Genomic DNA, 57,671 nt, shown 5'->3' with positions numbered 1-57,671 from the left:
GCCTTTTTTATATTGGTAATATTAAAAATTAGTCGCGGTCTATTTTGGGTGAATAGATTGAATAGGCTGTGACTTGTCCTGCAACGATAGCTGAAAACATAAATAGGGCAGATAAACCAATACTTGGAATCGGTAGGATTGAAGCATTAAAAACGCTTTGACTGGCACTGACTAGGACTCTGCTCCCTGGAACTAAAATAATAATCCCTTGCATGATAAAAATGATGCCAGTTAAATCTAATTTTTTAGCGATCCAAGTGCCATATAAGGTGATCAATACTGTCGTTACCCAAGTACCAACAACCCAACCGCCATCAAAGCCAAGATAGAATGGTCCCCACATTCCCAATATTGCTACTGGTAAGCTATAAACCATATCTATAGGCCTTGCTTTAAACATGACACCAATCGAAAATGAAATTAATGGAAGTCCTACAATTTGTAGCCACAATGGAAATTCATTTTGGTAGTCAATGGATTCAGGTACACCCCATAGAGCCTCACCAATATGAAGACCGATAATGATCCCAATAAAAAGCTTAATAAGAGTAAGGAAGCATTGGCCAAGCAAGCTAGTACCTGAAACCAAATCATTAAAGGCTAAACACTCTAAAGCATTGGCAATAGAAAGCCCGGGAACAAAGAGAACGATAGCGGCGATACAAAGACCAAGAACAGGGATGGGAACGCCTAGACTAGCAATGAAAGTAACGATGAGGGTGACAATAACAGCACTGAAGAATTCAACCGCAAGACTGCGTCGTTTGGTACAAATTGCTTGGCAGGCCCATACAACAAACCCAAGTAAAAAACTGACCCATAGTGCTTCATAAGTTGAGCCGACTAGCATTAAGAAAGCGGGGGGAATACATACATTAGCAAGGGCGATAATCCATGTAGGAAAGAATACACTTTCTGCTGGTGGCGGTGGGTTTTCTGTTAATGGTTGTTGCAAACGGATAATTGTATTGGCGAGTAAGCCCAAATCAATACTGGCAGGTTTATGCCTTTTTAAAATGACGGCATTATTGTCGTCGGGAAATTGGTAATTAATTGCGGTAGGAGTTGCTTGGATCATACAATTTACACCATGCTTATTGGCATAAAAAGTAGTGTAACGCTCTACTTTGTAGGGAGCGCAGCCACATCGATGTAATGTGTCTCCGATTTCAACAATCCTTTTTATTCTATACTGCGAAGGCATGTCCATATCCCTAAATTGTCTGTATCTAACCAACTCGTACAGCTTATCTGAATTGGATGAGCTGTACGATGGTTCTAGATCGTGTATTTAAAATAAATTACCGTCACGAACTAACTCTCTAGGTAAGCCATTTTTAATTCGATTACCAACCCATTTTCCTAAGCCAATGACTGCTCCGCAGTAAGTGACAATAGTTTCGCCTTTACCTATCGATTCAGGACGTACGTCACGACCCATATACCATTCACGAGCTTGTTCAGTGGTCAGTTCACAAGCAGTAGGGTTATTTGTATCAGCTAAAGCCATAATAGCTTCATGCTGCCAGCGGTAACCCTTCTTATGAGTTTCCGCGAGTTTAAAGCCAATACGGTGATAACGCATTTCACCAATTAATGGTTTCATACGTTTAGGGAAAGCCCATACTTCTTTGTCGCGGATCCATAATTCATTCGTTTCTGGAACAGAAAGTGCTAATGTCGTTTTTAATTCTGCTTCAATGTCTTTGATTTCTTTGCTTGATGCGAGTGAAAATGGGAATTTACCTAAACGCTTTTTAACTTCAGGTGCTACCGTTGCTGAATTCTTTCGGATTTTAGCAACAAAGAAACCTTCACTATCAAAGATCTGCGGGTAGATATGCAAAAAACCTTCTTTAGTTAAGGCTTTTTCTGCATTTTCAAAAAGATCACCCAAAGGCTCAAACGTGACCGCGTCACCAAATTGCTCTACTAAGTGTTGGCAAATATTCTGGTTTTCTTGATGATTTAACGTACAAGTCGAATAAACCATTACGCCACCCGGTTTAAGGGCATGAAAAGCACTTTCGATGAGATCGCGTTGAGTATCACCAATTTCAATGACTGACTCTGGGCTCCAGTTATGCATGGCATCTGGATCTTTACGGATAGTTCCTTCTCCAGAACAAGGCGCATCTAATAAAATAGAATCGAAGGTTTCAGGTAACCAACCACCGAATACTCGGCCATCAAAATGGGTAAGGGCAACGTTACTTACGCCACAACGTTGAACGTTAGAACACAACACTTTTACACGGCTTGAGGAAAACTCATTGGCAACAAGTGCTCCTTGGTTTTTCATTCCTGCGGCAAGTTGTGTCGTTTTAGAACCCGGAGCTGAAGCCATATCTAAGGCCATTTCAATATCATCATTATCTTTCAATAATGCGGTAACAGGCATCATAGAGCTTGCTTCTTGAATATAGAATAGCCCTGACATGTGTTCAGCAGTACTGCCTAATTTTACAGTGTCTGTTTCTGGTCGAGTGATCCAAAAACCTGTATCACACCAAGGAACGGGTTCTAGCTTCCATTGTTTTTCATCGGCGCGCTGTTTAAATTCTTCTACACTGTTTTTTAATGTATTTACACGAATGCTACGGCGTAAAGGGCGTTTACAAGCGGCAACAAAGTCTTCCATTGAAAGATGGGAAGGCATGGTTTCCTGTACTTGTGCTAAGAAGGCTTCAGGTAGAAAAATATTATCGTGCACGAATGAATCTCATAGGATGATGTTATGGCAGGGAGTGTAAACGCAATTAACAGTATTGTCTAAATGGAATCTGTAGATTATAGGGTAAATTAAGGGCTTAAATAAAAAAAGGCAACCAATGTGAAGTTTGGTTGCCTGAATTTAACTATTTTATTGGTATATTATTTGTTTGGATTCGGTATTGCTGCATTCCACAAAGGCCAATCTTCTTCAGCTGATTTATATAATAAATACGATTTGTTTGCTTTTGCTTTCGGTTGTAATGCTTCATCATCAGGAGTCGAGAATGCAATACCACCACGTAAGATGCTATCAACGGTACCAGCCTGTACTTTTGCCCCGCTTAAGCCTATTGACATATTTACACCAGATACATTCCAAAAAACGGTATTTTCACGTACAAGGTATCCAAAGTCAGGATCAATGCCGATAGTGAAAATAACACGGTCGGATAAATCACCTAATTTAACATCGGTTACTTCTCCAACTTCCATTTCTCTAAATAAAATAGGAGTGCCCACTTTTACAGAGCCGCGTGTAATAGACTCTAAAGTATAAGAGATATACTCATTACTTTGAGGTTGGTCTGTTAAGCTAAATTGAGTTCGAGCTTTTCCATCACCAGGAGTTACTTGAATATAACTGCCAAGTAATGTGTCTAAATTTTCAGCACCAGAGAGGCTGATGTTTGGTTTAACAACCCAAAAATGGCTGCCAGATACGGCAATTTGATCTACGTATTCAGGATAGATACGAGCTTGTACATAAACATTACCTTGCTTAAAGTTTGGTGTAATTCTACTTATCTCACCAACAGAAACACCTTTGTACTTAATTAAGGTTCCTTTTGATATGGAGTTACTGTCTTTCGCAGTAAAGGCAATGATTTTACCAAATTCTTGTGCTTCAGATAGGTTTGAGTACAGTTTCCATTTTTTGCCTAATTTATTTTCGACGCCTTGCATATTGTCAAAACCAATACCACCCCGGATCATTGACATAAGTGGTGCCGCTTGAATATTCACACCACTTAAACTTGCTTCGACATTCACGCCGGAGTAGTTCCAAAATACAGTATCGTCTTGGATTAAGTGTGCGTATTGCTTTTCAATGTTTACTTTAATGTTGACGCCATCATTACCTAAGCTGAAATCGGTAATTTTTCCGACCACAAGATTACGATATAAAATAGGGCTGTTCTTAGTAATAGGCGGTAACTCAGGGCTAAATAGAGTCAATTCAGTACTCTTCTCCGTCTTGAACTGTGCTAGCTCTGCAAGAGAATTATTTTTAAATAAAGTATAGCTTTTTTGTTTGTAGCCTTTGCCTTCACTGGTGAAGCTTATTGAACCTGAGATTAACGCTTGCGTTGGTGGGATATCAATATTGACACCAGAGTCAGTTAACTCTGCTGAAACGCTGCCAGAGACAAAGAATTTGTTGTTAGATTTAATTAGATGTTTGTATTTTTCAAAAATCATTACATCGAATTTCACTTGATCATTAACCAAGGCAACGTGAGTTACTGAGCCAACTTTAATACCTTTATATAAGATTGTGGTATCTGGTGTTAACCCAAAAGAGCGGTCGGCATACAATGAAAAGGTAAGTGCTTTTGCATCTTGCTTGATAAGTTCTGGTTTTCTTACCGCAGTGAATGCTCGTGATTTTTCACCGTTACCAGGGATTAAAGTAAGGAAATTACCACGAACAAGGTTACCAATATTTTCTACACCAGAAAGACCTAACTTAGCTTCTTCAAGCACAAAGCGAGAACCATTATTAAGGTAATCACTAAAAGAAGGCTCAATAGTGGCAGAAGCGATGATGTCTTTTTTATCATCAGACAGTTTTAAGCTGTTGATTTGACCAATTTCAAGGCCACGATACATAATCGCAGAACCATTAGGGCTGACTTGGTTGTTATCAGGCAATGTTATTTTGATGGGAATACCACGACCAGCCGTTTTAATGTTGGAATAAAGGCGGAACTCTTTACCATTTTCTATTTCAGCACCATCGTCAGGTGAATCGACGGCTATGGCGCCTCCAATTAATGCAGATAAGCTTTCAAACTGTACATCAACACCATTAAAACCAATATTAGCACCAATGCCACTCGCATTCCAAAAACGGCTTTTTGACGTAATTAAATGCGCGTAGTCTTCTTGGATAAGTGCTTTAATTCGAACGTTATCGGTTTCTTGGTCTAATTTGAAATTATACACTTCACCAATTGGGATTTTTTTGTAATAGATTTTTGAACCAACAGAAATAGAACCTAAATCTTTAGATCTTAAAGTGACACTTAATCCAGTGGTATCTGGCTGTATCGCAGGAGAGTTTGCTAATGCCGTAAATGTCGTTTTTGCCTCACCTGAACCGGGTAAAATAGCGATGTAGTTACCGGAAACCAATGCATCTAACCCTGAGATACCGGTTAAAGAGGCTTGAGGCTTAACAAGCCAAAACTGAGTGTTATCTTTCAGGAGACTTGATGCTTCTGGATAAATATCTGCATCGACATAAATATTAGACAGGTCTTCAGATAACGTGATGTTTTTCACCATACCGACTTCAAGACCTTGATAACGAATGGTCGTGCGACCGGCAATCAAACCTTGCGCATCATCAAAATAGATTTGAACACGTTGGCCTGCTTCCATAAAAGCAGAATAAACTAACCAGCCCCCAAGACATAGGGCAAGAAGGGGTAGCATCCAAAGTGGAGATATCCCTCGTTCGTTTTTGATGTTTACTTGTTCAATAGATGAATCAAGATTTTTTGCTTCGCTCATAATTATCCCAAATTAAACGAGAATCAAAACTTTCAGCGGCTAGCATGGTGAATACCACAACTAAGCCAAAGGCAACGGCACCAAGGCCGGGAGTGAAATCTAGAATTTGTCCACGATCGATTAATGTCATCATAATCGAGATTACAAACAAATCCATTACGGACCATTTACCTATCCATTTTACGGCCACATATATTGACATTCTTTGACGATGAAAAACGGTTCGTTTAAATTGAACGCATAATAATAAATAGCCTAAGCCAAGAATTTTAGCGACAGGTACAATGATACTTGCAACAAAGATGATAATGGCAATGCCATACATATCGGTTTTTATTAATCCTGCAACCCCTGAAAATATTGTATCTTCTAATCGCTTACCGTTAGTTAATAGTATAGAGATAGAGAGAATATTTGCAGGAATGATAAATATTGCAGCAGTAAGTAAATAGGTCCATGTTTTCTGTATGGACTTTGGTTTTCTTGAATGTATCGGACGTTTACAGCGGATACAGTGACTGCCTTTTTGTTGTGTGAAGTGGCAATGCCCACAATGAACAGACTCTTCGGGCTCACTAATTGGTGCTTCAATATGTTGTTGATGTTTTCTTTGCCATACTCGCCAATAACGTCTTGCACTCACGTGTGTTAATAATAACGAGGTAACAAATTGCAGTAGGATGAGACCGTACAGACCGGAACCAATGAATATATCGGCATGATCTTGTATTTTAAAACACGCAATAGCTAAGCTTACGAGAAAAACATCCAACATCATCCAATCCTTTAAATGCTGAATGGTTGAAATGCTGCTTCTAAATAAAGTAAACCATTTTCGTCTGAGTGCTAAATGCGCAGTAACGACCGAGCCACAAACAAGAAACGGAACTATAGAGCTACAAAATAAAATTAATAATCCAAGCATAGGAAAGCCTTCACCCATTAGAGTGATGGTTCCTGAAGGCAGCGTGGCAGGGATCATGACACCAAACAATTGAATGGTGACCATAGGAAAGAAATGCGAAGGTATAAATAGCAACAACGCAGCAATAGCGATAGCTAAATCACTGTTTAATGAAATTCGATTACCACGATACAGTTGTGTATTGCAGCGAGGGCAGTGTGCATTCTGCTTTCTTTCTACCTTCGCTACTTTAACGACAAGATCACAGCCGTGGCAGCGACGAAATTTAGCGTCTTCCACGGTTTATATCCAATCTATTAACTTTGAATTGATCCATATAGAGTTTGATACAGTCCTTGCTGTGTAACCAGTTCATGATGTGTGCCTGACTGAGACACTTTACCATCATCTAATACATAAATGGTATCGGCTTGTTTTACGGCACTTAAACGGTGCGCAACAATCAATGTTGTTCTTCCTATTAAGAATTCACTTAATGCCTTATGTAACGCTGCTTCTGTTGCAGTATCTAATGCTGACGTAGCTTCATCTAAAATAACAAATTTAGGATCAGTTAACACCATTCTTGCGATAGCCAATCTCTGACGTTGACCACCTGAAAGCTTAACGCCTTGGCGACCGATTTGTGTGTTTAATCCATCTGTTAGTTGAATTACCACATCTTGCAGTTGTGCGACATCAAGTGCATTCCACAATAAATCATCAGAATAGTCTGATCCTAAGGTTAGATTATGCCTTAGTGTATCGTTAAATAGTATAGGTTGCTGTAATACAACCGAGATTTGGTTTCTAATATTTTCAAAACCGATGTCTTTCGTATTATGTCCGTTGAAAAGGATATGACCATCAGTTGGTTGATATAACCCTAATAATAGTTGAATAAGCGTTGATTTCCCACCACCACTGGCCCCAACTAAGGCAACTTTTTCACCTGCTCGTATTGTTAAAGAGAGATCATTTAATACTTGGTTTTCATCGTTATAACTAAAATTTAAATTGTTAATGGTTATTTCAGTGGCGGTTTCTTGATGGAACGGATCGACTGTTGAACTGACTTTTGGCTCTTCATCAATATGTAGGAGTGTGTTGATTCGTTTTAATGCGGCTGAAGCCCCATACCAAGAAAACTGAATATTAAGTAGTTCTTGAATAGGAGATAGCATCACCCATAAGTAACTAAATATCGCAAACATTTGCCCAATACTTAAATCACTGATCAACACCATAACCATGGCTGCTGCACGAAAAAGCTCAAAACCTAGTAAAAAAAGTAAGAAGGAAAGTCGTCCCGCAGCCTCCGATTGCCAAGCAAATTGGTCGGCACTGTGTCTTATTTCATCCGCTTGAGTTTTTAGCTGATTTAAGAAGATACGCTCACGATTTGATGCTCGTAATTGGTAGATTCCATCTAAGGTTTCAATTAAACGGGTTTGGAAGCGTTCATACGATTGATTTTCTTTTCGTTTAAGATCTTTTACGCGATTTCCTAGCTTACGAGATAAATAGATAACAATAGGGTTAACCAGAAGGATAAATAAGCCAAGCTGCCAGTTTATCCATAACAGAACTCCAGCAGTTCCAATAACGGTTAAAAAGGACACAATAAAGCGACTGAGTGTCGGGCCGAGGAACTTATCAATAGTATCTATGTCTGTAATTATATGAGAGTTAATACCACCACTGCCACGAGACTCGTATTCCTTCATACTTATACGACTTAACTTGTCTAATAACTGAAGGCGGATTTGATAGGTAATGGTTTTAGATACTAGGGTGAACTGTCTTCCTTGATAAATGTTTAGTATTTGGCTAACGACACGCATAAGAATGACTAAAACAAGCACCAAAAAGATATAGCCAAAAGGTCCCTGCCAAAATGTAGGGAGCATTGTATTTAATAATTCAATACCGGTTGATGGTTTGTTTAATAAGATCTCATCAACCATTAATGGCATTAATAATGGAATAGGCACACTAATCAAGGTAGCTATGATTGCGATGAGATTTGCAAAAACCAATCGTTTTTTATAGGTTTTTGCTTGCCTTAATAACCAATTCCAGTTAATTGTAGATGAATTGACATTGCTCATAATGAGAGTGATTCCTATTACTGTTTTTATCGAGGCATTGTACTCAGTATATAACGAGTCGCAAGTGAATAAAGGAAAATTACAAATGGAATTAAAACATTACAAACGTTTGACTCAGCAAGCGATAGGGCTGATAGAAGGCGAAACAGACTTTATTGCAAACCTTGCGAATATCAGTGCATTGCTGAATATGGAATTGGATAACATTAATTGGGTTGGTTTTTATTTGTTTAAAGAAGATGAATTAGTGTTAGGGCCATTTCAAGGTAAACCTGCTTGTATTCGAATTAAGATAGGTAAAGGGGTTTGTGGAACCGCTTTTGCTACTGAAACAGTTCAACGTATAAATGATGTGCATCAATTTGAAGGACATATTGCTTGTGATGCTGAAAGTAACTCTGAAATTGTGATCCCATTTTATAAAAATGGAAAACTAGCAGGAGTGCTGGATATTGATAGTCCAAAAATTGCACGATTTAGTGAAATTGACGAAAAAGGACTGATTGATTTCATGAAAGAAGCAGAAAAGAGACTTTAATTTTCCTTCAGTAGTGGTTTTTCACGCTTAAGTATCTATAATAGCGGAATATCTTTACTAGAAATACACCTAAATACGGGCTAAACCGTACTATCAGGAAACTACATGGAAAACTCTGAAAAATTAGCGAACAGCAAAGAAGTAATTGCATACATTGCTGAACGCTTCCCGAAATGCTTTATCTTAGAAGGCGAAGCTAAACCTCTTAAAATTGGTATCTTCCAAGACTTATCTGAGCGTTTAAGCGATGATCCTAAAGTAAGTAAAACTCAGCTACGTGCTGGTTTACGTCAATACACATCTTCTTGGCGTTACCTACACGGTGTTAAGCCGGGCGCATCTCGTGTTGATTTAGATGGTAACCCTTGTGGTGAACTAGAAGAAGAGCACATTGAACACGCTAAAGCTACTCTTGAAGAGAGCAAAGCAAAAGTAGCTGCTCGTCGTAAAGAGCAAGCTAAAAAAGTAAGAGAAGAAGCAAAAGCTAAGAAAACAGCTCGTGCTGCTACTCCACCTAAGCGTCGCCCTCAACCTGCTGCTGCGAAAAAAGTAGAACAGCCAGTTGAAACTCGTGCTCTAAACGCAGATGAAATTACTGTTGGTAACAACGTAAGCGTGAACATGGGTAAAGGTAATATGCCTGCGACAATCGTTGAAATTAACAAGGATGATGTACGAATTCGCTTATCGAACGGCCTGCAAATGGTTGTTAAAGCGGAGAATCTTCGTTCATAAAGGAGCACTCCCGACGCATGAATTGTCGATTTAGAGTCTCGCTGATTGCTGCTGGCGTTATGCTAGCAGCGTCTGCACACGCACTTGAAGCTAAGGTTCTCGAAGCCAAGTATTCAGAAACGGACTTACCTGTATTAACCGCAGAAACGCAGCATTCAACTGCGAGTAAGCGTGTTACTTCTCGTTTTACACGTTCTCATTACAAGCATTTCTCATTGGATGACGACTTTTCAGTTGCCATTTATGAGCGATATTTAGACATGCTTGATTACAATCGTAATATATTTACTCAAGCCGATCTTACTTCATTCGCCCCATTATCAACTAAGTTAGATGATCAATTAAAAGTAGGTGATTCTCAAGCTGCTTTTGATATCTATAACTTATCACTCAAACGTCGCTTTGAACGTTATGTTTATGCGCTATCTCTTTTAGATAAAGAGTTCGATTATGCGGTTGATGAATCTCTTGAACTTGATCGCTCTGAAGCGGCTTGGCCAAAAGATGAAGCTGAATTAAATGAACTGTGGCGTAAACGTGTTAAATATGACGCTCTTAATCTGTCTATGACAGGTAAAGATTGGCCTGAAATCCAAGAGATGTTAGGTAAACGTTATAATAATGCGCTTAAGCGTTTGACTCAAAGTCATAATGAAGATGCGTTCCAACTTTACATTAATGCGTTTGCGCGTGAAGTTGATCCTCATACCAGTTATCTATCTCCTCGTAATGCTGAGCAATTCCAATCTGAAATGAATCTTTCATTAGAAGGGATCGGTGCAGTATTACAAGCAACGGATGATTATACGGTTATTCGTTCTTTAGTTGCGGGCGGGCCTGCATTAACGAGTAAACAACTTTCTGAAGGCGATCGAATTATCGGTGTTGGACAAGAAGGTGAAAAAATCGTTGATGTAATTGGATGGCGTTTAGATGATGTTGTTCAACTTATCAAAGGACCAAAAGGGACAAAAGTGAAGCTTGATATCTTACCAGAAGGTAATGATTCAAAAAGTCACACTGTCACAATTGTTCGAGATAAAATCCGTTTAGAAGATAGAGCAGTTAAATCTGAAGTCATTGAGCAAAACGGCAAGAAAGTAGGTGTGTTAGAAGTACCTAGCTTTTATGTTGGGTTAGCCGAAGATACGAAAAAACAGATTGCTGAACTGAAAGAACAAGATATTACCGGCATTATTGTTGATTTACGTAACAATGGTGGTGGTGCGTTAACAGAAGCAACCGCATTATCTGGATTATTTATTACTTCAGGTCCTGTAGTTCAAGTTCGTGATAGTTATGGACGAGTAAATGTTAATGCTGATACTGATGGTGAGATTTCATATACTGGTCCAATGACAGTATTAGTCAATCGCTACAGTGCATCTGCCTCTGAAATTTTTGCTGCAGCAATGCAAGATTATGGCCGTGCTGTGATTTTAGGTGAAAATTCATTTGGTAAAGGTACTGTTCAGCAGCACCGTTCATTAAATCATATTTATGATCTGTTTGATAAGCCACTTGGTCATGTTCAATACACAATTCAGAAATTCTATAGAATTAATGGTGGTAGTACGCAAAATTTAGGTGTTGTTCCTGATATTGCATTCCCAACCGCGATTGACCCAAAAGAAACTGGTGAAAGTGTTGAAGATAATGCACTCCCTTGGGATAGCATTAAAGCAGCAAGTTATGCTCAAACTAATCAGATTGCAAATACAATTGAACCATTAGCGAAAAAACATGTTGAGCGAATTAAAACGGACGAAGAATTCGGATTTATTCAAGAAGACATTGCCCGTTATAAAGCAGATAAAGACATCACTTCAATTTCATTGAATAAGAAAGTTCGTGAGAAAGAAAGTGATGAGGCTGATGTTCGTCGTCTTACGCGAGTGAATGAGAGACAAAAACTTCTTAAAGAAGAAGAATTTAAAAATCTTGATGATATCCCGAAAGATTATGAAGTTCCAGATGCTTATTTAGATGAAGCGGTTTCGATTACGATTGATTTAGCGTTAATGAATCAAAAAGATTAATCTTAGATATAAGCTAAAAACAGAAGTTATAATGACTTCTGTTTTTTTATGTCTAAAAAACAGCAAATTAGTTAAATTTCATCTAGGCTTAAAGTATGAGAGTAAATACATATTCTCTATCTTGTTTGGAGTCTTGTTATGAAGTTGATGACCTTATTTATATTACTCTTCTTTATGAGTCCATTTGTATCTAATGCAAAGGTTGAGCTCGAGAATAAATCACTAACTTATTTTGAAAATCCATTTCTTATTGGTGATTGGTATTTTTTTAAACCTGCTCATGTAGAGAATGATTATGATGTTCTTCATATTGCATTAAATTCTGCTAATGAATTTACGATTGAAATGATTGAAACATCTTCTAATACTGTTGAAGAATGGAAAGGGACATTTGAAATTTCTCAAGATAGTATCCGTTTTGAAGGAAGGGAAGACGAATCACAAGTTTATCATTATCAAGTAAGTCATAATCGCTTGTACTTAAATGGTGTTGAGTTTTTTAAAGTGGTACCAGAAAGAATGATAGGGTCATGGAATTCAAAACTAGTTTCTGGCGAAGATATTATGGTAAGTAATATCGAATCTTTAAATTTAAAGTTACGATCAGATTTTGTCTTTTTACTTGAAGTGATTTCAGAAACTGGAAAACGGAATCAGCAGGTAGGCTATTATTATTTTGAAGATGATGATTTAGTTTTACTGTATGAAGATGGCGAGCAAGAATCTACGTTTATAATTAATGAGGGAATTTTTGAATTGAAAAATGAACAGTTTGGAATGTACGCTTTATTACAAAGAGAATAATGTGACTCTCAGGATAGAAATATGAGTCTATACCACTTTTAATTAACATTCTTATTAGATCTTGTGCGAAAATAGTTGGGTTAATTAGTAACTATCACTAGATATCTATTTGTATTCATTCATTAGTGATAGACATCATAAGGATATATTATGAGCCAACAACCTCAGGCTAAATTTCGCAGTGATTATCAATCTCCAGAATTTACCATTTCAGACATCGATTTAGTTTTTGATCTTGATGATACAAACACATTTATATCAGCGACCTCAAAAGTACAGCAACTAAAAAAATCAACCGATCTGCTTCTTGAAGGAGAAGGGATGACATTAGTGTCGTTGAAAATTAACGATGTTGATCATGATGATTATACTCAAACTGACACACAGCTAACCATTCATAATGTGAGTGGTGATTTTACATTAGCTATTGTGACGGAAGTTAATCCACAAGAAAATACAGCTCTTGAAGGATTATATAAATCAGGTGATGGCTTTTGTACGCAGTGTGAAGCAGAAGGCTTTCGTCGCATCACTTATTATTTAGATCGTCCAGATGTGCTGGCGCGTTTTACGACAAAAGTAATTGCAGATAAAAAAGCGTATCCACATTTATTAAGTAATGGTAACCGTGTAAGTCATGGTGACCTTGATGACGGCAAGCACTTTGTTCATTGGCAAGACCCATTTCCAAAACCGGCGTATCTTTTTGCATTAGTAGCAGGTAATTTTGATGTATTAACAGATACTTATAAAACTAAATCTGGTCGTGATGTTGCGCTTGAAATCTATGTCGATCAAGGAAATTTAGATCGTACACCTCATGCTATGACATCTCTAATCAACTCAATGAAATGGGATGAGGATCGCTTTGACCTTGAGTATGACCTTGATATTTATATGATTGTTGCTGTTGATTTCTTCAATATGGGCGCAATGGAAAATAAAGGTCTAAATGTATTTAACTCTAAATTTGTATTAGCAAAACAAGAAACGGCAACGGATACTGATTATTTAGGTATTGAAGCAGTAATTGGTCATGAGTATTTCCACAACTGGACTGGTAACCGTGTTACTTGTCGTGACTGGTTTCAATTAAGTTTAAAAGAAGGCTTAACGGTTTTTCGTGATCAAGAGTTCTCATCAGATTTAGGTTCTCGTTCTGTAAACCGAATTAATAATGTACGTATTATGCGTGGCCCGCAATTTGCCGAAGATGCGAGCCCAATGGCACACCCAATTCGCCCAGAAAAAGTAATAGAAATGAATAACTTCTATACGTTGACGGTATATGAAAAGGGCAGTGAAGTAATTCGTATGATGCATACTTTATTGGGCGAAGTAAATTTCCAAAAAGGGATGAAACTTTATTTCGAACGCCATGATGGTACTGCTGCAACTTGTGAAGATTTTGTATTAGCAATGGAAAATGCATCTGGAATTGATTTGACTCAGTTCCGTCTTTGGTACAGTCAGTCGGGTACGCCTGTTTTATCGGTTACTTCTGAATACGATGAAGTAAAACAAGAATATGCTTTAACAGTGAAACAGCATACACCGGCAACAGAAGATCAAACTGAAAAATCAGCATTACATATTCCATTAGATATTGAGCTTTATACACGAGATGGAGCAGTAATGGAGTTACGCTGTAACAATGAAAATATTGGTAATGTATTAAATATAGTTGAAGAACAACAAACGTTTGTTTTCCAAGATGTTTCTGAAAAGCCTGTCGTTTCTTTACTTCGTGAGTTTTCAGCGCCAGTTAAATTAAATTATGCTTATAGTGATGAAGAATTAATTTTCTTAATGATCCATGCTAAAAATGATTTCGCTCGTTGGGATGCAGGGCAAATGCTACTTGCAAACTATATTCGTGCGAACATAACTCATGTTCAAAATAATGAATCATTAGTTTTGCCTGAAGTTGTTGTCGATGCTTTCCGCGGTGTATTATTAAATGCAGAATTAGACCATGCCTTTATTGCTGAAATGTTTGTATTGCCAAATCATAATGAAATTACAGGCTGGTTTGATACGGTTGATGTTGATGCGATTGATAAAGCGCTTGGTTTTATTAAACAGACATTAGCAAGAGATCTTAAAGATGAGTTTTCTGCAACTTATCACAGTTTGAAACAAGAAATTTATTCTGTAGATCATGATGCGATTGGTAAACGATCTTTACGAAATTGCGCGCTAAGTTATTTAGCAAAAACAGATGTTGGTGAGTCATTAGTTGAAGCTCAATATAATAGTGCAGATAACATGACCGACACTATGGCGGCGATGGTTTCTGCTAATTCAGCAGAGCTTTCTATTCGTGAAACGTTAATGAATGATTTTAGTGAAAAATGGTCTCATGATGGCTTAGTTATGGATAAGTGGTTCATTTTACAAGGTTCAAACCCAAATATTGAAGCTTTATCTACTATTAAAGAAACGATGAATCATAAAGCGTTTAGCTTAAAAAACCCGAACCGTATCCGTAGCTTGATTGGCTCATTTGCTGCTAGTAATGCGGTGAATTTTCACAGTAAATCGGGTAAAGGTTACGCATTTTTAGGTAATATATTACTTGATCTTAATGTGAGTAATCCACAAGTTGCTTCGCGTTTAATTGATCCATTATTGAAGTTTAAGAAATACGATAGTGATCGCCAAACGCTAATGAAAGAGCAATTACAGCGCTTAGCGGATCTAGATAATCTAGCTAAAGATCTTTTTGAGAAAGTAACAAAAGCATTAGCATAATAGTGCGATCTTAATATGATCTAAAGGTAAAATGGTCAGTATTTTATGCTGACCATTTTTTATTTTTTCTTTATACTTCGTTTTCTTCTTACAGAGTTAGTGTACTTATTTAAATCATGAATACGTTTTATTACTTCCGAGTTAATGTCAGTTACCAATCCTTTCTAAGTCACTATTCTGGTACGGCCAGTACAGTGTTTGTCGTGACAGAACAAGGGTTAAAACTTCAGTTACCAGCATCACGGTTTCGCGCGTTTTTAACTCAATTGGGAGTGAAAGGTCGCTTTCGTTTGACGGTTGACCAAAATAATCGTTTTGTAAATCTTGAGCAGATAGGATAAACCTCTACCTTAATCACATTTCTAACTATAAAGCCTCTAGCACGCAAAAAATTCATAACGTTTCAGTCATATTATCCTTACAATATGAGGCGCATAAGCAGTTTCAACTGCTACACTATATATATCAATCGTAGCAAATAACAGGTCATCTTAGCTTGTTAAAACACTCGATAACTGCGTGAAATTTTTGATTGTAGAGTAACTACTTATCGAAAAATTCCGTCTTGTTCTCAAGTATTTTTCCTTCGCTATTTCTGAACTCTTACTTACTGTGATTGATAAAATAATTCTAATCATAAGAAACGGAGCATTCGCTTTATGACGACGCGTGATCCTATCGTTCCAGTACTACTTGAGAAAGTGTACGCTCTAATTGCTGAAAAGCTTGAAATGCCTCAACAATCCTTAGTAACGCAACTTGCTCAGCGTTTATTTGCCAATATTGATGATGATGATTTACAACAGCGTAATGAATCCGATATGTATGGCGCAACTCTTAGTCTTTGGAATCACTTATCAGATGTTAATTTGTCTGATATTTCGGTTCGTGTTTTTAACCCAACATTAAGCCAAGATGGCTGGCAATCAACTCATAGCGTGGTTGAGATTGTAACGCCGGACAGTCCTTTCTTAGTTGATTCCGTTAAAATGGCATTAACTCGTCTTGATATGACCAGTCATTTTATGCTGCATGGTCCACATTGTTTTACACGCGATGAAAACGGTGAGATTATTTCGATCTGTAGCAGCGATGGAAAAATGCAACAAACTCTTTTCCACTTCGAGGTTGATCATTTAAATGATGCTTCTGAAATGGAAGCTCTCCAAGCTGAATTAATATTAGTACTAGACGATATTCGCCGTGTAGTGAATGAATGGAAGCCAATGTCCGAAAAATTGACAGAGGTTATTCTAGAGCTTCAAGCAAATGATTCTCCGGTTGAAAAAGAACAAGTTAATGAAGCTATTGAATTTTTAACTTGGTTACAAAATCATAATTTCACATTAATGGGGTACAAGAACTTTGATTTGGTTGCCGTAGAAGGTGATCATGAATTGACTCCAACACCAGAAACGGGGTTAGGCCTATTCTCGTTAGATTCAAGAATTAGTACCACGAAGTTATCTGAAATGCCATCTTCTGCACGTGCAGCAGCGAAAAAATCAGATTTATTGATTTTAACCAAATCAAATACCAAATCTCGAATTCATCGCCCAGCCTATACGGATTATATTGGTATTAAACGATTGAATAAAGAAGGAAAAGTTGTCGGTGAACATCGCTTTACTGGTCTTTATACTTCAACAGCTTATAACCAAAGTGTGTCTAACATTCCTCTTCTGAGTAATAAAGTAGAGCGTATTCTAGAGTCAAGCCAATACATCAAAGGCTCACATTCTTTTAAAGCATTAACCAATTTGTTTGAAACGTATCCACGTGATGAGCTATTCCAAGCAACGGAAGAAGAGATGCTTGAAGTGGGGACTGGTGTGGTTAAGATGCAAGATCGTGATTTATTGCGTTTATTTGTGCGTCGTGATCCGTTCGGCCGCTTCTTTTCATGCATGGTATATGTAACTAAAGAGCGTTATAACACTGAACTTCGCCGTCAAACTCAGCGTATTCTGAAGAATTACTTTGGTTCAGATCAAGAAGTTGAATTCACGACGTTCTTCTCTGAGAGTGCTTTAGCAAGAACTCATTATATTGTTCGTGTAGATAATAATAACGGCGACATTAATGTGAAAGATATTGAAAATAATCTAATGGAAGCGGCTTCTACTTGGGATGATCGTTTGTGTGATGTGATCGTTGCTAATTTAGGTGAAAGTACTGGTACTGCAATTGCGAAGAAGTACCAACGAGCTTTCCCTCGCTCATATAAAGAAGCGACACTTCCTGGGTCTGCTGTTGCAGATATCGAGCTTCTGGAGTTGCTGAGTGATGACAATAAATTGGGGATGTTATTCTATCGTCCACAAGAAGAGAAAAAAGGTTCAGCTAACGTTAAGTTAAAACTATTTCATCGTGATGAGCCCATCCATTTATCTGATGTAATGCCTATGCTTGAAAATCTAGGATTACGAGTAATTGGTGAATCACCATACAGCGTTAAGAAGAGTGATGGATCTGTTGATTGGATCTTGGATTTCTCTATGATCCATAATGGTTCGGAAGACGTTGATTTACGTCAAGCTCGTTGCCGTTTTCAAGAAGCATTTGCTCAAATTTGGGGTGGTCAATTAGAAAGCGATGGCTTTAACCGCTTAGTCTTAGGGGCTGGCTTATCTGGGCGTGAAGTCACTATCTTACGTGCTTATGCTCGCTATATGCGCCAAGTAGGCTTCCCATTCAGTCAACAATACATTGAAGATACCTTATCAACGCACGCTAAACTTGCAGTATCCGTAGTTAATCTTTTTGAGCTTCGCTTTGATCCTTCCGCAGCTTGGTCTGAGAAGAAAGAGAAAAAACAGCTTGATGCTATCTATGAGAGTTTAGATAAAGTAGAAAGTTTAGATGATGACCGTATCATTCGCCGTTATGTAGAGATGATTGTTGCGACGCTTCGTACTAACTATTATCAAGTATGTGAAAATGGTCAACCTAAGCCATGGTTATCACTGAAACTACAACCATCGAATATCCCTGAAATTCCAGCACCAGTGCCTGCTTTTGAGATCTTTGTTTATGCGCCTGATATTGAAGGTGTGCATTTGCGTGGTGGTAAAGTGGCGCGTGGTGGATTACGTTGGTCAGATCGTCAAGAAGATTTCCGTACCGAAGTTCTTGGTCTTGTAAAAGCACAACAAGTTAAAAACACGGTTATTGTTCCAGTTGGAGCAAAAGGCGGGTTTGTTTGTAAGAAGCAACATAACTTTACTACGCGTGATGATATTTTTGCTGAAGGTCAACGTTGTTATAAGCAATTTATTCGTGCGCTATTGGATGTATCGGATAACATTATTGAAGGTGAAGTTGTTCCGCCACATAACGTCGTTCGTCATGATGATGATGACCCGTATTTGGTTGTTGCAGCAGATAAAGGAACGGCAACATTCTCTGATTTAGCAAACTCAGTATCAGATGAATATAATTTTTGGTTAGGCGATGCTTTTGCTTCAGGTGGCTCTAATGGTTATGACCATAAGGCCATGGGTATTACTGCAAAAGGGGCGTGGGAATCTGTTAAACGTCATTTCCGTGAAATGGATATTGATTGCCAAACGACTGATTTCACCGTTGCTGGTGTTGGTGATATGGCCGGTGATGTGTTTGGTAATGGTATGTTGCTATCTAAACATATTCGCCTTCAAGCGGCGTTTAACCATATGCATATCTTCATCGACCCTAATCCAAATGCTGAAATAACATGGCCGGAACGTGCTCGTTTATTTGAACTGCCTCGCTCAAGTTGGGAAGATTATAATAAAGATCTGATTTCTCAAGGTGGTGGTATATTCTCTCGTCGAGCTAAGTCGATAGATCTTTCTCCTGAAATTCAGAAGATGCTAGGAACTCGTAAACAGTCATTAGCGCCAAATGATCTCATTCAGATGATCTTGAAAATGGATGTTGATCTGTTGTGGAATGGCGGCATAGGTACTTACGTTAAATCAAGTAAAGAGACCAGCGCAGATGTAGGTGATCGTGCTAATGATTCCTTACGTATCAATGGTTCAGAGCTAAATGCGAAAGTAGTTGGTGAAGGCGGTAACCTGGGTATGACTCAATTGGGTCGTATTGAATATGGCTTAAAAGGTGGTCGTGTTAATACCGATTTTGTTGATAATGTAGGTGGTGTTGACTGTTCTGATAATGAAGTAAACATTAAGATCCTGCTTAATGGTCTGGTTGCTAATGGTGATCTTACTTACAAGCAACGTAATGTATTATTACAGAAAATGGAAGATGAAGTAGGTGATATTGTTCTTGACGATGCTTATTGCCAAGCTGAATCGATCTCTGTGACAGAGCAACAAGGCACGTCATTAGTCAAAGAGCAGATCCGTTTCATCCATCACTTAGAGAAGCAAGGTCAATTAGATCGTGGGTTAGAGTTTATTCCAGATGATGAAACATTAACTGAGCGTGAGAAAATAGGGCAAGCATTAACTCGTCCTGAGCTTTCTGTTCTTGTTGCTTACGGAAAAATGGTGCTTAAAGAGCAGTTAGCCTGTGATGAGATAGCAAATAATCCATATCATGCTGATTTGTTGACAACTTACTTCCCAACAGAGTTACAGCGTAACTATAAGTCTGAAATGGATAATCATCCGTTACGTTCAGAAATCATTGCTACCTGTCTAGCAAACCAAATGGTTAATGAAATGGGCTGTAACTTCATCACGCGTATGCAAGAAGAAACAGGTTACAGCGTCACAGATATAACCAATGCGTATTCTGCAACACGAGCTATTTTCGAGTTCGGTGATTTATTTAAAGAAATCCGTAGCTTAGATAATATAGCTACTACAGAAGCACAGTATGATGCGTTCTTTACTATGCGTAGAACCATCCGTCGAGTAGCACGCTGGCTATTGCGTAATGGTTCACAAAAAATGACGATTCAAGAGCTGATAGCGAAATATAAACCAGCGGTTGATGATATTAAAATGAACCTGGATAGCTATTTGGTAAACGATGAAGTCGTTGAGCATATTGAACAAGCAAATCACTATCTGGAAATGGGAGTTCCGTGTGAACTGGGTAATGTATTAGCGCGTTTAAGTAGCTTGTACTCTGCAATGGATATCTCAGCTGTTGCTGAAGTGACAGAGAAACCTGTATCTACTTCTGCTCGTTTGTATTATGTATTGGGCGATAAACTATCACTGCATTGGTTCTTGAAACAAATTAATAACCAAGGTGTTGATAACCACTGGCAAGCATTAGCTCGCGCTTCTTTCCGTGAAGATCTAGATTGGCAGCAACGTCAATTAACTCAACTTGTACTTGATGAGTATAAAGACAGTGATTCAGTTGAAAATGCGATAGAAGACTGGTGTAAAAAGAACATGGCATCGGTAGGGCGCTGGGACAACATTTTAAATGAGTTCAAAGTAGGTTCGGTTCATGAATTTGCGAAATTCTCTGTGGCATTAAGAGAGTTAACTTTGTTGAATTTAAGCTGTTCTTCACACGCAGGAAATTAATGTTAATGAGGTTTAGTACTCTTAGCTAAACGTTTGCATAATAAAAGAGAAAGTGATTTTTTATTCACTTTCTCTTTTTATTTCCCCGAGAAATTTTGTATTTAAGCATATTAATAAGCAATTTTATTGAATTTATATACTCGTAGGCAATAGTGAGCTTTTAGATTGCAATAAATAATGATGAATAAAGTACGATTAAGTTTGAATTGTTAATAAAATCAGTGAATAATGACTCCCCGTTTATTCGGGACTTTTTTTGGAGCTACAATGTTATACCGCATCGCCAGAGCTGGCATTTTCAAACTTGATGCTGAAAAAGCACATGATTTAGCTATTCAAAATTTCAAACGCTTTACCGGCACTCCACTTGATATTTTCTATCGTCAAAAATTAGCTTCGAAACCTGTCGAAGTTATGGGCATTCAATTTAAAAACCCTCTCGGTCTTGCTGCTGGTCTTGATAAGAACGGCGAATGTATTGAAGCATTTGGCGCGATGGGTTTTGGTTTTATTGAGGTCGGTACGGTAACTCCTCGTCCTCAAGCGGGTAATGACAAGCCACGTTTATTCCGTCTTATTGAAGCGGAAGGTATTATTAATCGTATGGGTTTTAATAACCTTGGTGTTGATAATTTAGTTGAGAATGTAAAGAAAGCAAAATTTGACGGTGTTATTGGTATTAACATTGGTAAGAATAAAGATACACCAATTGAAAAGGGTACAGAAGATTACTTAATTTGTATGGAGAAGGTATATCAATACGCAGGCTACATTGCGATTAATATCTCATCACCAAACACTCCAGGACTTCGTACTCTTCAATACGGTGAAGCATTAGATGATCTTCTTTCTCAGTTAAAAGAGAAGCAAAAAGAGTTAGCTGATAAATACGGTAAGTATGTACCTATCGCTCTGAAGATTGCCCCTGATTTAGATGATAATGAATTATCTCAAATCGCTGATTCTTTAATGAAGTATAAAATTGACGGTGTGATTGCAACGAATACAACATTAGATCGCTCAATGGTTGAAGGTATGAAGCATGCAGAAGAGATGGGAGGCTTAAGTGGTCGTCCTGTTCAAACTCGCAGTACTGAAGTAGTTCGTCGTCTTAAAGAATTGCTTGGTGATTCTTTACCTATCATTGGGGTAGGTGGTGTTGACTCTTATGTTGCGGCAAAAGAGAAGATGATGGCTGGTGCAGATCTGGTTCAAGTCTATTCCGGCTTCATTTATAAAGGTCCTGCATTAGTTAAAGATATTGTAAACAATATATAATTGTTATAAAAAGTAGCGAAAGTTGCTTACAGACTATTCAAACGGAAGGGGGAATGAAAATTTCCCCTTTTTTTATTGCTAACCTCTTGTAAAATTAACGATTAATTGCACCAGTATTATTTTTGACTGAAAACATACATGAATTTTCAGCATAATTTGCAGTAATTGGTGATTGGCTATCGAAGGGATTCTTCCCATTTTTTCAAGAGAGAAATGATAATGCTTAAACCAAGTGATACATGGAACTGGTATTACGACAATAAAGCACAATCTCTAATGCTCGATTTAGGTATGGACATGGTATTCCGTGTTAACTTGCCTTATAAAGTACTTATTGATAGTGCTTTTGATGAGTGTAAATTCTCTGTTGATGATGCCTCTGCCTACCAAATGTTTGTAGAACACATTTCTTATTTACCACTTTCTGAACCGCGTAAGGTTGAGCTAGCGCTTAACTGTGTCGCAGCTAAACGCTTTCATAAGCCCATGCTACCTAAAAGCTGGTTCTTCGAGCCACAAGGTGTTGGCTATTCTCCTGAAGAAGGTGAAATTGTTTCACTTAAGAATGATTTAGGGGAAGGGCACTTCATTATTGTTGAAAACTATGAATGCGCGAGTATGTGTATGCTAGTCGATATGGACTCGTTTGCTCTTAATCCTATTAAATACATGGCATTTTGTGAACCTATTAAAGTGATGCATGATCGCATGGCTAAAATGCAGGTTGTGAATTCAGCTTACTATGCATTGGTAGGCTAGTTTACGAATAAAACACCTCGCCATTTTTATCGCTTAACCCCTTCTAAATTCAAACTGTCACTCTTTATCTACCCTAAAAACATACCTTTGTCTTTTATATGGATAGCTTAATGAGCATTTGCTCGTTTCTACTTTCCTCTAAATTCTTTTCATAAAAAGAAAATACATTACATTCTAATCTCTTAAAAGTGAGATCTAGAGCCAAGAAGTATAAAAAAACATCATAATAATTTCTGATATTTCAAACAGTAAAGTGGCGGTATCTCTCACTTGATTCCTCATTTATCTCGTTTTGTAGGAAAATTACAATAATAAATAGCAACTGGAGTAGTCCAGATTCCTGGCGTTAAAGTAACTTAATTCACGTTTCTGTATAAAAACAAGCTTTATTGGCTATTAATCTGATAGTGAATAACTAATTGTTTTAAAAGAAATAATTAAGTGTGTTTGCTTAGTATTTATCTACGATCTATTTATCCTCTTTCAGTGAGATTCATGTATAATGCGAGGCAATTTAATAACCAAAAGAATCCCATGAAAAAATACTTAGCCATCACTTCTAAAGGCCTTGAAAACCTACTCGCTGACGAACTTATTGCACTTGGTGTTACTGACCCTAAATTGGTTTACGCTGGCGTTACGTTTGAAGCTCCAATCGAGGTTGTTTATCGTTGTTGTTTATGGAGCCGTATCGCTTCTCGTTTTGTTCAAATTCTGTCTGAGTTTGATGTTCGTGATGATATGGATCTGTATCTAGGTGCTTCTGCAATTAATTGGCCTAGCTATTTCAGCGCAGATAAAACGTTGGTGGTGGATTTTAACGGTACGAACCGTGAGATTCGAAATAGCCAATACGGTGCGCTAAAAGTAAAAGATGCCATCGTTGACCGTTTCACAAAGGCGGATTTAGAGCGTCCAAATATTGATAAGGCAGAACCTGATTTACGTATACATATGCGTTTATCTGGAGAGAAAGGGATTCTTGGTTTTGACTTGATCGGTTCAGGCTTGCATCAACGTGGTTACCGTACTGAAGCAGGGCGAGCACCACTTCGTGAGACATTAGCAGCGGCACTTATTCTTCGTAGTACGTGGAATGAGAGTAAACCACTATTAGATCCAATGTGTGGTTCCGGTACATTACTGATTGAAGCGGCATTAATGGCGTGTGAAATGGCTCCTGGTGTTAAGCGTGAGAAATGGTGTTTTGAAGCACTGAATGATTTTGATGCTGAGCTTTGGGCTGAAATTCGTTCAGAAGCTCGCGTTAAGAGTCGTCGTGGCGTTAAGAAAGTTGATACGCATTTCTATGGTTTTGATCGTGATTACCGTGTTATTCAAACTGCTCGTGAAAATGCTCGTCGTGCCGGTGTTGAAGATTTAATTACGTTTGATGTTGGTGATGCAACTAAGATTGAACGTCCAGAAGCGTTTGAAAATGGCGTAGTGATTTGTAACCCACCATACGGTGAGCGTTTAAGTACTGAACCTGCATTGATTGCATTGTACAGTGAGTTTGGTCGTCAACTAAAAGAACAGTTTGGTGGTTGTACTGCATCAATCTATTCAAGTAACGATGATTTACTTGCATGTCTACGTATGCGTGCTGATAAGCAATTTAAATTGAATAATGGCGCATTACCATGTGTTCAGAAAAACTATTCAATTACAGAATCTGCTGAGCGTAAAGAAGCAGTTAATGTTGAAGTTGCTCCAGAATTTATGAATCGCCTTAAAAAGAATATGGGCAAGATTGGTAAATGGGCTCGTAAAGAAAAATTAGATTGCTACCGTCTTTATGATGCAGATTTACCTGATTACAACGCGGCAATTGATGTATACAAAGATTACATCATCATTCAAGAATACGCGGCACCAAAAACGATTTCAGAAGATAAAGCTCGTCGTCGTTTAACTGATATGATCCGTGCAACAGTGCTTGTAACGGGTGTAGAAACGAACAATGTAATTTTGAAAGTTCGTCAAAAACAATCAGGTAAAAATCAATATCAAAAACTGGCTGAGAAATCTCGCTACTTTGATGTTGAAGAGTACGGCGTAAAACTGATTGTTAACCTGCAAGATTATCTAGATACGGGTTTATTCTTAGATCATAAGTTAACGCGTAAAATGCTTGGTGAAATGGCCGCAGGGAAGGACTTTCTAAATCTATTTGCTTACACTGGTTCAGCTACGGTTCATGCTGCTTGTGGTGGTGCAAAATCTACCATGACAATTGATATGTCTCGTACTTACCTAGAGTGGGCGCAGAAGAACATGAATACCAATGATCAAACGGGTACTCAGCATCAGTTCTTACAAGCAGACTGCCTGCAGTGGTTACAACAAGCAGAAGGTGAGTTTGATTTAATCTTTATCGATCCACCTACGTTCTCTAACTCTAAGCGTATGGAACAAACGTTTGATGTTCAACGTGATCACATCATGTTACTTGAAAACCTAAAACGTATGTTACGTGAGAACGGTACTATTGTATTCTCAAACAACAAACGTAACTTTAAAATGGATGACGAAGCACTAGAGAAAGCAGGCCTGAAAGCGAAGAATATTTCTAAGCAAACATTGCCGCTTGATTTTGCTCGTAATAAACACATTCATAACTGTTGGATTATTACTCACAAGGAAGACTAGAGACGAATGATTACTCTCTATAGCACGGAAGGCTGCCACCTTTGCGAGCAAGCATTTGATTTGCTTGTTGAGGTGGGTGTTGACATAGAAAAAGTAGACACAGTAGACATTGCGTTTAACGATGAGCTTTTCTCTCGTTACGGTGTCACAATACCTGTGGTGGCTAATGGCTTATCTGAGCTTAATTGGCCTTTCGATATATCGCAATTAAAGAACTGGTTAGAAGACAATGGCATTACTTACAATTAATAATGGTCAATTAGCGTTTGGTGATCATCCGTTATTAGACAAATCTGATTTCGCTTTACAAGAAAATGAGCGTGTGTGTTTAGTTGGCCGTAACGGTGCAGGTAAATCAACGTTAATGAAAGTAATTGCTGGTGACATCATTATGGATGACGGCAAACTTCAAATTAATCAAGATGTGGTGGTTTCTCGCCTAGAGCAAGATCCACCGCGTAATGAAAGCGGCACTGTATTTGATTATGTATCAGAAGGTCTAGCTGAAGCGGGTAAATACTTAAAAGAGTATCACCGCCTTCTTGATTTGTTAGAAACTGATCCAAGTGAATCAAACATTAATAAGCTATCTCGTGCTCAAGAAAAAATTGATCACCTTAATGCGTGGCATTTTGATATGCGTATTCAATCAGTTCTTGAATCATTGAAATTAGATGGTCATACGCTATTAACTGATTTATCTGGTGGGTGGCAACGTAAGGCGGCATTAGCTCGTGCTTTGGTTTCTGATCCTGATGTATTACTTCTTGATGAACCAACCAACCACTTAGACGTAACGACGATTGAATGGCTTGAAACTTTCTTAAAAGATTTTAAAGGCTCAATCATCTTTATCTCGCATGACCGTGCATTCATTCAATCAATGGCGACACGTATTGTTGATTTAGACCGTGGTAACTTATCTTCTTACCCTGGTAACTATGAAGAATACTTACTAGCAAAAGAAGAAGCGCTACGTGTAGAAGCCGATCAAAACGCGCAGTTTGATAAAGTTCTTGCTCAAGAAGAAGCATGGATCCGTGAAGGCATTAAAGCACGTCGTACTCGTAATGAAGGTCGTGTTCGTGCATTAAAACAATTGCGTCGTGAGCGTTCAGAACGCCGTGAAGTGATGGGTAAAGCCAATATCCAAGTGGATGAGTCAAATCGTTCAGGTAAAATTGTATTTGAAGCTGAAAACCTTCATTACTCAATTGATGGCAAAAACATTGTTAAGAACTTCAGCTTCAATGTTATGCGTGGCGACCGTATTGCACTAATTGGTGCGAATGGTTGTGGTAAGAGTACCTTACTTAAATTGATGCTTGACCAGCTACAGCCGGATTCAGGTAAATTGCATTGTGGTACGAAATTAGAAGTGGCGTACTTTGACCAATATCGTGAAGCACTAGATCCAGAAAAAACGGTTATTGATAACCTAGCAGATGGTAAACAAGAAGTAACTGTTGGTGGCCGTGAGCGTCATGCATTAAGCTACTTGCAAGATTTCTTATTCTCACCAAAACGTGCTCGTCAACCGGTTAAAGCATTATCTGGTGGTGAGAAAAACCGCCTATTACTTGCGCGTTTATTCCTGCGTCCAAACAATTTATTGATTCTTGATGAACCAACCAATGATTTAGATATCGAAACATTGGAACTTTTGGAAGAATTACTTGCCAACTATCAGGGTACATTATTATTAGTAAGTCACGATCGTCAGTTCGTTGATAACACAGTAATGACCAGTTGGATCTTTGAAGGTGAGGGCCAGATCGAAGAATTCGTAGGTGGCTATCACGATGCACAGCGTCAACGTGCTAATGTACAAGCGACTCGTGATGCGATGGCTCCAAAAGTAAAAGAGAAAGCTGAACCAGTTGCTGCTAAAACTGAAAAAGTAGAGCAGGTGGCCAAGCCAAAGAAATTATCATATAAGTTACAGCGTGAGCTTGAACAGCTTCCTGAAACATTAGAGAAATTAGAAAACGAAATTACTGAACTTCAAGAGAAAGTGAACGACGCGTCTTTCTTCCAACAAGATCCTAAAAAGACAGATGAAGTCTTAGGGCGTTTAGCGGAAGCTGAACAAGAGTTGGAAGTCGCATTCGAGCGTTGGGAAGAACTTGAAGCTCTACAATAGGAAGTTAAATGAGTAGTAAATTACAATTAACCACATTAGCTGTTTTGGTGTCCGCTGCGCTTCCTGCGCAAGCGGCACTTTATAAAGTGGTGGAAGTAACTCCAGGAGTTTCTGGATCTGAGTATTATGGTACAGCGATTCAGCCGTCTCCAATTGCAGATAATACAACTTTTCCTAAGGGATGTTTTGAAAAGGATTGTGGGCTTGGTACTGACTATAAACTAGCAGGCGAGACTCGGGATCGCCCAGATGGCTTCTCATATCGTGAAGAAGTGCCTTTCGCGATGGATAACTCATTTGGTTACATTGAAGATGATTATGATGGATTTGAAGATTATTGCTTTTTCCAATTAGGTTACGCTACATGTGAATACTGGGCTTCTGATCGTTGGTCAAGTTGGTCTAATGAAACTTATGGAAGTGACACGCCTAATTCATTGGCATTTATTGAAGGTACTGCTAAAGCTCCAGCTGGTGCCATAAATACAGTTATTAATTCATTTAGCAAAGCGAGTGGTTCCGTTAATACTATTGGCAACTATAGTACTTCAAGTAAACGTAATGAAGTATTTTCAGATGTTGCTAATGCTGATATTTTAACAAAACCTCAATCTAGAGCATGGGCTAGTGATGGTACCTATGTTGTGGGGAGTACATCAACTAAAAGTGGTGTTGGGGATAATAGGTATTATTATTCATCATCGCCTGCTATTTGGGATGCATCCAACCTTATTTCTATAGCTAGAGCTGGTGGTTCAGAAAAGGACGGGGATTACTATTCACAAGGTAGCATGCGTGATTTTTATATAGATACAACAGCTTTCTATGGTGTTGGTTATAATAATTATAATGATCAACATATGAATGCGACAATTTTTGTTGCTAGCTCAACTGATCCAATGACTGCTACATGGTCTCAAAAACAAATTAGTGGCGCTGAAGTTGATGCTGGTGATGATAATACGAATACAAACTCAGTTGCGACAAACATTAATAAAAATTTGGTTGTAGTAGGCCAAGCTAAACGCTCTGGTAGCTACCCGCAAAATGGTGCAGCGGCGAATCGCCTATTTGTTGTTGAGAATGTCAATTCACCAAGCGCTCACTTTTTTGATGGTACTGATGGTAGTATTTTCTTCAATGGTGTTGGCGGAGAAATGGGTGGTATTAACAACTATAATGAAATTGTTGGCCGAATTGATTCAGAAAACCACCGTGAATATGATGGTAAGCAGCGTCGTCAACGTGCGTTTATTTACCCATATGGTTTAACATCTAAGGTTACAGATTCAACTGAACAGGCAGCAATTACAGATAGAAAGGCGATATTCCAAAATAAAGCATGGTTACTTGATGATTTAACAAATGATGGTTCAACAACGGGTAATAACCAATACCGTATTTATGATGCAACTGATATAAATGATGCTGGTGTTATTTCTGCTACAGCAGTTATGTGCCCTGGTGGCTATGATTCAACTGCTCATAATGCCTATTGTGATGATGGTAATGGTGATGAAACGGTAGTTGCCGTTAAGCTTGTACCTATAGTCGATGAAGCTCAACGAAATATAGAACCTCGTATTTATGAAAGCACTGCAAGCGAACGTCAAGGTGCTGGTTTAGGCTTTGGTGCTCTGACACTACTTGGTTTATTTGGTTTCATGCGAAAGCGAATTAAATAAAATTGATTTATAAGATTAAGCCTGAAGTCACAATCTGAGACTTCAGGCTTTTTTTATACTTGAAAAAGCCTGTAATTTGTCCGATTCTTAATGTTGTCACCATAAATGTTTGTGGTGAACCCTAACGGAAAAGGGTGTGAATAGTAAAGTAGTATATTTATCGAAGCATTATTGCTTCCATCTATGAGGACTGAACTATGAAGAGACAAAAGCGTGACCGTTTAGAACGAGCACAATCACAAGGTTATAAAGCGGGTTTAAATGGCCGTTCATCAGAGAATTGCCCATATCAATCAATGGATGCTCGTTCATGTTGGCTCGGGGGCTGGCGGGACGCAAGAGATGATAAACATTCTGGTTTGTTTAAATAATAACATTAAATAGAATTTTTAATTAAAGCCTCTGTATGAGGCTTTAATTTTCTCTAAGACACCCATCTAATGCACTATAACTTTAATAGAGAGTAAAAAAATAAAGCCAGCAAGCTGCTAGCTTTATCATTACTAAAATTCAATTAGAATGCAGAAGTGTCTTGGAAAAGACCTACTTTAAGATCTTTAGCAACATAGATTTCTTTACCGTCAACAAGTACGCGACCATCAGCTAGGCCCATAACTAATTTACGGTTAATAACACGTTTAAAATCAATTTCGTACGTTACTTTTTTGGCAGTAGGAAGTACTTGACCTGTAAATTTAACTTCACCTACACCTAAAGCTCGACCTTTTCCTTGACCACCAACCCAACCAAGGAAGAAGCCAACAAGCTGCCACATTGCATCAAGACCAAGACAACCAGGCATTACCGGATCACCAGGGAAGTGACAATCAAAAAACCAAAGGTCTGGAGTAATATCTAGCTCAGCAATCACTTTACCTTTACCAAATAGGCCTTCAGTTTCAGACATAAGAGGGATGCGATCCATCATTAACATGTTTGGTGCTGGTAGCTGTGGACCATTTGGACCAAACAATTCACCACGGCTTGATGCTAGTAAATCTTCACGATTGTAAGAACTAGGTTTATTTTGCATTAAAGTATTACTCCTAAATAAGTTGCTGAGATTCTAGCGAACACTTGTACGCTTATCAAGTCGGATCAGCGCTGGTTAAACCAGTTCTTGATACGACATAATAGAGCTGAACATTGGTTTGGATTATGCTCAACATCTTCAATATGTTGGGCAATTAAAGAGAAAATTGATTCGTGTTCTTCAGATTGTAATGGTAAACCAGTTAATAGCTCAATAGCTTGTTCTACGTGATTAATACCATGAATAGTAAACTGTTTTTCTTCAACAGCACGAATTACATCGTCTGAAAGTACAAGATTAATTCCATTTGTTTCTGGGATAATAACACCTTGTTCACCTGTTAACCCACGTTTTTCACACAGCTGGAAGAAGGCTTCTATTTTTTCATTTACGCCGCCAATAGGTTGTACCATGCCGAATTGATCGACTGAGCCGGTAATTGCGAAGCTTTGACTGATCGGTTTTATTGATAGTGCACTTAAAAATGCACAAAGCTCTGCTAAGCTTGCGCTATCACCATCAACTTCACAATAAGATTGTTCAAACACCATAGAGGCCGTAAATGGTAATGGCTCATGCGTATTTAATTGGCTAAGTATATAAGCTTGCATTATTAACATACCTTTGGCATGTAAATCACCGCCTAACTCAACCTTACGTTCTACATCTGATAGCTCACCATCACCAACATGTACGACACAAGATATACGTGAAGGCTCACCATATGAAATAGGGTGCCCAGGCACAGAGACAACCGTTAAGCCATTAATTTGACCAACTTTTTCACCGTCAGTTTCAATGAAAATATTTTGCTCTAAAATATCGTCTAATGCTCGTGATGGTAAATAAGATTCTAGATAATATTTATCATCAAATGATTGGTTGAAATCAGCTGCATTAATATATTCTTGTGATACTGAAGATAAAGAGGCATTGGCTAATATTGCGTTTAACCATAATAAACATAAATTAATTCGAGTTTGGTCTTCACACTCACGAGCTCCCAACTTTAATAATGGAAGTAGAGCGGAACCATTTTCTAATGGTAAATGATTATGTTTGATTATGAGTGAGTTAACTAATTGTTGGTATGCAGAAATAGAATAATTAGAGACTTTAGTATCAAACTCATATTCAGCAAACATCGACATACCAGCAAGTAAATCTGGTTCTAGTTGTTCAATTTCACCTAGCAGAGCACGATCGCTCACAATAATTAACTTTACATCTGCAGTTAAATGATGTGTTTTAAGCATTGGTGACTTTGAATCACTTGCGGGGATAGTAACTGAATATCCTTGTAATAAGCTTTTTAAACGTGGCCATAAACTTGGATTTGCAAGTAAGATACTTGGAGATATAACTAAAAAACCACCATGAGCTTTTTGTAATAATCCTGATTCTAATACGTCACTTTTATTATGATAAACACCAAAAAGTTCAATCTCTGAAGCACTTTCTGCGATAATTACAGGGGCTGTTTCTGAAGTTACTAAGCGATTCGAAGCATTTATCTTTAACCAACTCGCTACGTACTCACGATAAACATGATTATCTAATGCATTGATTTGAAGTATATTCACACCATTTATGTGAGAAAATCGCTCTAGAGCTTGCGTTAGTCTAGGCTGCAGAGAATAGGGGGATTGCGCGTCAATTGGATGAGATTGATTCAATACATCTTGAATATGATCATATTGCGGCGTAATTAAAAATGGTGTGTCTAACTGCATGCTTACTTATTAATAAAAAATAAAATCGATTATACATGACATAGCCACATACGTCTGATTTTTCAGTAGTTACATTGTCAATTAGGCTTGAATCTCATTATAGAGTTATTTTATTGAAGAAATTGATAAGTAGGGTTACACTGTCACCCATATAACCCCCATTACTCTGAGTGTACCTATGAAATATCAACAACTTGAAAACCTAGAAGCTGGTTGGAAATGGATGTATTTATTTAATAAACACCGTATGGGAGAATCAATTACTTGTTATATCGATTCAAGTGAACAGGCACAATTTGTTGGTGAGTTTCTAAAATTAGAACATGAGCCAGTTAAAGCCCTTGAATGGATGCAAAAGCATATGAATGCTGATTTAGAAAATAAATTAAAGCAAGCAATTCGTGCAAAAAGAAAACGTCACTTTAATGCAGAACAAGAGCATACACGTAAGAAATCCATCGATTTAGATTTTCGTGTGTGGGAAAAATTATCGCTTAGAGCTCAAGATCTTGATTCAACACTTTCTGATACGATTGAATATTTACTAAGCGAAGCTTCAAGAACAGAAAAGGCGAGTCAAACCGTATCATCTTTAAAAGCCGATCTACACGAATTGCTAAAGCAATAATTAAACATTGTCTTAGCAACTCATTATGAGTACAAAACCTAAAGCACTATAACTAAATAAAAGTGTATTTAATCAAACAACTCAATCACGAGCTTGTTATTTTTTATTACTAGATTAGGTTTAGCTGATTTAATCAAAGATTCTTTTAGTTTATCAGAACTTAACTTATAAGCAGGTTCATTTGATAATGCATAACCAATCATAGAAACTGCAGGTTTTAGTAAGGTAATAATATCAGGTGAGAGCTGTTGATTTTTATCTTCACATTTTTCTAAGCGCAAAAATTTTAAATAAATTTCTCCCGCATCTTTATCATATTCAGGTACTGCACTAAATTCTAACGTTAAATTTAAATTCTGTTTAATCTCATCCATCATTTGAATCTCAGCAGTAGTGTTCGCGAAAATACTGATTCGGTTCGAATCAATACGACCAATATGCACATCAACATTTTCGACATTAACTTGCGCATAGAGAAAACCAGGAATACCCACCGATTTTTCTACATTAATCTCATCAGAAAGGTAGTCCGTCATTTCTTTTTCAGTAATGGAATAACTAGTACAGCCAGAAAGTAACATGACACTGGAGAGTAAAATCGGTAAAACTAGTTTTTTAAAATTCATTAAATAGCCTTAACTTGTTGATGATAAGAAAGAGAAACTTCAAATCGTGACAAGGTAACAAAAAGTATAATATGATGTTAGTTTAGCCATAAGCAGAAACGGATACAAACCTAATAATGACAAACAACAGCATAATTGGTTAAAACGTATAATTATCAGATGATTGCTTCTTTTATTGATTGGACACCTTAGTGCGCATTATATATCTTATGTTAAATAGGTCTTGTATTTGTTAGGTTCCCGTTCGATATGCTTCCCTATTCTTAGTAGAACCTTTAAAGCATCAATTTAACCATAATCGTATTTACCATAAAATAGCTAATAATCATTAAATAATACTTCGTATTTATTCATTGAATATTAGCTTAGAGATCTAGAGATACTAATAGTTTTTTTAATTCTATTGCTCTTATTGGCTTTGAAATAAAATCATCCATACCAGCATCTAAACACATTTTCTTTTCTGCATTCATTGCGTGAGCTGTTATTGCAATTATAGGTAACCTTATTCCAAGCTCTCTCAATTCTTTAGTTGCTGTGATCCCATCTTTAATTGGCATCGATACATCCATTAGAATTAAATCATAACTTGGAAGTGTTTCTTTTTTTATTTCTAAAATAGCTTCTTCACCATTACTAACGATATAAACTTCATGACCTTGTCTTTCTAGCATCAACTTAATAATTGCTTGATTAGCTTTATTATCTTCAGCAACAAGTACTCGTATTTTATTTATCGCTAAATTCAATCGCTCTAAATCTGGCTGTTTACTAACGGTTATTACCTGCTGTTGAGTTATGGCTTTTAATGGTAATGCAACTATAAACTCAGTTCCTTCATTTAAGATACTTTCGACCTTAATTGTGCCATCCATTAGCTCAGTTAGGTGCTTAATGATTGACAAACCTAATCCTGTCCCTCCATATTGACGAGTAATTGAACTATCTGCCTGTACGAATGGCTGAAATAACTGGTCCAATGCATTTTGTCCAATACCAATACCGGTATCAGAAACGGATATTGAAGTCAGGCCATGGTCTATTTGATTAATATTAATACAAATAAGCCCTTTTTTGGTGAACTTTACCGCGTTTCCAACAAGGTTAAATATAATTTGAGCTATTCGAGTTGGATCTGCATATACATAAATGGGTACATTATGTGACACCGTCACAGTTAAAGTAATTAGATCTTTATCTACTTTATCCTTAAAAAAATCAACAGCGGTATTGATTGTGCTTAGTAAATCAATAGGTTGTTCATCTAAAGTAAAAGAACCCGCTTCTATCCTTGATATATCTAATACGTCACTAATAATTGTTAATAGTAACTGTGCTGAACCTTCCATTTGGTTAAGCCATTCGATTTGAGATTTAGATAAAGAACTATCGTGGAATATATCTACTAAGCCAAGAATAGCATTTAATGGTGTTCGTATTTCATGGCTCATCATTGCAAGGAACTGTGATTTCGCTTTGTTTGCCTTTTCTGCCTCACTTTTCGATTGTTGTATATCGCGTATACGTCTTTTTCTTACAGAGATATCTTTAACAGTACCTCTGTACCCAAGCAAATTACCAAGTTCATCAAAAAATGGAGTTCCACTTAAGCTAAACCAAATTTGATTGTGAAAAATATCAGGACACCACTCAATTTCATTAAATGAGATCTTATTAGCTCTGGCTGATTTTATTATAGAGATCAGTGAATCATCATTAATTAACGTGAATAGATTACGGGATAAAATCGGGACACTATTAATCTTTGAATCTGATAAGTAAGTAAAATTAAACTGAAGGTCCGTTTCCCAAAACCAATCACCTACAGTTTCAGCAAAATCTTGGAAGCGCTCTTTACTTAATTTTAATTCTTTCGTTTTAATTGCAACTAATGAATTTAATCGCTCTTTATAATCAATATCAATAATGGCTCTTTCAACAAGAGGCATAAAACGTTGCATCGTTTCTTTTGTTGATGTGGAGTACACACCAAAATCAGAACTCATTAAAATAATTACCGCATAACCTGAATGGGATTCTATTCCACTAATAGCAACAGAAGTAAAATATGATTGTAATTCTGTTGAATCAAAAGAGAATTGATACGTTTGAGATGGCTTAAATAAAACAATAGTTTCATTATTACAAGCCCGATAAAAAAGATCATTATATTGCCAAGTGACCTCGTTAAATAAAGGATTTGTAGAAGCGAGGACAGAAAAAGTTTTTGTATCTGAAGATGATAAAACAAGGGCATTATCAAAAGGAATAAACTCTTTAATGACAGTAAGTAAACCATTGAAAATATGTTCTTTTGTTTGAGCTTCTGAAATGATAGAAAGCCCATTAAGTATGAGTCTGTTCTCTTTTTGAAGGTGGGCTTCACGGGCTCTACTTCGTTTCAATTCTAACCGTATTTCTTGAAGTTGTTCTTTCTCCGTGTGATTTTTCACAAACAAATACCTGATTAGTAATGAAATAAAACAGTAGAAACCATTAAGTTTCCATGTGCATTTTCTCCGCCCGTAAATCTACCTTGTTCTCCAAAGGTAAATGGACAGATAAAGGGAGCCTCATGCATTGCAGCATTTACAGAATCACAAACATCTAGCATTGAAGATTTAATATGCATCATAGATCCAGCACAAAATATGTTAATACCTCCAATTGGAGCAAAACTTATTTGCTGATACCCTATTGCGGAGTTAATAACACGCTGAGGACGAGATATTATTTGGTCTTTCTCTCCATACATCATATGAATTTCTTCACCAACATTAATATCAGCAAAGCACTCAATACCACCGTCATGAGTAATTTTTGTTGGGTGAGCCAGTTTGAAATAAGGAACAGTATCCATATAACCCGCAATCCTACCTAAAGGGTATTGAGCCATATGCTCTAACAGATTTTGATCTTTATTTATTAAATCAGACATTTGAGTCCACTCTTTATAGACTTCGACTATTGGCCTATTGTCTATTTCGTAAAGCGTTCGTTTATTTGTTTTTGTTGCAATTCCAGAAATATCAAAAGGAGCATAACCAGAATGAAATGAATAAGATACTTTGCAAGAGGGATAAAAAACAGAAATAGAGATACCAGAATTAACAACATTATCTTGAGTAAAAATACACCAATTACCTTTGTTGTGATTATCAGCGGCAGTGCCACCTATTAGCGGTACTGGAGTACCAAAGAAATCATCAATAGTAGAAATAATACTCTCTTCATGACCGGATGTAGCGTGAAGGAGAACCAATGCAGGCAGTTCCCCTTCACGCCCACTATCAGAAATAGCAGATTCTAAAAGTTTAATAGTCAATGATTCAACTGTATCAACGCTTTGATATTGACTAATACTTGTACCATAACGCCCATTTTTTGTGTCAATAAGTACCCAGACAGCAAGTGCGCGGTTTGAGGCAAAGCCATCATCAGTCATAATTCCCTGACACGAAGTGCAACCGTGGATTTTACTCTTTGGAAACTGTTTCTTTAATAAAGACAGTATGATTTTTTCATTGTGCTCTTCAGTGAAATAACAAAGTATAATACTTGGTTCAGTAAACTCTTTTTCTAGAACCATGAGGCATTCTTCGATTGCAACTCTTGAGTCTATTTTTTGTGAAATACTGCTAATTATCTTCATAATCGCTCCAAATACTATTACTTATGCTTTAAAAGTGTTTTTTTATATACGAGCGATTAGTTTTTATACTTTATCTATATAACATATTGAAAATATTTATTTTTTAGAATTAAAAATAACATTTATCACTCGATTCCCTGAAGATAAGTTAATTTGCCACTTCATTTCATTATGTTTACATTTTGGTACAAAAACTGAATACAATTGCATATTCTCTTCAGTTTCTAGAGGGCTGAATTTCAATATTCCCATATTCATATCAACTCCTTCTGCCTCCATTTTCCATTTAGAGTCTGTTCCAACCACTGATACTGTTATCTCAGAATTTTGTTTAATTGGTCTTTCTTGTACGTCAATAATGATCTGATTATTATCAATATTCAACATACATGCTTGATTTGTTATGTCACAAATCTTTAAATTCTCACTTATTAGACTCATATCACTTGTTGGGACATAGGTTATTGTTCTCCAAGTAAACGCGGAGATTAATACCACTAACAAGAAAATAAGTTGATATAAACGAGGACCTGTTAACTTTTCTATAGCCATAGATGAAAAAACCTGTGTTATCTAGTTCAAAAAAAATGAAAAAATGTTGCTTAACCGTAAATATACTGTGGGCATCAACTATGATTCATTTTTGAAGTGAAGTATCATTAATGCCGAAAATGCCATTTTTGCATTAAAAAAGGATATTTCAAAATAAAAGGGTCACAAATCTAATTATTAGGGATGGAATTTTGGATGGCATTGCGAACAATTTGTTCGCACTATGGAAAGTAAAGTGTAGTTATAATAAAAGTGGAAGCATGCAATTATGAGCCAAGTACAGCAGCATGAACAAAACTACAACTATACCGTTGTTCGTCAGTTCTCTTTAGTAACCATACTATGGGGAATTGTGGGCATGGGTGTGGGTGTACTAATTGCCGCTCAGTTAGTTTGGCCGCAACTTAATTTCGACACACCATGGCTTACGTATAGCCGTCTGCGTCCTCTGCATACTAATGCAGTAATTTTCGCATTCGGTACAAGCGCCCTGTTCGCAACATCTTATTATGTTGTTCAGCGCACTTGTCAAACACGTTTGTTTGGTGGTCCATTAGTTGCGTTCACCTTCTGGGGTTGGCAAGCAATTATCTTAGCAGCAGCAATTACATTGCCGCTAGGTATGACATCAGGTAAAGAGTATGCAGAATTAGAGTGGCCGATTGATATCGCTATCACTTTAGTTTGGGTTGCGTACGCTATCGTTTTCTTTGGAACCTTATTTAAACGTAAGACATCTCACATCTACGTTGCAAACTGGTTCTTTGGAGCATTCATTTTAACCGTTGCGGTTCTTCATATTGTGAATAGTCTTGCTGTTCCAGTATCACTAGGTAAATCATATTCGATTTATTCTGGTGCTGTTGATGCAATGGTTCAATGGTGGTACGGCCATAATGCAGTAGGTTTCCTACTGACTGCTGGTTTCTTAGGTATGATGTATTACTTCGTACCAAAACAAGCGGAACGTCCTGTATATTCTTACCGTTTATCTATTGTTCACTTCTGGGCATTAGTATCACTTTATATCTGGGCCGGTCCTCACCATTTACATTACACAGCTTTACCTGACTGGACTCAGTCACTAGGTATGGTTATGTCATTAGTTCTATTCGCACCATCTTGGGGTGGCATGATCAATGGTATAATGACACTGTCTGGTGCTTGGCATAAACTTCGTTATGACCCTATTCTTCGATTCTTAATTGTATCTCTGTCTTTCTATGGTATGTCTACCTTTGAAGGTCCAATGATGGCAATTAAATCTGTAAACGCCCTATCTCATTATACTGACTGGACTATCGGTCATGTTCACTCTGGTGCGTTAGGTTGGGTTGCGATGGTTTCAATTGGTTCTCTATACCATTTAATTCCTAAGCTATTTGGCCAAGAGCGTATGTACTCTGTCTCACTAATCAATGTTCATTTCTGGTTAGCGACTATCGGTACGGTTCTTTACATTGTAGCGATGTGGATTTCAGGTGTAATGCAAGGTCTAATGTGGCGTGCAGTAAATGCAGATGGCACATTGACGTATAGCTTTGTTGAGTCGTTAGAAGCCTCTTACCCATTCTATTTTGTTCGCTTTTTAGGCGGCTTAATCTTCTTATCAGGAATGTTCTTACTTGCGTTCAACGCATATAAAACAATTTCAGCTCCGAAGAACAGCCTAAAAGCTATCCCTCAACCGGCACAATAAGGAGATCAGATTATGAGTTCTAATCGTCATGAAATCATAGAAAAAAATGTTGGTCTCCTCGCTGTATTGGTTATTGTTGCTATCAGTTTTGGTGCGTTAGTAGAGATCACTCCACTAATATTTCAAAAACAGACAACAGAACCTGTTGAGAACCTACGAGTTTATACTCCTCTAGAAATGGAAGGCCGTGATATCTACATCCGTGAAGGTTGTAATGTTTGTCACAGTCAAATGATCCGCCCATTCCGTGCAGAAACGGAACGTTACGGTCATTATTCAGTTGCTGGTGAAAGTGTTTGGGAACATCCATTTCTATGGGGTTCTAAACGTACAGGTCCTGATCTAGCTCGAGTTGGTGATCGATACTCTGATGAGTGGCATCGTGTTCACTTAATGAATCCTCGTGATGTAGTTCCTGAATCAAACATGCCTGGCTTCCCTTGGTTAGCTGAGAACGTGCTTGACGGTGAATTAACATCGAAGAAAATTGCCATTTTCCGTAATAACTTTGGTGTTCCATACACTGAAGATGATGTTAAAAATGCATCTGAAGCGGTTAAAGGCAAGACTGAAATGGATGCACTTATTGCTTACCTTCAGTCTCTTGGCCACGCAATGAAGTAAGGAGGTCCCTATGGACGCTGGAACTATTCATGCAATTTGGACAGTTATTCTGTTTTTAAGCATGGTAGGCATTATTTTCTGGGCATACAGTAAAAAACAAAAGACACGCTTTGAAGAAGCAGCTAATTTGATTTTTGCTGATGAAGAAGAAAATAGTACTTCAAGCCAACTTAAGACAGGAGTCGAAAAATAATGAGTACTTTTTGGAGTCTCTGGATAAGTGTCATTACCATTGGTACGCTAATAGGTTGTGGTTTACTTCTTCGTTTTTGTCTGAAAAATACAACAGGCGTTGAAGAAGGTGAAGACATGGGTCATGAATACGATGGTATTCGTGAGCTAAATAACCCATTACCAAAATGGTGGTCTTATATGTTCTGGGCAACAATCGTTTTTGCGGTTGTTTATTTAATTCTTTACCCAGGATTAGGCAACTTTAAAGGCGTATTAGGTTGGACGAGTTCAGATCAAACCGTTCGAACAGTTGAAGAATCACGAGCATCGATTGAACGTGCTCATAAAGATAAAACGTTAGACCAATTTGCTCGTGAATTAGACGATGCAAATACAAGCTTTGGTGAAACATTCTCTAAACTTGCATATAAGCCAGGAACGTCTGAGTTTAGAGCTATTACTGATATTGCAAATGATGAAGATGCACTAAAAGTGGGTCAACGTTTATTCTTACAAAACTGTTCTCAATGTCATAGTTCAGATGCAAGAGGCATGATTGGTTTCCCTAACCTAACCGATAACGCATGGTTATATGGTGGAGAACCGCAAGCAATCAAAACAACCATTATGAATGGTCGTATTGGTAACATGCCAGCTTGGGGAGATGCTTTAGGTGCTGATGGCGTAGAAGAAGTAGTTAGCTACACACTTAGCCTATCAGGTCGTAAAGTTAATGCTAAAGATGCCGCTGCCGGTAAACAACGATTTATCGTTTGTGCAGCATGTCATGGTACGGATGGTAAAGGAAACCCTGCGTTAGGTGCTCCTGATCTCACTGACAATGATTGGTTATTTGGCGATTCTCGTGCAGCCGTTACTGAAACAGTAACTAATGGCCGTCAAGGTGTTATGCCTGCATGGAAAGACGTATTAGGTGAAGAGAAAGTTCAACTTCTTTCAGCTTATGTCTGGAGCCTAAGCAACAAGTAATAGAAACAACAGCTCCTGTATGTTCAGGGGCTTTTTCTATTTTATAAAAACACGTTCTAAACTCATCTTTTTGCCGTATATCTTTCAACATAATCAACACTTATAGAAAGATTTTTAATAGGAATTATTACTATGTCTCAACCTTGGTATAAGCAGTTTTGGCCTTGGTTTCTCATCATCCTCCCAGGTACTGTTGTTGTCGCTTGTATTACTACCTTTGTTTTGTTCGTCGAAAATGATGTTGATCTGGTTGCTGAAGATTACTACAAAAAAGGAAAGGCGATTAATGTCGATCTTTCTAAAATAAAAGTGGCTCAAGAACTCTCTATTTTTGCAAAAGTTCGCTCTGTTGGTAATACAATTGAAATCCAATTAGACAAAGGAAAGCTCGAACATAACCCAGCAATTAAAGCTATTTTTACTCACCGTACTTTACCAAATCACGATTTTTCTCAAGTACTAACCTCTGATGCGAAAAGTATTTATCGGATTCAGCTAGAAGATCCTTTAACTGGCCCTTGGTTTATCGAATTATTACCTCACGATAGCGCATGGATGATCCAAGGTCGCACTAATTTCCCTACCGAAGATTTTTTCCCACTAGGCAAATAAATAAGGCAAGCAGACCCTATGTCGAAGGATTGTTACCACTGCAGTGAACCTGTACCTTCCGGTTCACACTTTCAAGTTGATATTTTAGGTCAAACTCGTGATATGTGTTGCCCAGGCTGTGAATCAGTAGCGCAAACTATTGTAGAGAATGGGCTCTCTTCATATTATCAATATCGTACGGCCCCTGCCGATAAAGCAGATTTAGTCCCAGAACAATTAAAAGCATTAGCGCACTATGACCATAGTGAGATCCAAAAAGAATTTATACGAACTAACGACAACTTCAAAGAAGTGACATTGTCACTTGATGGTGTATCTTGTGCGGCCTGTGCTTGGTTAATTGAAAAACAACTTGCTAATGCAAAAGGGATTCATCAAATCAAAGTAAATACCTCGACCCATCGCGCTTTGCTAAGTTGGAATCCAGAAGAAACAAAATTAAGCACCCTTCTTACTCTTATTCACCAATTAGGATATAAAGCGGCGCCATTTGAAGCAGATAAGCAAGAAGAAGAATACCATCGTTCAATGAAACAATACCTATATCGATTAGGCGTTGCTGGATTAGCTACAATGCAAGTAATGATGCTTGCTGTGGCATTGTACTTAGAGGTATTCGGAGATCTAGATGCTGAATTTAGAAACTACCTTCGATACGTTAGTTTAGTGTTTGCAACGCCAGTGATGCTGTATTCGGCACTGCCATTTTATATGAATGCTTGGCGCAGTTTAAAAGCGAGAACGCTAGGAATGGATGTTCCCGTTTCGATCGCAATGTTATTTGCCTATTTTGCCAGTGTTGTTGCAACCGTGACTGAAACAGGCGAAGTTTTTTTTGAATCAGTTGCCATGTTTACTTTCTTCTTGTTACTTGGTCGATTTTTAGAAATGCGAGCTCGTCGTAAGGCCGCAGCCATTACTGGTAATCTATTAAAATTAATTCCTGTAATGGCGACATTAACATCAGGTAAAAAAGTACCAGCTAGAACACTCGATGTTGGTGATACCGTAATTGTTCCACCAGGAGAACACTTACCCGCTGATGGTATTGTACTGTCTGGTTGCAGTGCGATTGATGAATCAATGTTTACGGGCGAATCAATGCCTGTCGCTAAAACAGAAACCAATCCAGTTTATGCCGGGACGATTAATGGCGATGGAAATCTAACCATAGAAGTAACGAAAACCAAAGCTGATTCATTAATATCTAATATTGTTAAATTACAAGATGAAGCTCAAATGTCGAAACCTAAAGTGGCAGAGATTGCAGACTTAGTCGCTCGCTATTTTGTGGCTGGTATCTTGATTATTTCAGCTTTCACCTGGTTCTATTGGCATGAAACCAAGCCTGATGACGCTTTTTGGATCATGCTTTCTGTATTAGTTGCAACTTGTCCTTGTGCCTTATCATTAGCAACACCAACAGCGATTACTTGCTCAACATCTCGATTAGCTCAGTTAGGTCTTATGCTTCGTAGGGGGCATGTTTTAGAAACATTATGCAAAGTAAATCGCTTAGTTATTGATAAAACAGGTACGCTAACCGAGGGTAATATTCGCCTAACAGAAACGCATGCCTTTGGTGATATAACAATCGATGAATCAAAGACCATTGCTTCTGAGTTAGAGTCTTTTGCAAATCACCCTATTGCTCGTGCTTTTTCACACTACAGAGACGCAAATCAAACCTATTTTGATCGTGTTGAGAACATAATCGGTTCAGGCTTAAAAGGTTATATTGGTAATGATGAATGGAAAATTGGACATAAAGCGTTTGCCGCACAAGATTGTAGATTAGAAAACCATCAAGATTATCAAGTTTGGTTGTCTAAAAATGGACAAGCGGTTGCTGCTTTTGTACTGGATGATCCAATTCGCCAAGAGAGCCAAGCCTTAATTCAATCACTACACCACTTAGGCATAAAAATAACGATGCTCACTGGCGACAGCAGTTCTTCTGTTGAACGAGTGGCAAAAGCATTAGATATAGATGAAGTTGTCTCAGGTGCGACACCACAAGGCAAGTTAGATTATTTAAAATCACTACCTAAACAAGAAGTCAGTCTAATGGTTGGTGATGGTATAAATGATGCCCCGACCCTCGCAGGTGCTCATCTATCAATTGCAATGGGCTCAGGAACTGATGTAGCAAAAGCCTCGGCGGATATGATTCTTCTTGGTGATAACCTTTCTCGACTTATTGAAGCTCGAAAACTGGCGATGAAGACACGAAAAATCATACGTGAGAATTTAGCGTGGGCTTTAGGTTATAATGCCATTATATTACCATTAGCGGTTATGGGATTAGTTGCTCCTTATATTGCTGTTGTAGGAATGTCTGGTAGTTCTATTATTGTTGTCTCTAATTCTCTTAGGTTATTAAAAGAAAATGGCTAGTTTATATTTATTAATTCCAATCGCAATTATGTTGGTATGTGTCGCTGTTGCTGTTTTCATTTGGGCAGTAAAAAGCGATCAATTTGAAGATCTTGACCGTCAAGGGACTGAAATCTTGTTTGACGAAGATACACCAATAAAAAAGAAAAAAGATGAACATTGATTTTATTGGGGCCTTTATTATTGGGTTAATGGGAGCGGGCCACTGCATAGGTATGTGCGGTGGTATTTCAGCTGTTATTTCCATGAATACTGCGAAAACAAGCTATCCTCGCTGGTCATTCATCCTACTTTATAACCTTGGTAGAATTTGCTCCTACTCTATTTTTGGTTTCTTGATTGGTGGGTTCTTCTTCTCTATTGCATCAACATCAGGAAGTTATAGTGCACTAGTTTACTTACGTATTCTTGCGGGTCTACTGATGTGTTTACTTGCCTTTTATATCGGGAACTGGTGGAAAGGTCTGGTTTATATTGAAGTTATAGGCAAGAAACTTTGGCAATATTTGTCTCCTCTAACAAAACGGTTACTCCCTTTAAAAACCCCCTTTCATGCTATTCCTTTTGGGTTCTTATGGGGATGGTTACCTTGCGGATTAGTCTATTCAACATTAAGTTGGGCAGCCGTTTCTGGAGGTGCTATTAATGGCGCTCTTATTATGGTGGCTTTTGGTTTAGGTACTCTTCCCGCTATGTTTCTCGTAGGGCTAGGAGCTCAAACACTAAAATCATGGTTAAATCATAAGGTAACAAAAAACATAAGTGGCTTATTATTATTAGTTTATGGGCTTCATACGATATCTATTGCTATAGATCAATTAAACTAATTATAATTTTTTTGCATAGTTTTGTTTTTATGCTACCACTTTTGGACAGGTTAATGCTAAAATTGACTTATATCAATTATAAGAGCATTGAATGAGATGATGTCAGATAACTCAGCAAACAAACGAATCCAGTCAGGCGGTTGTGCTATTCACTGCCAAGATTGTAGTATTAGTCAGCTATGTATTCCATTCACATTAAATGAATCAGAATTAGATCAGTTGGATGAAATCATTGAGCGTAAGAAACCTATTCAAAAAGGCCAAGAGCTTTTTAAAGCAGGTGATGAATTACGTTCTTTATATGCTATTCGTTCAGGCACAATCAAAAGTTACACAATTACAGAGCAAGGCGATGAGCAAATTACCGCTTTTCACTTAGCTGGTGATTTAGTAGGTTTTGATGCAATTACTGATGCTGAGCATCCAAGCTTTGCTCAAGCCTTAGAAACGTCAATGGTATGTGAAATACCTTATGAAATCCTTGATGACCTATCAGGTAAAATGCCGAAACTTCGTCAACAAATCATGCGTTTAATGAGTAACGAAATTAAAGGCGATCAAGAAATGATTCTACTGCTTTCAAAAAAGAACGCAGAAGAACGTTTAGCCGCTTTCTTATATAATTTATCAACTCGTTTTCATCAACGTGGTTTCTCTCCAAGAGAATTCCGATTAACCATGACTCGTGGTGATATCGGTAATTACTTAGGCTTAACAGTAGAAACAATCAGTCGCTTATTGGGACGTTTCCAAAAGACTGAAATGCTGACAGTTAAAGGAAAATACATCACGATTAATGATCACGATGCATTAGCTGAACTTGCTGGCTCTGCTAAAGAAATAAAATAAGTAACACCCCAAAAATATCATATAAAAGTGAGATACTTCTCTTTGAAGTACCTCACTTTTTTGCATCCTAACGCTACAAATCCCCAACCAAACTGCTAAAGTAAATATAACAGAACGATTTTATGAATTGGTTTTACCAAGGAGGTTATTATGAACCGCTACCGTAAAATACTTGTTGTGGGAATAATTGATCAGGATGAACAACCCGCATTATACCGTGCTTTAGACATTGCTAAGCGCAGTACAAAATCATCTGAAATTACCCTATTCTGTACAACCTACGATTTCTCCTATGAAATGACATCTATGCTCTCTGCTGATGAAAGAACAGCAATGAGGAATGGTGTTGTATCCCAGAAAGTGAAAATGCTTAATGATGTTATCGAAAGTTATGATATTCCTGAGCATGTTTCAATTACGATAAAAATAGTTTGGCACAATCGACCTTATGAAGCGATTATTAATGAGGTTTTTGATGATGGTTACGATTTATTAGTAAAAGCTACCCGTGAACATGCCAAGTTTGAAACCGTCTTTTTTACACCTACCGATTGGCATTTATTACGTAAATCCCCGATTCCTGTACTTTTGGTTAAAGCGAGAGGATGGCCTGATAATGGAAATATTTTAGCGTCCGTTCATGTCGGTTCTGAAAACCCGACACATCTAGCTCTTAATCATAAAATGGTAGAAGAGGCAAAATACTTTGCCGAGGTTCTTAACTCAACGCCTCATTTAGTGAATGCCTACCCTTCGACACCGCCATCAATACATGCAGAGTTGCCAGAGTTTGATACCGTTCAATATAAAGATGCTATTCGAGGTCATCATCTGACTCAGATGAAAGCATTAAGACAAGATCATGGAATACCAGAAGAACAAACTCATGTATATGAAGGAATAACAGAGGAAGTAATCTCCGAAGTTGAAGACGAATTGCATGCAGGGCTTGTTATTCTAGGAACAACTGGACGTACAGGCTTGTCGGCGATCTTTATTGGCAACACAGCAGAAAATACATTATCACTCTTAAACAGCGATATATTAGCGTTAAAACCAGAAGGCTATATTAGTCCTTTAGACCCTAACCATATCTAATCACAATAAGGGCGACTAGGTCGTCGCCCTATTGTTCATTCACAAAATAATCCCTGCTGAAACTCGCTTATTGATCTTGATTGGGTATAATACCCGCCTTATCAGTTCCATCATTAGGTTAGAGTAAATAAATGAGCGAATTAACCAAAGCGCAGCAATTCAATTTCAATAAGCTTCAAAAGAAAATCCGTCGTAACACCGGTAATGCAATTGCCGATTACAATATGATTGAAGATGGCGACCGTATCATGGTTTGCTTATCTGGTGGTAAAGACAGTTTTACCATGTTAGATATTCTTATGGGTTTAAAGAAAAGTGCGCCTATCTCATTTGATCTAATCGCAGTAAACCTTGATCAGAAACAACCTGGTTTCCCTTCACATATTTTACCTGAATACCTAGAAAAACTAGGTGTTGAGTACAAAATTGTAGAAGAAGATACTTACTCAATTGTTCAAGATAAAGTACCTGAAGGAAAGACGACCTGTTCTTTATGCTCACGTTTACGCCGTGGTATTTTGTATCGCACAGCAAAAGAGCTAGGAGCAACTAAAATTGCACTTGGTCACCATCGTGATGATATTTTAGAAACTATGTTCTTAAACATGTTTTACGGCGGTAAATTGAAAGGTATGCCACCAAAACTAGTTTCTGATAATGGTGAGCATGTCGTTATTCGTCCATTGGCTTACTGTCGTGAAAAAGACATCATCAAATACGCAGACATGGCTGATTATCCTATCATTCCTTGCAACCTTTGTGGTTCACAACCAAACATGCAACGTCAAAATGTTAAGCAAATGCTTAATACTTGGGATACGCAATTTCCTGGACGTATTGAATCTATGTTTACGGCAATGCAAAACGTAGTTCCAAGTCATCTTGCAGACTTTAATACTTTTGACTTTAAGAGTATTAACCGTGATTCTGGTGTAATTAACGGTGGAGATATTGGTTTTGATAAAGAAGAGATGCCTATTCAAACTGTTGATTCAGATGACGCTGTTACCGAATTTGATCCATCACTTCAATTAGATGTTGTGAACGTTCAATAAGCTTATTTTGAACAGCTAGTGATTAACACTTACTCTAATAAAGTGCTATATACAAAAAATGGCGTTACTTATTAAAAGTAACGCCATTTTTTATTCAGTTGAAGTAAATTACTTAACAAGCCAAGGAGTTACCTTCAATGGCGTAGCTGGTAACTCAAAAGAATCCCCTTTATTGAATTCTCTTAAATCTATCGTTGCCTTCCCATTTTCAATAGGAATAATCACGCCATTAGATGCTTTAATTCCCGATGTTACCGCGTCACTAAAAACAAAGCGTACGCCTTCCACATCTGGCATAAAATACTTAGAGAACATGCCTCCAATATCAGAAAGCATGGCATCCATTTGAGTTGTTAATAAAGTTAATTCATTAACACTCACCGTGTCAATTAACGGGTTATTTGCTAATACTTCCATTGAAATATCGCATTGTTTCCCTTCTTCTGTTTGAATATAAACTAATGGATTAGCTGATTTTAAATTGTCATCAATAGGAAGAGGCAACTCCTGATTAGTTGGAATTTTGAATTCCTCGTAATGCTCTTCTTTTTCCATCCATGCTTTTTTTATTTGACAGGCCTTACCCGTTTGTGAATCATTAAAGAACAGAGCCATACGAACATCTTCGTGACCTTCTTTTTGATTTACTTTTAACTGGTAATACAGTTTCGAATACGTAAAACGATACTGCTCAGCTTTAACTGGTAACGCCAAACACAACAGTGACAACGTTGTCGCACCAATCCATTTTTTCATTTTATCTCCAATACTGACTGTTATGACGGATCATCGCTTGGATCTCTTCTACGTAAGCATCGCCACGTTCAGAGTAACGAATAAGTCCATGTGCTAATGCATTCGCTTCTTGCTCTGGTGTTAATGCTTCAGGTGAACTGTGTAGCTTAGCGCGAATAATACGAAGATCGGCATAAGCATTATTGCGGTTTACATTCATAAAGTAAGCATGAACCGCATCTTTTGACGAATCAAATTTTGCCACTTCGTGAGCTGCGCCTTCGTTACGCTTACTTGGAACAACACCACACCCTTTAGTGTAACACCACTGTCCAAAGTAGTTATTCGCTTCACGTGCAAAACGAGAGGTTCCCCATGCTGATTCATTTGCTCCTTGGCTCAACACAAGAGGAGCTGGAATATAATCAACCTTAACTAACATTGCATTAACCCAAACGGCGGTAATGCCTTTATCTGTCAACTTTTCCTTATATAGCGAAGACAGCTCTGTTGCTCGATCTAGCTCCTTTGTAGAAATATCAGTATCGTTATCTAATTTTATGACTAAAGACTCTAAGAAAGTGCGTTCTTCTTTAACTCGAGCATTTTCAGCAATTACCGCTGGATACATAAAATTAAAAAAAGCGGCCTTCTTCTCTTTTACATCAGTAAAGGCTTTAAAATCAGGAACATCTTCTTTTGGAGTACAAGCAGACATCATTAATACAGCAGATAGAACAAGAATTTTTTTAATCATTACAGAACTCACGCATTGAAAATATTGTTTTTAACATCTTGATTTGGGGTATTGTGGTCATCGTTATTACCACTATCCTCGTCACTTTTCACCATTACTTTTAGTGTAATACCAAACATATTGCGATAAAGAATACCTTTAATGTTAAAGATAAATGGCATTATCACAATTAAGCCTACACCGTACAAAGCAATACCAAACACCAAAGCAAGCATAATCACAACATGAATAAGAAGCATTGATGTTAGCTTTTTATTCGTTGCTCTAAATGAATATAGCAAAGCTTTTAATGGCGGAACTTTTTTCTCACATACTAAAAGAATAGCAAAACCAAAAGCCATTGATAAATAAAGAGCAACCATTGGTAAATAGATATTTACCAATCCTTGTAAGACCTCTGAAAGAATAGTAACCAGAGCAACCATGCCCGCAGAAGCCATACCTTTAAAAATATAATTTGAACGACACTTTAGCCCTGCTGCATGACTCATACCCATTAAGCTTGCACCAGCAGTTAAGGGAGAAACAATGACTTGAGCACTTAAACCTGCAACAAATGCAGCATAAGAGATAGTGGTCGTCAGTTCAGTCTCACCTAAGAATGCTTTAAACAAGATTGCGGGATCACCTAATTGAACTTGTAAAGCAATGAAGAATATTGCCATATAAGAAAACGTCAGCAATAAAATAGCGGGTGAAAACGTGAAGAAATGCGTAATTGTATTCTTCCACGCTTCTTGGAGTACACTGACAGGACTTAATTCAACCTGACCAGTCATTGCCTTTTCAATGCTCCCACCAAGGATAAACGTTTTTTCTTTTGGTTGTTCGCTCATTTCTATATACCACAATAAAACATGGGCCGATTATACGGCTTTCATCCTCCCAGTGCAGTAATCAAAAAAAAGAATTTTACTAATCCTTTGAAAACAACGACTTTTAATTGTAACAAAACCAACCAACTTACTGATTTTTGTCTATAATTAAGCTCAACATATATACACTAAGACGCTAAAAAACAAAGGGTTTAAAAAAAAATAGTGTTATCAAATAAAAAACACTTTTAATATCGTAACTTGGGGTCTATTATGCGCCCGAAATCCCATCTTACATTCATAATACTAAGCGCGGTATCACTACCCGAAGGCGGAGATAAAAAGACATTGAACGTTACAGAACAATCCGAAAAAGAAGCCGTTATTAAATTAACTGGCATTTCAAAAAGCTTTGATGGCAAAGAAGTGATCTCTAATTTTGATTTAGATGTTAATCACGGTGAATTTTTAACAATTCTTGGACCATCAGGTTGTGGTAAAACCACAGTGTTACGCATGATCGCAGGTTTTGAAACTGCAGATGCAGGAACAATTTTACTGGATTCGACAGATGTAACGTCAATACCCGCTGAACAGAGGCATGTGAATACTGTATTCCAAAGCTATGCCCTATTCCCACACATGACGGTATTTGAAAACGTTGCGTTTGGTTTACGTATGCAAAACATTCCAAGTAAAGACATTGAGCCAAGAGTAATGGAAGCATTGCAAATGGTACGTCTTGCCCAAATGGCAAATCGTAAACCTCATCAGTTATCTGGTGGCCAACAACAACGTATCGCTATTGCGCGTGCAGTAGTAAATAAGCCTAAGGTTCTATTATTAGATGAATCTTTATCTGCACTTGATTACAAATTACGTAAACAAATGCAAATTGAGCTTAAGCAATTACAACGTCAATTGGGTATTACTTTTATCTTTGTAACACACGACCAAGAAGAAGCCCTTTCGATGTCTGACCGCATTATTGTAATGCGTGATGGTGTTATCGAACAGGATGGTACTCCTCGTGAAATTTACGAAGAACCTAAGAACTTATTTGTTGCGCGCTTTATCGGTGAAATCAATGTGTTTGCAGCTACTGTGCTAGAACGTCTTGATGAAAAACGTATTAAAGCTGAAATCGAAGATACGACAGCTGTTGTTTACTGTGAACTGGATGTGAATCCAGGCGATAAAGTAAAAGTACTACTGCGTCCTGAAGATTTGCGACTTGAAGAAATTAAAGAGTCAGTGACTAAAGGCATCACAGGCTACGTTCGTGAACGTACCTACAAAGGGATGACATTAGATTCTGTACTTGAATTAGATTCAGGAATGCGAGTCATGATCAGTGAGTTCTTTAATGAAGATGATCCAGATGTTGATCATTCTTTAGGTCAAAAAGTAGCAATTACTTGGGTTGAAAGCTGGGAAGTGGTGTTAGCAGATGAACAAGAAGTTTAATCTCCAAAATATCATCATCACAATTATCGTAACTTGGTTACTGCTGTTCGTATTCATTCCTAATGTAATGATTATTGGGACCAGTTTCTTAACTCGTGATGAAGCAAATTTAATTGAAATGACGTTTACGATGGATAACTATCTTCGTCTTTTTGATCCTTTATACGCAAAAGTACTGTGGCACTCATTTTATATGGCCATTGTTGCAACATTAATATGTTTAGTTGTGGGTTACCCATTTGCTTACATTGTTGCAAAAATGCCTGAAAAGTGGCGTCCATTTATGCTGTTTTTAATCATTGTTCCTTTTTGGACTAACTCATTAATCCGTACTTACGGATTAAAAATAGTGTTAGGCACGCAAGGTATTTTGAATAAAAGCCTAATCGCAATGGATATCATTGATAAACCATTACGCATTATGTATACAGAGAGCGCAGTAATGATTGGCTTAGTTTACATTCTATTGCCTTTTATGATTTTGCCACTGTATTCAGCAATTGAAAAACTAGACGGTACTTATCTAGAAGCCGCTCGTGATTTAGGTGCGAACAAACTTCAAACGTTATGGAAAATTGTGCTACCACTAACAATGCCAGGCATTATCGGTGGTTGTCTGTTAGTGCTTCTACCTGCACTTGGAATGTTCTACATTTCGGATCTGCTAGGTGGCGCGAAAAACCTATTAATTGGTAACGTTATTAAAAGTCAGGTTCTTAATGCTCGTGACTGGCCATTTGGCGCAGCAACCAGTATTGCCCTAACCTTAGCAATGGCATTAATGCTGTACGCATACTACCGTGCAGGAAAGTTATTAAATAAAAAGGCGGATCTAGATTAATGGGACGCACAATAAAATTTAGTTTCATGAGTTTGGTATACATCTTCTTATACCTACCAATCATCGTTTTGATCGCAAACTCATTTAACGCAAGCAAATTTGGCATGAAATGGGGTGGCTTCACTACAAAATGGTATGAAGCACTAGTTAACAATGACAGCCTAATGCAAGCCGCTTGGCACTCAATTACTATTGCAGTAATTTCAGGCACAGCAGCAACCATTATTGGTAGTTTAACAGCCGTAGCCCTATTCCGTTATCAGTTTAAGGGAAAGAAATTTGTTAATGGATTATTATTTATCGTAATGATGTCACCAGATATCGTGATGGCAATTTCGTTACTGGCTATTTTCCTTGTAATCGGTTTTGAACTTGGCTTTTTGACACTGTTAATTGCTCACATCACTTTCTGTTTACCATTCGTGGTTGTAACAGTATATAGCCGCTTAAAAGGCTTTGATGTGAAAATGTTAGAGGCAGCACGAGATCTGGGCGCAAGTGAGTGGGTGATTTTAAAACAAATTATCTTACCATTAGCAAAACCTGCAGTTGCTGCGGGTTGGCTTTTAAGCTTTACTCTATCGCTAGATGACGTAATCATCAGCTCATTTGTAACTGGTCCAACGTATGAAATTTTACCACTGAAGATTTATTCAATGGTTAAAGTTGGTATTTCACCAGAAGTGAATGCCCTAGCAACAGTAATGTTAATCGTTTCACTGGCTTTAGTTGTCATTTCACAACTCCTTGCAAGAGAAAAAATTAAGTAACTCTTTCAAAATTTAAAATCAATTGCTTATTGCAAGCAATGAAATCTGGAAGACATGCCTTTTGTTCGACATGTCTTCTTTTTTATCACTCTAATGGAGAGTCAATCAATGAACAAAATGGCTGCGTTTTTTACTGGAACCGCCTGTGCATTAGCACTAACAATGAATGTTGCTAACGCAAAAGAAAATGATGAATTGGTATTCATGAACTGGGGACCATACATCAACAGTGATATCTTAGAAGAATTTACTAAAGAGACTGGTATTAAAGTTATCTACTCTACTTACGAGTCTAACGAAACATTATATGCAAAAATGAAAGCGCATAATAAAGGTTACGATTTAGTTGTACCATCAACTTACTTTGTAGCAAAAATGCGTGACGAAAAAATGCTACAACCAATTGATAAATCGAAAATTTCAAACTTCAATGGTTTAGATACAAACTACTTAGATAAAGCATTCGATCCAAAGAATGAATACTCTATCCCACATGTAGTTGCTATTACAGGTCTTGCTGTAAACACTGAAATGTATAATCCAGATGATTTCGATAGCTGGAGCGACCTTTGGAACCCAGAGTTTGAAGGTCAATTAATGTTAATGGACGATACTCGTGAAGTATTCCACATTGCATTACGCAAACTAGGTTACTCAGGTAACTCAACCAATCCAAAAGAAATTGATGAAGCTTACGCTGAACTACAAAAACTAATGCCAAACGTATTAGTGTTTAACTCAGACAACCCTGCGGCACCATACATGGCTGGTGAAGTTGGTCTTGGTATGCTTTGGAATGGCTCAGCGGCAGCAGCACAAGCTGAAGGCCTACCAATTAAATTGATCTTCCCTAAAGAAGGTGGCATTGGCTGGGTTGATAACTTTGCAATTCCATCTGGTGCGAAAAACGTAGAAGCATCACATAAGATGATCGACTTCTTACTTCGTCCTGAAATCGCAGCACGTATCTCCACAGATACTGGTTATTTAACTGCAGTTAAAGCATCAAATGATAAATTCAAAGATGTTGCCCCACTGTTCCCATCTCAAGAAGATCTTGATCGTGTTGAATGGCAATCTGCAGTTGGTGATATGACAGTGAAATACGAAGAGTATTTCTTGAAACTGAAAGCCGGACAGTAACCTAACCCTTTACTGACCTTAATTAATGGCAGCGTTTACGCTGCCATTTTTATGCCTATAAACTATGTTTACTTATCTCTACTAACCCTTTCTCACTTCAAAAACTAATCTATATCAAGCCCTTGATTTATAAACCCATGAAGTCTGTCTCAAATATTGGTATAATACTCGGCTAATTAATGGAAACCCCTCTGATATAGGAGAAGGAAATGAAAAAGTGGACAACTCTCGTCTCTACAGGACTGTGCGCTGCAGCCTTAATCGCTGGTAATGCACAAGCTGCAGATAAAGAGCTCTATTTTTACAACTGGTCAGAATACATCCCTAATGAAGTACTAGAAGACTTTACCAAAGAAACAGGTATCAAAGTCTATTATTCAACTTATGAGTCTAACGAAAGCATGTACGCTAAGTTAAAAACTCAAGGTTCTGGATACGACCTAGTTGTTCCTTCAACTTACTTTGTGTCTAAAATGCGCAAAGAAGGCATGCTACAAAAGATAGATAAAAGCAAACTGCCACACTTCAAAGATTTAGATCCTAACTATTTGAACAAACCATTCGATCCAAACAACAATTACTCAATTCCTTACATTTGGGGTGCGACAGGTATTGGTGTAAATGCCGATATGATGAATCCAAATGATCTGCATTCTTGGGATGATTTCTGGGATGAAAAATGGGAAGGCCAACTAATGATGATGGATGATTCTCGTGAAGTCTTCCATATTGCATTAACTAAGTTAGGCTACTCAGCAAATACAACCAACCCAGATGAAATCAAAGCAGCATACGAAGAGTTGAAAAAACTGATGCCTAACGTATTAGTATTTAACTCAGATTTCCCTGCAAATCCATACTTAGCTGGTGAAACAAGTGTTGGTATGCTGTGGAATGGCTCTGCTTACATGGCTCGTGAAGAAGGTGCAAACATTCAAATCGTATGGCCAGAAAAAGGCACTATTTTCTGGATGGATAGCCTAGCAATCCCTTCTGGTGCTAAAAATGTCGATGCCGCTCATCAAATGATGGACTTTTTACTTCGTCCTGAAAACGCAGCAAAAATCGCATTAGAAATTGGTTACCCAACGCCAGTTAAATCAGCGTACCCTCTTCTTCCTAAGGCATTTGCAAACGATCCAAACATCTTCCCACCACAAGAAGTCATGGACTCTGGTGAATGGCAAGACGAAGTTGGTGCTGCAAGCTCTCTTTATGATGAATATTTCCAACGTCTAAAAGTAGATATGTAATATCATTTCACTTTTGACTAAGTCTAAATAGAAACAAAAAGCCAATGAATCAAACGACTCATTGGCTTTTTTATTCACAATTTAAATTAGAATAATTAGGCTTCTAATAGCTCAGTAACTAATTCAGGCACTAATTCTCCCGCTTTTCCATAGCGTTTTTCTTCAAACTCATCATCAACCGCACTTGGTTCTAGGTTAATTTCAATCGTATGAGCACCATGCAATCTTGCTTCATGAACAAAGCCAGCAGCAGGATAAACCGAGCCGGAAGTACCAATCGAAATAAACAGATCGGCTTTATTTAACGCATCATGAATACGGCCCATCTCCAACGGCATTTCACCAAACCAGACGACGTGAGGTCGTAACTGTGCAGGGATCTGACAACAGTGACACAAATCACCAGTATGAATATTTTCAGTACACGTAATGACTTGGTTTGACTCTTCACAGCGAATTTTATTCAACTCACCATGCATGTGAATCACATTTACACTGCCACCACGCTCATGTAAATCATCAATATTTTGCGTCACAATTGTAACTGTACCATCGAGTTCTTTTTCAAGTAACGCCAAGGCTTTATGAGCTTTATTTGGTTGAATTTCATCACTTTTTAATAACTCACGGCGCTTATTATAAAAGTCTTGAACTAAATTAGGATCTTTAAAAAAACCTTCTGGGGTCGCCACATCTTCAATGCGATGATTTTCCCAAAGACCATCACTTGCTCGAAATGTTTGAATTCCTGATTCTGCAGAAATCCCTGCGCCAGTTAAAATAACTATGTTTTTATATGGAAATAACATTCAATCATCCTTAACAATCTTTTTCATAGCTAAATTTTACCATGAAAAAACAATGTATTTTTAATAGACAACGTAAAACAAAGGTATAACGCACTTTATTCAATTCCATCGCTCTATTACAATAGCCTAGACCTTTTACTGTTAAACGACCAATAGAGAAACCTATGCTAAAGCAAGCTAAACAAATGATCGTATTCAATGCGCTTACTCAGCAAAAAAGCTTTACTAAGGCAGCTCAGCTTCTTGATATTTCAAGAACACAGGTCAGTTTACAAATTCAACTTCTTGAAGAACGTTTAGGTGTTCAATTAGTTCAGAGAACGACGCGTTCTTTCTCTCTTACAGAAGCCGGTCAATCGTTCGCAGTGCATTGTGCGAATATCGCCGATGAGATTAACGAAGCTGAAAATGAATTACTATCTAACATGAATACATTAAATGGCAAGCTTCGTGTCGGTATCGCTCAATCTTTCGCGACTAATCATATATTGCCCTATCTTTCAGAGCTTCATCAACGCTATCCACAACTGAATATCGAAATAACCTTGTTTGATCATAAGATTGATGTGATTGCAGAGCAATTAGACTTATGGATAGGTGTGATGGAGTCCCCTCCAGAAGGATTTGTTGCAAGGCATCTGATTGATTGTCATTTCGTTCTAGTTGCAAACCCTAGTTATCTAGCAAAACAAGGGATACCGTACCATCCTTATGATCTTAAAAAACACAACTGCCTTACTTATATTAGTCGTGAACGTAAGGACAATGTGTGGGGGTTTCATAAAGGAGAAGAGGATCTACAAATCAAAGTGACCGGTAATTATCGAATCGATTCTGCCGACGCTATTCGTAACGCCACGATTGCAGGTAACGGTATTGGCTATATTGCAACTTATCTTCTATCAGATGAATTGCGAACAGGCAAACTGGTTCAACTCTTACCTGATTGGAAATTAAATCAATCAATGCCTTTATACGCCATTTATCCTCGACGTAAGTTTCTACCTAAAAAAGTGCATATTTTTATGGCGTTTGTTCGTCAGCACATTAATTCAGACAAGATTGATAATATATAATAGAGCACCCACCACTACAAATTAGGGATAATGATATTCAATAGC

At 37.7% G+C, this 57,671-nt stretch carries 47 protein-coding genes; 32 read left to right on the top strand and 15 right to left on the bottom strand.

Annotated features, from left to right (window positions below):
* Positions 1 to 28: 28 nt before the first annotated feature.
* The 5 genes from BTO23_RS05275 to BTO23_RS05255 all read right to left on the bottom strand — a co-directional run bounded on the left by BTO23_RS05275 (position 29) and on the right by BTO23_RS05255 (position 8,526).
* Positions 29 to 1,204: a threonine/serine exporter family protein gene (locus BTO23_RS05275; protein WP_060990961.1), complete on the bottom strand. Its 1,176-nt coding sequence runs from the start codon at positions 1,202 to 1,204 to the stop codon at positions 29 to 31.
* 87 nt (positions 1,205 to 1,291) lie between these two features.
* A complete protein-coding gene (gene rsmF / locus BTO23_RS05270) occupies positions 1,292 to 2,713 on the bottom strand; it encodes a 16S rRNA (cytosine(1407)-C(5))-methyltransferase RsmF (protein ID WP_105063093.1) in 1,422 nt (473 codons plus the stop codon).
* Positions 2,714 to 2,874: 161 nt separating this feature from the next.
* On the bottom strand, positions 2,875 to 5,511 hold the full coding sequence (locus BTO23_RS05265; RefSeq protein WP_061011538.1) for an MlaD family protein: 2,637 nt from the start codon (positions 5,509 to 5,511) through the stop codon (positions 2,875 to 2,877).
* Positions 5,489 to 6,715, bottom strand: a complete 1,227-nt coding sequence (locus BTO23_RS05260; RefSeq protein WP_060990964.1) for a paraquat-inducible protein A — start codon at positions 6,713 to 6,715, stop codon at positions 5,489 to 5,491. The genes BTO23_RS05265 and BTO23_RS05260 overlap by 23 nt, the downstream gene beginning before the upstream one ends.
* 17 nt (positions 6,716 to 6,732) lie before the next feature.
* On the bottom strand, positions 6,733 to 8,526 hold the full coding sequence (locus tag BTO23_RS05255; RefSeq protein ID WP_105063092.1) for an ABC transporter ATP-binding protein: 1,794 nt from the start codon (positions 8,524 to 8,526) through the stop codon (positions 6,733 to 6,735).
* An 85-nt stretch (positions 8,527 to 8,611) separates the two neighbouring features.
* Between BTO23_RS05255 and BTO23_RS05250 the strand changes: the two genes are divergently transcribed.
* From BTO23_RS05250 to rmf, 14 genes are all read left to right on the top strand, one after another.
* The gene (locus BTO23_RS05250; RefSeq protein ID WP_105063091.1) at positions 8,612 to 9,064 is read left to right on the top strand and encodes a GAF domain-containing protein; all 453 of its coding nucleotides are present in this window, start codon (positions 8,612 to 8,614) and stop codon (positions 9,062 to 9,064) included.
* 105 nt (positions 9,065 to 9,169) lie between these two features.
* Complete coding sequence (gene proQ / locus BTO23_RS05245; RefSeq protein ID WP_060990967.1) at positions 9,170 to 9,799, top strand: RNA chaperone ProQ; 630 nt, start codon at positions 9,170 to 9,172, stop codon at positions 9,797 to 9,799.
* Between the two features lie 17 nt (positions 9,800 to 9,816).
* A complete protein-coding gene (prc, locus tag BTO23_RS05240; protein ID WP_061036697.1) occupies positions 9,817 to 11,838 on the top strand; it encodes a carboxy terminal-processing peptidase in 2,022 nt (673 codons plus the stop codon).
* A gap of 138 nt (positions 11,839 to 11,976) precedes the next feature.
* Positions 11,977 to 12,642, top strand: a complete 666-nt coding sequence (locus tag BTO23_RS05235; protein WP_061002336.1) for a hypothetical protein — start codon at positions 11,977 to 11,979, stop codon at positions 12,640 to 12,642.
* 150 nt (positions 12,643 to 12,792) lie between these two features.
* Positions 12,793 to 15,396, top strand: coding sequence for an aminopeptidase N (gene pepN, locus BTO23_RS05230; RefSeq protein ID WP_105063090.1), 2,604 nt, complete (start codon positions 12,793 to 12,795; stop codon positions 15,394 to 15,396).
* A gap of 116 nt (positions 15,397 to 15,512) precedes the next feature.
* Complete coding sequence (locus BTO23_RS05225) at positions 15,513 to 15,737, top strand: DUF2835 domain-containing protein (protein ID WP_081091543.1); 225 nt, start codon at positions 15,513 to 15,515, stop codon at positions 15,735 to 15,737.
* Positions 15,738 to 16,055: 318 nt separating this feature from the next.
* Positions 16,056 to 20,894 carry an NAD-glutamate dehydrogenase gene (locus BTO23_RS05220; protein ID WP_105063089.1) on the top strand — a complete coding sequence of 1,613 codons (4,839 nt, stop codon included), beginning with the start codon at positions 16,056 to 16,058 and terminating at the stop codon, positions 20,892 to 20,894.
* 267 nt (positions 20,895 to 21,161) lie between these two features.
* The gene (pyrD, locus tag BTO23_RS05215) at positions 21,162 to 22,172 is read left to right on the top strand and encodes a quinone-dependent dihydroorotate dehydrogenase (RefSeq protein ID WP_060990972.1); all 1,011 of its coding nucleotides are present in this window, start codon (positions 21,162 to 21,164) and stop codon (positions 22,170 to 22,172) included.
* A gap of 219 nt (positions 22,173 to 22,391) precedes the next feature.
* A complete protein-coding gene (locus BTO23_RS05210) occupies positions 22,392 to 22,931 on the top strand; it encodes a cell division protein ZapC (protein WP_060990973.1) in 540 nt (179 codons plus the stop codon).
* Positions 22,932 to 23,465: 534 nt separating this feature from the next.
* Positions 23,466 to 25,583 (top strand): bifunctional 23S rRNA (guanine(2069)-N(7))-methyltransferase RlmK/23S rRNA (guanine(2445)-N(2))-methyltransferase RlmL, encoded by a 2,118-nt coding sequence (rlmKL, locus tag BTO23_RS05205; RefSeq protein ID WP_105063088.1) that lies wholly within the window; start codon positions 23,466 to 23,468, stop codon positions 25,581 to 25,583.
* A gap of 6 nt (positions 25,584 to 25,589) precedes the next feature.
* Positions 25,590 to 25,832: a glutaredoxin family protein gene (locus BTO23_RS05200; RefSeq protein WP_060990975.1), complete on the top strand. Its 243-nt coding sequence runs from the start codon at positions 25,590 to 25,592 to the stop codon at positions 25,830 to 25,832.
* Positions 25,813 to 27,726 (top strand): ABC transporter ATP-binding protein, encoded by a 1,914-nt coding sequence (locus BTO23_RS05195; RefSeq protein ID WP_060990976.1) that lies wholly within the window; start codon positions 25,813 to 25,815, stop codon positions 27,724 to 27,726. The genes BTO23_RS05200 and BTO23_RS05195 overlap by 20 nt, the downstream gene beginning before the upstream one ends.
* 8 nt (positions 27,727 to 27,734) lie before the next feature.
* Positions 27,735 to 29,411 (top strand): DUF3466 family protein, encoded by a 1,677-nt coding sequence (locus tag BTO23_RS05190; RefSeq protein ID WP_105063087.1) that lies wholly within the window; start codon positions 27,735 to 27,737, stop codon positions 29,409 to 29,411.
* Between the two features lie 197 nt (positions 29,412 to 29,608).
* On the top strand, positions 29,609 to 29,782 hold the full coding sequence (gene rmf / locus BTO23_RS05185; protein ID WP_060990978.1) for a ribosome modulation factor: 174 nt from the start codon (positions 29,609 to 29,611) through the stop codon (positions 29,780 to 29,782).
* Between the two features lie 143 nt (positions 29,783 to 29,925).
* Here the strand turns inward: rmf and fabA are convergent, their stop codons facing one another.
* A complete protein-coding gene (gene fabA / locus BTO23_RS05180) occupies positions 29,926 to 30,444 on the bottom strand; it encodes a bifunctional 3-hydroxydecanoyl-ACP dehydratase/trans-2-decenoyl-ACP isomerase (RefSeq protein WP_060990979.1) in 519 nt (172 codons plus the stop codon).
* 65 nt (positions 30,445 to 30,509) lie between these two features.
* The gene (locus BTO23_RS05175; RefSeq protein WP_061002345.1) at positions 30,510 to 32,177 is read right to left on the bottom strand and encodes an AAA family ATPase; all 1,668 of its coding nucleotides are present in this window, start codon (positions 32,175 to 32,177) and stop codon (positions 30,510 to 30,512) included.
* Between the two features lie 178 nt (positions 32,178 to 32,355).
* Here BTO23_RS05175 and matP point away from each other — a divergent pair, with 178 nt between their 5' ends.
* Positions 32,356 to 32,805 carry a macrodomain Ter protein MatP gene (gene matP, locus BTO23_RS05170; protein ID WP_060990981.1) on the top strand — a complete coding sequence of 150 codons (450 nt, stop codon included), beginning with the start codon at positions 32,356 to 32,358 and terminating at the stop codon, positions 32,803 to 32,805.
* A 68-nt stretch (positions 32,806 to 32,873) separates the two neighbouring features.
* Here matP and BTO23_RS05165 read toward each other — a convergent pair whose 3' ends face one another.
* The 4 genes from BTO23_RS05165 to BTO23_RS05150 form a co-directional block, all read right to left on the bottom strand.
* Positions 32,874 to 33,431 carry a YceB family lipoprotein gene (locus BTO23_RS05165; protein ID WP_105063086.1) on the bottom strand — a complete coding sequence of 186 codons (558 nt, stop codon included), beginning with the start codon at positions 33,429 to 33,431 and terminating at the stop codon, positions 32,874 to 32,876.
* A gap of 365 nt (positions 33,432 to 33,796) precedes the next feature.
* A complete protein-coding gene (locus BTO23_RS05160) occupies positions 33,797 to 35,884 on the bottom strand; it encodes a PAS domain-containing hybrid sensor histidine kinase/response regulator (protein WP_105063085.1) in 2,088 nt (695 codons plus the stop codon).
* A 14-nt stretch (positions 35,885 to 35,898) separates the two neighbouring features.
* Entirely contained in the window at positions 35,899 to 37,083 is a 1,185-nt protein-coding gene (locus BTO23_RS05155) for an FIST signal transduction protein (protein WP_081091542.1), read from the bottom strand.
* A 96-nt stretch (positions 37,084 to 37,179) separates the two neighbouring features.
* Positions 37,180 to 37,635: a hypothetical protein gene (locus BTO23_RS05150; protein ID WP_060990984.1), complete on the bottom strand. Its 456-nt coding sequence runs from the start codon at positions 37,633 to 37,635 to the stop codon at positions 37,180 to 37,182.
* Between the two features lie 268 nt (positions 37,636 to 37,903).
* On the opposite strand from BTO23_RS05150, the gene ccoN reads away from it, so the two are divergent.
* From ccoN to ttcA, 11 genes are all read left to right on the top strand, one after another.
* A complete protein-coding gene (gene ccoN / locus BTO23_RS05145; protein WP_060990985.1) occupies positions 37,904 to 39,334 on the top strand; it encodes a cytochrome-c oxidase, cbb3-type subunit I in 1,431 nt (476 codons plus the stop codon).
* Between the two features lie 12 nt (positions 39,335 to 39,346).
* Positions 39,347 to 39,958, top strand: coding sequence for a cytochrome-c oxidase, cbb3-type subunit II (ccoO, locus tag BTO23_RS05140; protein ID WP_060990986.1), 612 nt, complete (start codon positions 39,347 to 39,349; stop codon positions 39,956 to 39,958).
* 10 nt (positions 39,959 to 39,968) lie between these two features.
* Positions 39,969 to 40,151, top strand: a complete 183-nt coding sequence (locus tag BTO23_RS05135; protein ID WP_060990987.1) for a cbb3-type cytochrome oxidase subunit 3 — start codon at positions 39,969 to 39,971, stop codon at positions 40,149 to 40,151.
* On the top strand, positions 40,151 to 41,122 hold the full coding sequence (ccoP, locus tag BTO23_RS05130; protein ID WP_060990988.1) for a cytochrome-c oxidase, cbb3-type subunit III: 972 nt from the start codon (positions 40,151 to 40,153) through the stop codon (positions 41,120 to 41,122). Before BTO23_RS05135 ends, ccoP begins: the two co-directional genes overlap by 1 nt.
* Positions 41,123 to 41,254: 132 nt before the next feature.
* Complete coding sequence (locus BTO23_RS05125; protein WP_105063084.1) at positions 41,255 to 41,734, top strand: FixH family protein; 480 nt, start codon at positions 41,255 to 41,257, stop codon at positions 41,732 to 41,734.
* 18 nt (positions 41,735 to 41,752) lie between these two features.
* Positions 41,753 to 44,131: a heavy metal translocating P-type ATPase gene (locus BTO23_RS05120; protein WP_105063083.1), complete on the top strand. Its 2,379-nt coding sequence runs from the start codon at positions 41,753 to 41,755 to the stop codon at positions 44,129 to 44,131.
* Complete coding sequence (ccoS, locus tag BTO23_RS05115; protein ID WP_105054718.1) at positions 44,124 to 44,294, top strand: cbb3-type cytochrome oxidase assembly protein CcoS; 171 nt, start codon at positions 44,124 to 44,126, stop codon at positions 44,292 to 44,294. Before BTO23_RS05120 ends, ccoS begins: the two co-directional genes overlap by 8 nt.
* Positions 44,284 to 44,958 (top strand): sulfite exporter TauE/SafE family protein, encoded by a 675-nt coding sequence (locus tag BTO23_RS05110; RefSeq protein ID WP_105063082.1) that lies wholly within the window; start codon positions 44,284 to 44,286, stop codon positions 44,956 to 44,958. Before ccoS ends, BTO23_RS05110 begins: the two co-directional genes overlap by 11 nt.
* Before the next feature lie 96 nt (positions 44,959 to 45,054).
* Entirely contained in the window at positions 45,055 to 45,807 is a 753-nt protein-coding gene (locus BTO23_RS05105) for a fumarate/nitrate reduction transcriptional regulator Fnr (protein WP_060990993.1), read from the top strand.
* Positions 45,808 to 45,957: 150 nt separating this feature from the next.
* Positions 45,958 to 46,905: a universal stress protein UspE gene (gene uspE / locus BTO23_RS05100; protein ID WP_060990994.1), complete on the top strand. Its 948-nt coding sequence runs from the start codon at positions 45,958 to 45,960 to the stop codon at positions 46,903 to 46,905.
* Positions 46,906 to 47,036: 131 nt separating this feature from the next.
* Positions 47,037 to 47,960 carry a tRNA 2-thiocytidine(32) synthetase TtcA gene (ttcA, locus tag BTO23_RS05095; RefSeq protein WP_060990995.1) on the top strand — a complete coding sequence of 308 codons (924 nt, stop codon included), beginning with the start codon at positions 47,037 to 47,039 and terminating at the stop codon, positions 47,958 to 47,960.
* A 108-nt stretch (positions 47,961 to 48,068) separates the two neighbouring features.
* On the opposite strand, the gene BTO23_RS05090 is transcribed toward ttcA, so the two are convergent.
* Genes BTO23_RS05090 through BTO23_RS05080 form a run of 3 tightly spaced genes read right to left on the bottom strand, consistent with a single transcriptional unit; the run spans position 48,069 to position 50,288 of the window.
* Entirely contained in the window at positions 48,069 to 48,716 is a 648-nt protein-coding gene (locus BTO23_RS05090; RefSeq protein WP_060990996.1) for a DUF2987 domain-containing protein, read from the bottom strand.
* Position 48,717: 1 nt separating this feature from the next.
* Positions 48,718 to 49,452, bottom strand: a complete 735-nt coding sequence (locus BTO23_RS05085; protein ID WP_105063081.1) for a glucosaminidase domain-containing protein — start codon at positions 49,450 to 49,452, stop codon at positions 48,718 to 48,720.
* Between the two features lie 8 nt (positions 49,453 to 49,460).
* On the bottom strand, positions 49,461 to 50,288 hold the full coding sequence (locus BTO23_RS05080) for a DUF2189 domain-containing protein (protein ID WP_060990998.1): 828 nt from the start codon (positions 50,286 to 50,288) through the stop codon (positions 49,461 to 49,463).
* A gap of 327 nt (positions 50,289 to 50,615) precedes the next feature.
* On the opposite strand from BTO23_RS05080, the gene potA reads away from it, so the two are divergent.
* The 5 genes from potA (at position 50,616) to BTO23_RS05055 (ending at position 55,741) form a co-directional block, all read left to right on the top strand.
* Positions 50,616 to 51,734, top strand: coding sequence for a spermidine/putrescine ABC transporter ATP-binding protein PotA (potA, locus tag BTO23_RS05075; RefSeq protein WP_061011777.1), 1,119 nt, complete (start codon positions 50,616 to 50,618; stop codon positions 51,732 to 51,734).
* Complete coding sequence (potB, locus tag BTO23_RS05070; RefSeq protein WP_060990999.1) at positions 51,718 to 52,575, top strand: spermidine/putrescine ABC transporter permease PotB; 858 nt, start codon at positions 51,718 to 51,720, stop codon at positions 52,573 to 52,575. The genes potA and potB overlap by 17 nt, the downstream gene beginning before the upstream one ends.
* The gene (gene potC / locus BTO23_RS05065; RefSeq protein WP_060991000.1) at positions 52,575 to 53,345 is read left to right on the top strand and encodes a spermidine/putrescine ABC transporter permease PotC; all 771 of its coding nucleotides are present in this window, start codon (positions 52,575 to 52,577) and stop codon (positions 53,343 to 53,345) included. Before potB ends, potC begins: the two co-directional genes overlap by 1 nt.
* 108 nt (positions 53,346 to 53,453) lie before the next feature.
* Positions 53,454 to 54,488, top strand: coding sequence for an extracellular solute-binding protein (locus BTO23_RS05060; protein WP_060991001.1), 1,035 nt, complete (start codon positions 53,454 to 53,456; stop codon positions 54,486 to 54,488).
* Positions 54,489 to 54,697: 209 nt separating this feature from the next.
* Positions 54,698 to 55,741 (top strand): extracellular solute-binding protein, encoded by a 1,044-nt coding sequence (locus BTO23_RS05055; protein ID WP_060991002.1) that lies wholly within the window; start codon positions 54,698 to 54,700, stop codon positions 55,739 to 55,741.
* Between the two features lie 95 nt (positions 55,742 to 55,836).
* On the opposite strand, the gene cobB is transcribed toward BTO23_RS05055, so the two are convergent.
* Positions 55,837 to 56,550, bottom strand: a complete 714-nt coding sequence (cobB, locus tag BTO23_RS05050; RefSeq protein WP_061002364.1) for a Sir2 family NAD+-dependent deacetylase — start codon at positions 56,548 to 56,550, stop codon at positions 55,837 to 55,839.
* A 164-nt stretch (positions 56,551 to 56,714) separates the two neighbouring features.
* On the opposite strand from cobB, the gene BTO23_RS05045 reads away from it, so the two are divergent.
* Positions 56,715 to 57,626 carry a LysR family transcriptional regulator gene (locus BTO23_RS05045; protein ID WP_105063080.1) on the top strand — a complete coding sequence of 304 codons (912 nt, stop codon included), beginning with the start codon at positions 56,715 to 56,717 and terminating at the stop codon, positions 57,624 to 57,626.
* Positions 57,627 to 57,671 lie beyond the last annotated feature (45 nt).

It is taken from the genome of Aliivibrio sifiae, assembly GCF_002954715.1.
Lineage (GTDB): Bacteria > Pseudomonadota > Gammaproteobacteria > Enterobacterales > Vibrionaceae > Aliivibrio > Aliivibrio sifiae.
The sequence above is the reverse complement of the archived record's forward strand: the minus strand, read 5'-3'. Positions and strand labels throughout refer to the sequence as shown.

Bases quoted from the DNA above. Each gene is read 5' to 3' on its own strand.
- BTO23_RS05275 (WP_060990961.1), bottom strand. From the start codon at position 1,204: ATGCCTTCGCAGTATAGAATAAAAAGGATTGTTGAAATCGGAGACACA.
- BTO23_RS05265 (WP_061011538.1), bottom strand. From the start codon at position 5,511: ATGAGCGAAGCAAAAAATCTTGATTCATCTATTGAACAAGTAAACATC.
- BTO23_RS05255 (WP_105063092.1), bottom strand. From the start codon at position 8,526: ATGAGCAATGTCAATTCATCTACAATTAACTGGAATTGGTTATTAAGG.
- BTO23_RS05250 (WP_105063091.1), top strand. From the start codon at position 8,612: ATGGAATTAAAACATTACAAACGTTTGACTCAGCAAGCGATAGGGCTG.
- proQ (WP_060990967.1), top strand. From the start codon at position 9,170: ATGGAAAACTCTGAAAAATTAGCGAACAGCAAAGAAGTAATTGCATAC.
- prc (WP_061036697.1), top strand. From the start codon at position 9,817: ATGAATTGTCGATTTAGAGTCTCGCTGATTGCTGCTGGCGTTATGCTA.
- BTO23_RS05235 (WP_061002336.1), top strand. From the start codon at position 11,977: ATGAAGTTGATGACCTTATTTATATTACTCTTCTTTATGAGTCCATTT.
- pepN (WP_105063090.1), top strand. From the start codon at position 12,793: ATGAGCCAACAACCTCAGGCTAAATTTCGCAGTGATTATCAATCTCCA.
- BTO23_RS05225 (WP_081091543.1), top strand. From the start codon at position 15,513: ATGAATACGTTTTATTACTTCCGAGTTAATGTCAGTTACCAATCCTTT.
- BTO23_RS05220 (WP_105063089.1), top strand. From the start codon at position 16,056: ATGACGACGCGTGATCCTATCGTTCCAGTACTACTTGAGAAAGTGTAC.
- pyrD (WP_060990972.1), top strand. From the start codon at position 21,162: ATGTTATACCGCATCGCCAGAGCTGGCATTTTCAAACTTGATGCTGAA.
- BTO23_RS05210 (WP_060990973.1), top strand. From the start codon at position 22,392: ATGCTTAAACCAAGTGATACATGGAACTGGTATTACGACAATAAAGCA.
- rlmKL (WP_105063088.1), top strand. From the start codon at position 23,466: ATGAAAAAATACTTAGCCATCACTTCTAAAGGCCTTGAAAACCTACTC.
- BTO23_RS05200 (WP_060990975.1), top strand. From the start codon at position 25,590: ATGATTACTCTCTATAGCACGGAAGGCTGCCACCTTTGCGAGCAAGCA.
- BTO23_RS05195 (WP_060990976.1), top strand. From the start codon at position 25,813: ATGGCATTACTTACAATTAATAATGGTCAATTAGCGTTTGGTGATCAT.
- BTO23_RS05190 (WP_105063087.1), top strand. From the start codon at position 27,735: ATGAGTAGTAAATTACAATTAACCACATTAGCTGTTTTGGTGTCCGCT.
- rmf (WP_060990978.1), top strand. From the start codon at position 29,609: ATGAAGAGACAAAAGCGTGACCGTTTAGAACGAGCACAATCACAAGGT.
- fabA (WP_060990979.1), bottom strand. From the start codon at position 30,444: ATGCAAAATAAACCTAGTTCTTACAATCGTGAAGATTTACTAGCATCA.
- BTO23_RS05175 (WP_061002345.1), bottom strand. From the start codon at position 32,177: ATGCAGTTAGACACACCATTTTTAATTACGCCGCAATATGATCATATT.
- matP (WP_060990981.1), top strand. From the start codon at position 32,356: ATGAAATATCAACAACTTGAAAACCTAGAAGCTGGTTGGAAATGGATG.
- BTO23_RS05165 (WP_105063086.1), bottom strand. From the start codon at position 33,431: ATGAATTTTAAAAAACTAGTTTTACCGATTTTACTCTCCAGTGTCATG.
- BTO23_RS05155 (WP_081091542.1), bottom strand. From the start codon at position 37,083: ATGAAGATAATTAGCAGTATTTCACAAAAAATAGACTCAAGAGTTGCA.
- BTO23_RS05150 (WP_060990984.1), bottom strand. From the start codon at position 37,635: ATGGCTATAGAAAAGTTAACAGGTCCTCGTTTATATCAACTTATTTTC.
- ccoN (WP_060990985.1), top strand. From the start codon at position 37,904: ATGAGCCAAGTACAGCAGCATGAACAAAACTACAACTATACCGTTGTT.
- ccoO (WP_060990986.1), top strand. From the start codon at position 39,347: ATGAGTTCTAATCGTCATGAAATCATAGAAAAAAATGTTGGTCTCCTC.
- BTO23_RS05135 (WP_060990987.1), top strand. From the start codon at position 39,969: ATGGACGCTGGAACTATTCATGCAATTTGGACAGTTATTCTGTTTTTA.
- ccoP (WP_060990988.1), top strand. From the start codon at position 40,151: ATGAGTACTTTTTGGAGTCTCTGGATAAGTGTCATTACCATTGGTACG.
- BTO23_RS05125 (WP_105063084.1), top strand. From the start codon at position 41,255: ATGTCTCAACCTTGGTATAAGCAGTTTTGGCCTTGGTTTCTCATCATC.
- BTO23_RS05120 (WP_105063083.1), top strand. From the start codon at position 41,753: ATGTCGAAGGATTGTTACCACTGCAGTGAACCTGTACCTTCCGGTTCA.
- ccoS (WP_105054718.1), top strand. From the start codon at position 44,124: ATGGCTAGTTTATATTTATTAATTCCAATCGCAATTATGTTGGTATGT.
- BTO23_RS05110 (WP_105063082.1), top strand. From the start codon at position 44,284: ATGAACATTGATTTTATTGGGGCCTTTATTATTGGGTTAATGGGAGCG.
- BTO23_RS05105 (WP_060990993.1), top strand. From the start codon at position 45,055: ATGATGTCAGATAACTCAGCAAACAAACGAATCCAGTCAGGCGGTTGT.
- uspE (WP_060990994.1), top strand. From the start codon at position 45,958: ATGAACCGCTACCGTAAAATACTTGTTGTGGGAATAATTGATCAGGAT.
- ttcA (WP_060990995.1), top strand. From the start codon at position 47,037: ATGAGCGAATTAACCAAAGCGCAGCAATTCAATTTCAATAAGCTTCAA.
- BTO23_RS05090 (WP_060990996.1), bottom strand. From the start codon at position 48,716: ATGAAAAAATGGATTGGTGCGACAACGTTGTCACTGTTGTGTTTGGCG.
- BTO23_RS05085 (WP_105063081.1), bottom strand. From the start codon at position 49,452: ATGATTAAAAAAATTCTTGTTCTATCTGCTGTATTAATGATGTCTGCT.
- BTO23_RS05080 (WP_060990998.1), bottom strand. From the start codon at position 50,288: ATGAGCGAACAACCAAAAGAAAAAACGTTTATCCTTGGTGGGAGCATT.
- potB (WP_060990999.1), top strand. From the start codon at position 51,718: ATGAACAAGAAGTTTAATCTCCAAAATATCATCATCACAATTATCGTA.
- potC (WP_060991000.1), top strand. From the start codon at position 52,575: ATGGGACGCACAATAAAATTTAGTTTCATGAGTTTGGTATACATCTTC.
- BTO23_RS05060 (WP_060991001.1), top strand. From the start codon at position 53,454: ATGAACAAAATGGCTGCGTTTTTTACTGGAACCGCCTGTGCATTAGCA.
- BTO23_RS05055 (WP_060991002.1), top strand. From the start codon at position 54,698: ATGAAAAAGTGGACAACTCTCGTCTCTACAGGACTGTGCGCTGCAGCC.
- cobB (WP_061002364.1), bottom strand. From the start codon at position 56,550: ATGTTATTTCCATATAAAAACATAGTTATTTTAACTGGCGCAGGGATT.
- BTO23_RS05045 (WP_105063080.1), top strand. From the start codon at position 56,715: ATGCTAAAGCAAGCTAAACAAATGATCGTATTCAATGCGCTTACTCAG.